This window comes from Alphaproteobacteria bacterium, assembly GCA_030680745.1.
Lineage (GTDB): Bacteria > Pseudomonadota > Alphaproteobacteria > JAUXUR01 > JAUXUR01 > JAUXUR01.
Genome location: JAUXUR010000041.1, coordinates 1 through 52587 on the forward strand (window position 1 = coordinate 1; position 52587 = coordinate 52587).

A 52587-nucleotide genomic window follows, 5' to 3' on the forward strand; every position below is an offset into this window, starting at 1 on the left:
CTTTTGAATTCTTTGGTTTTATCATCTATATTGGACTCCACTTAATATCAAGTGCGTCCTACAGAAAGCTAATATAGCGCATTCTTCTAATCGGGGTAGCTTGCTCCACCATTGATAAGTTCGCTACTTTCTGCGGACCAGGGTTCTTCAAACACCAATGCTTCGACGGCCTCCAGGTCGCACAACCTTTTTATACACACGTTTGCGAATTTGGTCATTCCTTTGAAGTCCGACCCTTTTAGGTGGTGGGAAACTCGCAATGACAAAATTTTATATATTTTTTAGTATGTTGTATAAATTTTTATAAAATGTCAGCAGCGCCCAGTCTAGTTATCTTCTTTTTTTAAGATCGTATTTGCCTATTAATTGCGCTTTACCCACGATATTGTTTTTAATCATATTTAAAAGTGCGTCTTTTTTTAAGTCCTTTTTATTTTCTAAAATAATATCTAATGCATAAAGTTTAAAAAAATAACGATGTTCTTTATCGGGTGGGCATGGACCACCATAACCTGTTTTGCCCCAAGAATTGATGCCTTCGATGGTCCCAATTGGCAGTTTTTCAATATTTTTTTCAAGTAAAAAACAATTTTTTGGAAGATTATAAAGAATCCAATGATCCCATGTGCCCATAGGGGCATCTGGATCATCAACGATAAGAACGAATGATTGCGAATTTAAAGGTGGGTTTTCCCAAAATAAAGAAGGGGATATATTTTTATCATCACATGTAAAAATATCTGGGATCATAGATCCTTCAGTGAAATCGTGACTTTTAAGCTGAAAATGCATTTTTTTTCCTTTTTATTAATTTAATATTTATTCTTTTTTTCGCATGCGTCAAGAAATTCTGTTGATCAATAATAAAAAAAAATTGAAACTGGTATTAGAGCATAACATTTATAAACCGGATATTGTGAATGAATTGGCAAAAAGCTGCGTATCAGACAAATGAAAAAACATTAATGGATCTTTTTGATAACAAAATGTCGGCGATCATTTTAGAAAATTTTATCAATAATGAAGATTGCCAAAAAATTCAGGAGGGTCTTCAGCAAATTGGCCTAAAACACTATAATTATCAATATAATATCGATGTGCCAGAGGCAAAACATATATTTGATACGCATTATTTATATGAGCACAAAAAACCAGAAGAGTATTTTCCAAAAGCAAAAGAAACGAATCTTCTTTATCGTGCATTTTGCGATACTATAAAATTTGATCCTTTTCTTAAAGTTCAAAAACATTTGTCAAATAATTGGATAAAATCTGTTCAAATTGCAAAGCAAAACAATAATGATTATACACATGTCATTGCACGAGAACTTCAAAGTTCAGCGCTTCTTCACGCAGATTTTGCACAATTTATACCAAAACATTGGTCAATTTCTGAAATAATAGCGCAATATGCATGGAATATTTATTTAACTGATCCTGGTATTGGCGGTGAATGTGTTGTTTATAATAAATTATGGGCAAAAGAAGACGATCAATATATTTACAAGCAAACCTACGGTTATGATGAAAAAGTTGTTGAGGGAAAAGAATCGACTCAAATTGCGATTAAACCTGGTTCTTTGGTGTTTTTTAATTCTCGCAATTTTCATAAAGTAAATAAAAGTCAAAAAATGCGCCTTTCGATCGGCGGACATGTAGGATTGACGTCAGCGGGCAACCTACTTATGTGGGTTTAACGTATAGTCATTTAACTTCATGCGGGTGCTTTATTCCCTATAGGTTTGCCAAAAATAATTTTTCAACGTAATCTTTTGAGGGTGAGTCTTAGCGGAGATAAAAATGAGCGACAATCAAAATTTCAGAACTGAAACCGATTCAATGGGTAACATTCAAGTAAGTGCGGATGCTTATTGGGGAGCACAAACACAACGTTCCTTTGAAAATTTTAAAATTGGCACAGAAAAAATGCCTTTGTCTTTAATTCATGCTTTTGGATTGCAAAAACAAGCAAGTGCACGCGCAAATGCCTCTTTAGGTCAATTGGATACACGCATTGCCGATGCTATTCAAAAAGCAGCCATTGAAGTAAGTACAGGAAAACTAGATGCTCATTTTCCATTGGTTGTTTGGCAAACAGGGTCAGGCACTCAAACGAATATGAATGCCAATGAAGTCATTGCTAACCGTGCTAATGAATTATTAGGCGGCAAAAAAGGGGATAAAACACCCGTACATCCCAATGATCATGTCAATATGGGACAATCATCAAATGATACATTTCCGACTATTATGCATATCGCAGCGTCTTTGGCGATTCAGCATCATCTGACGCCAGCTTTACTTACGCTCAAAGAAGCTCTATCCAAAAAAGCCCTCGAATTTAAATCTATTATTAAAATTGGACGAACGCATCTACAAGATGCAACCCCTATTACTTTAGGTCAAGAATTTGGCGCTTATGCTTTTCAAATAGAGCAAGGCATTAATCGTATCGGGTCAAGTCTGCCGCGTTTATATTTGCTTGCACAAGGTGGCACGGCGGTTGGTACGGGCATTAATTCAAGTATTGGTTTTGCCGAAAAATTTATTGAAGAAATTCAAAAACTAACAAATTTACCCTTTCAAACATCACCGAATAAATTTGAGGCGTTAGCAAGCCACGATGCTATTGTTGAAATTTCAGGACAATTAAACGTTATCGCTTGTTCGCTCATGAAAATTGCTAATGATATTCGCCTATTAGGATCAGGTCCTAGATGTGGTTTTGGTGAAATTCATCTCCCTGAAAATGAACCAGGCTCATCCATCATGCCTGGAAAGGTCAATCCAACGCAATCAGAAGCCCTTACGATGGTTGCAGCACAAATTATGGGCAATCATGTGACAATATCGATTGCAGGCTCTAATGGGCATTTTGAGCTCAACGTTTTTAAACCGGTCATCATTTTTAATCTGTTGCAATCTATCCAATTGATGAGCGACGCCTGTAATAGTTTCGCCCATAATTGTGTGATAGGGATTGAAGCTAATCATGCGCAAATTAGAACGCATTTAAATCAGTCATTAATGCTTGTTACGGCTTTAAATCCTCATATTGGGTATGATAAAGCTGCACAAGTTGCAAAAAAAGCGCACAAAGAAGATCTGACGTTGAAAGAAGCGGCAATTTCATTGGGTTTTTTAACGTCAGAAGAGTTCGATCAATGGATACGCCCTGAAAATATGTTGGGGCCATCAGAAAAGAGTGAAAAGCGTAAAACAGCTTAGTTTGCTTGGATTTTAAATGAAAGTACTTTAAAAAATGACATAAATACTTATCTATAATAATTAAAGAGGCCCTTGTAATAGGGTCCTCTTTTTCCGTATAATCAAAAAATAACTAAAAAAGTTGAAAAAAAACTATAAAAAGGGAGGTTTAAAATGTCCAAGGCATTATCACCAGATTATCGTCCCACACGGGCTGAACCCTTTATGAATGCACAAATGCTTGAATATTTTAAGCAAAAACTATTGGCTTGGCGGGAAGAGCTTATTCTTGAATCTGAGGAAACACTCCATCACTTACAAGAAGAAAACTTGCATCAACCGGATATAACCGATCGCGCGACGCTAGAAACAGATAATTCACTTGAATTAAGACGTCGTGACCGTCAACGTAAATTAATTTCAAAAATTGATTCTGCATTAAGACGCATTCAAGATGGAAGTTATGGTTATTGTGAAGAATCGGGCGAACCTATTGGGATTGAAAGACTTGAAGCACGACCAATAGCAACTTTGTCGATTGAAGCGCAAGAGCGTCACGAACGTTATGAAAGAACACATAACGACGATTTGTAAAGTCTTTTGACATATGTGTATGTGTAATGATGTTTTTACAGATAAACCATTTTCTTGAGTTTGGCACATTCACATAGATGTGCCTTTTATACTGAAATGACTTCAAATTTATTTGATTTGATAGTCCGATAAGTGGTTTAAAAACCTCGCCTTCAGGCGAGAAAGACTTAAGTCTTAAATAATTCAATTTGATCTTAAGCCTTCTATACCTGATTCGTTAAATCTTTTCATCTATGCTCGAAATATATTAATTGTTAAACATACCATTTTCATATTTAACTGCTAACACTATAAATTATTTAGTTTTTTCTGAAAATGGCATAATTTAGCAAAAGTGTAGAATGTTTGTTAAACGACGTAAATTGCTTAACAAACACTCTAATCTATATTTTCATTTAAGATTCATCATCTGAATCTGAGGCAACTATAATTCTTGGCTTTCTTTTAGATTCACTGGGTACCGCTTTTACACAAAATTCAGAAACACTTTGTTGTGTTGATTCTTTTTGATCTTTTGCTTGATCTAGAGATTTGGACAAAAGATCAGATCTTTCTATACTTACAACACGTTTTTTTGGATGAGGAGACTCTAAATCTTCCATTTTTCTTTTGCGTGTAGACTTATCGCTTTGATGTTCTGGCTCGGGTGGTTTAAATCCTATTGATTTTCTATAATTATTTATAGCTTTCTTGATATGATGATGTGTCAAAACAATACCTTGCGACTCTAAACGTTCTTGGGTTGCTGATAAACAACGAAGCTTCTTATCAGTATCAGAAAGTTCTGTGTAGCATTTAATGATTTCGTTTTGATACGTATATTTTTTTTGTTTAGTGACCTTTTCTTTAGTAAAAGTTCTTTTTGCTATAACATTAAGAATTACAAACATACCAATATCATCCTCCATTGTTGATCTAATTTTTTTAGCTAATTTTCGATCGCTACAACCTGGGGATTTTGCTCTTAATTTATACGCAATTTTACGAATTTCTTCAGCGCGATTAGGCGATATATGCTTTGCTTGTTTATCTCTAATTGTTAGTCCATTTTTTTTGAGTGCTTCATAAATTATTGAATAAGAACAATTATTGAATTCACTCTTATGGCTATTTGTAAAATCAACAATTGTTAATTGTTGATTATCTTTAATCCATTTTGTGTAGGCCTCAAAAATTTGTTTATCACGTTCACTTGTGCTTAAAATTTTTAAATATTCAGGACATTTCGGTAATTGATCCTCTTTTAAAGTATCATTCAATATATTATAAGCCGCTTTCATAGTGACATTTAATTTTTCCAAATCATCGGCTAAATTATCAAAACTATTTTTAGTTAAACAATCACAATATAATTGAACTAGTTGTTTTTTTATTTCTTCAGAAACACCATTTCGTAACTTGTTATTTTTAAAGCCTGAAACATAATGCAATGAATTTCCTTCGCACAATCCAGAAGGTATATGGTTTGCGATCATAGAAATATGCCCTTTTATAAATTTTCCTCTTAATGATAACAATGGAATAAGAACATATTCTACTATATTTTTATTATTTATAGTAAATATTTTTTTTGTTTGTATGTTTAATTTACGCATAACAGCACCTATAGATTCTCTATCCATATCTAAGGAGTCTCCATAGGCTTCAAATATAGCTCTATGGCCTGTTAAATTAGAAGCATCCCCCAAGCCATATTGACAAAAATAATTAATCATTCTTACCTTATAATTTTGAACAATTTTATTGTAAGTATACTCTTTTTGATTTTTTACATTTTTTATTTCAACATTCAATGAATTTAAATTTTCATATTTTTGCTCAAGAATTTTTGTAATTTTGTCACTAAATCCAATTTTTTTAAAATAATCCAAATCAATTCTTGAATCTTCAGGATTATCTGCGAATACGCTATGATCCTCGTCTGAGTCACTCCATGCCGCAGCAATGCGATCACCATCTGAACCATCATCACTATCTTCATCGTCGCTCACATATTTATCGCGTCTATCATGATCTTCATCACTATCCCACGTACCGCCTTCGTCATCACCACCATGATCTTCATCCATTTCTGGCGCTTGATCTGCTTGGACTGGCTGTTGTTGAGCTCTGATATCTCTCAAACAATTTTCAACAAGTCCTATTGTTTCGAGAATCTCTGCCTGTCCAGCATGTGTATTGCACATAGCTGTTATCGTACCCATTGTTTTGAAATTATCTTCTAACTGGGGCTGTTGTCCCGCAATATCTTCTCCTTCAAGAAGCACTTCTTCTTGTTCTTGCTGTCCATTTACAATAGGGATAGCTTGTAATTGACGTGGCTGTGTAAGCTCTTGTCTAACGCCTTCAATAACCTGAATTAGAGGGCGCCCAATTTCACCAATTTCACGTAGCTTTTCAAGTAGATTTTCTAAAATTTCAATCTTAGAATTATTACGTGCATCAATGTCATCACCCCTAATAGGATCTATATGCGCTCCATATTCATTTGGAAGTGCCGAAAAGTTGCTTGATAAAATAATATTGGCTTTAACAAGCAAACTTTTCTTTGTATAACGTTCTTCAGCAATTCTATCTAAGAAATTTAATGCATTTTGATACAATTCATTACGATTCGTGCCTTCATCATCTATTATCCCTATAAAACGATAACAATACCAGCCGTATAAAATTGCAGCATGTGCTTTAAGACGGTTTATTTCATTGTTCTGATTTTCATCTCGATATTCAATAATAGCTATTAATTGGGGCAAAATTTCTTGAACAATATTTCTTTTTTGACCAATATCTGTTATTACATCTGCATGATTTAAAAATAAATTCGCCATACCAATTTTAAGTTGATGTTGTTTAACCAAAGGCAAATCTTGATGATTTGTCGTTAAAAAAACATAACAATGATTGAAATTTTCTAATCGTTGGCCTACAGGAAAAGGTTCAAGTGACGTATTATAAAACTCACGTCCCAAACGAAAAGGTATTTTATTGTGAATAAAGTGAGTATATTTATTTACAACAGCTGTCGAAAAACGCTTAAGATTTTCACGAACGCTTTGATAATTTCGAATTAAGCGCGTATTATCTTCGGTATTTTCCATTTGTTCAAAATTAAATTCAAGCGCCAAAATTCTTTTTACAAATGTATACCAACTTAAGTTTTGCGCAGGATTATAAAGATATTTTGCACACAATCTAGCTATTTCATAACGTGCAATATTCCTATTTTTTGACGTCTCATTAGGATCACTCACTATCTCCATAAGCTGATGAAGCAAATTACGAAAAACTACATCAGAATGCCGAAGTTCAAATCCACCGGGGTGCGTACCATAATCAATAAAAGCATCATAATTTTCAAATGTAATAGCATTTACATGACTTAAAGTGACGCCAAAACACAAAAAAGAAAAAAATGTAATTTTTACAACAAGATTACCAAAACATTTCATTTTATTACTCCTAAATTTAAATTAATTCTAAATATAGTACTAAAAAATAAAAAATACTACAATAAAAATTTTAATTATTTAAACTAAATTTCATGAATATAGTCATTTCAAAGAATAACCTAATGTAAAAACAAAGGGTTTTTTAGTGCAGCGAACGTTTTTTTAATAGGTTCTCTGTTGAAATAGCTACATATTGTTTATGACTAATGTTTTTTAAAAATGGTATAATCAATGCATTGGGATGAGTTTATATTGATTTGGAGATACTTCATATAATTCAAAAGATTGATCGCCTTTTTTAAAGGTTAGTGTTTTTTTATCTTTAGGTAGATATCCATCAAATTCATCATACTCAATTGGCACAATGATTTTTCCTGTTTTATCAATTGCACCCCATTTGCCGCCTTTCATTTCTGAGTACTCACTGTTAGGTACTCGAACTGATACGCATCCTATTGAAACAACGGTAATGGGCGATGATAAATTAAAAATACCAATCCAATCAAACTGTGGTGGAATGATGATTTTACCTGTATTATCGATGTATCCTACTTTGTTATTTTTAACAATACGTGACATATTATCAACTTCATAATCAGGGCCGTTGTTGATTTCAAATGATTTTGCAATATTTTTACCAGAAGTATTAATTTTATAACAATTTCTTGTTCTTTCATAACAAACATTCGCAATGCCATATTTATTAAAATGACATGCTTGGTGAAATTGTGCAGGAATAATGATTTTATCTGATTTATCCTTATATCCTTTTAAGCTTGTTTTACGATCTTTAAAAATTAAATAATTTTTATTTATATTTTTTTCATCAACTTTATCGTTCATGCCAGAAAGATAATATATTGGTTTTAAATTATTTTGATGACTTGTAGCTTGATTGCTTGTAAACAGTATTGCCAAAGACAAAACAATAGTTCTAAACATAATAACCTCTTTATATTTTAAGTATAATAACAATAACTTTTAAAATTATTTTTTCTTAATCGCCAAAACTTGTGCTGAAGGCGTTTTGTTCTGTAATAATGATAAAATTTTAATCATCATGGGGCGTAATTCACGACGTGTGACGACCATATCAATCATGCCGTGGTCTAGTAAATATTCAGCTTTTTGGAAATCATTGGGTAATTTTTCACGAATTGTTTCTTGGATAACACGACGCCCTGCAAAACCAATCATTGCACCTGGTTCTGAAATTGCTATATCACCTAACATTGCAAAACTAGCACTGACGCCACCATAAGTTGGATCAGCGAGTAAAACGATATAAGGAAGACCTGCCTCTTTTACTTCTTGAACAGCTGCCACTGTTCTTGCCATTTGCATAAGGGACAAGATGCCTTCTTGCATACGCGCACCACCAGAAGCTGGAATAACAATTAAAGGGGCTTGTTGCAATATCGCAAGACGCGATGCTGATAAAAGTGCCTCTCCCGTTGCAATGCTCATGGATCCACCCATGAAATCAAAATCGAAGGCTGCAATAACAACACCTACGCCACCCATTTTACCGTGAGCCGCAATAATCGCATCTTGATTATTGGTTTTGGCGCGATTTTCTTTAAGACGGTCTGTGTATTTTTTTGTATCTTTAAATTTTAAGGGGTCACTTAAACCTGTTGGAAATTCAATAATGCGATATTCGGCATTATCAAAAAGCATTTGAAGACGCGATGTCGCATTCATGCGCATATGGTAGGAACAATGCGGACAGACCTGTAAATTTGAAGCAAGCTCCCGATGGAAAATCATTTGCTCGCAACTTGAACATTTTGTCCATAAATCGTCTGGAACATTCTTTTTGCTTACAAGTGCCCTGATTTTAGGCTTTACAAAATCTCTTAACCAATTCACGCAACTAGATCCTTATAATACTTTTTGAACTATACGCAATTTAATCTTTTTTGACAATTCTTCCTTTTTTAACAGGATTTTTTTTGGAACTTTCTTTTTTGGGTAAAACTTTTTTAGCCACTTCTTTTTTAAGCGGTGTTTTTTTATGAGAATGTTTAGCATTTTTAGCGGATGTTGCTTTATCGCGTGCTTTAATGATTTTTGCGCGATCAAGCCAATCAATATCGTTTAAACCTAGATGACGATCAAACAAATATGATCTTATAATGACGCCTAAAGGTGTTGCAGCATTAGCAAGGACTGCGATGCCTATTTTATGTTCTGGTAAAAATGAAACCATCGCGACTTGGCCATTGACAAAACCACCATGACCAATTGCTTTATGCCCATTCCAATCATAAATGCGCCAGCCTAATCCATAGCCTGTATTCTTAACACGATCTTTAGGATAAAAATTCTTTGTATAACGATAAGGCTCGCTCCCGGTTGTATCAATTTGAACTTTATGCAATTCATCTATTATAGTTTCAGGGATATAGGTTTGGCCATTAATTTTGCCTTTATTCATATGAAGCTGGGCATATTTGGCAAGATCTTCGATCGACATATTAATGCCACCGGCATAGGGGATGCGATATCCAAATTCTGAATAAGGTAAAACGCGTGTGAATGTTGTGCCAACTTTATGTGATAAGGCTTTGTTGTTGCTTGCATTAAGCGCATTAATGCCTAAAGATGCATTTTTGAATCCTATAAGATCAAAAAATTTCTCTTGAAAAAGACTATTCATATCTTTTTTGAGTATTTTTTCAGCGACTTGTCCTGGCACACAATATAAAACATTTTGATAGGAGAACTTTTCTTTGAGTGGTGCGATAGGCGTTAAATTTTGAAGTGTTGGTAATACATCTTGAAAATGTTTACCTGCTTGGATATCAACGTCGCCTGCATAAGCTGGTAATCCGCTACGCTGGCTTAATACGTCTTTAATGGTTAAATTTTGTGTATGTTCTTCATCGCAATATTTAAAATCAGGAAAATGTTTAATAATTTTATCATCATAATTGAGCACACCTTCTGATATTAAGCGCGCCATTAAAGTAGCCGACATACCTTTTGTTACAGAACCAATTTGAAAAAGTGTTTCTGTAGTGATTGGTTCTTCTTGTCCATGCACACGAACACCAAATCCCTTCATATATTGAATTTGATCGCCTTCAATAAAAGCGATTGCAAATCCAGGCACCTTAAATTGTTCGTGGCCTTCTTTTATTTTTTCTTCTAAAAATGGAAGCATATCGGTTAATTTTGAGTTTGCAGCCGTAATAATGTTCATTATTAAAACACCAATTAATAAGCAGAGATTTTTTTTCATGTATCATCCAAAATACTAGTAAATAAACTTAAAAATAAATGTCTAGATTATGAGTCAAAGTCTAGAAAGGGCGAGAACTGGAACGCAGTGTACTTCTTCGTACATGAGTACCAATTGCTGCGACCTGACGACGAATTTGGCCATAATCTAGACATTTATTTTTAAGTAAGTTTTTTTTGAATTCTAGCATTAAAAGGCGTACAATATCCACAATATTAGTAATGAGTATAAAATGAACCCCATTAAAATAGCCCCTTCTTTGTTATCTGCTGATTTTGCAGCTTTAGGGAAAGAAGTTACATTAATCACAGAAGCTAAAGCTGATTGGATTCATTTTGATGTGATGGATGGTGCTTTTGTACCTAATCTTACGATGGGTCCCCAAATTGTAAAAGCATTGCGCCCTTATTCGACTCTTCCTTTTGATGTTCATCTAATGATTTATAGACCAGAGCAATTTATTGAGCCCTTTATTGAAGCGGGTGCAAATATTGTAACGATTCATCAAGAGGCGACGTCCCATTTACATAGACATTTAACACAAATTCGTAAAATGGGCGCTAAAGCAGGTGTTTCCTTGAATCCAGGTACTTGTCATACAAGTATTTTACCTATTTTAGAGGCGATTGATTTAATATTGATTATGAGCGTGAACCCAGGTTTTGGCGGGCAACATTTTATAGAAAGCCAATTAAAAAAAATTGAGGCGCTTTCATCTATTATTCGACGTGAAAATTTAAATATTGAACTTCAAGTGGACGGCGGTATCAATATGAAAACGGCAGGTATGGCTATTAAAGCTGGTGCTACATGTCTTGTTGCGGGGACTTCTGTCTTTGAAAAAGGACCGTCACAATATGCTGCTTGTATTCAAGATCTAAAAAATTCTATACTATAACTAAACAATTTTAATTTGGCACGTTGTCATTCGTCGTTCATGTAGGAAGAGACTACACTTCGCGCCTCATTCCTAGTGACAAAATAAAATTGTTTAGCTATAAGATAGACCTTATGTGAGATAAATGCATATTCCTGACATTATCAGCAGATATGACCAATGGCGCACACAATACCCTTATGCTGCTCAAAATATAGTTGATAATTATACAAAAGCAGCTGTTCTTGTACCGCTTGTTCCTCACCCACATGGCATTCATGTTTTGTTGAATCGTCGTGCTGAACATTTACGTGATCATCCTGGGCAAATTTGTTTTCCGGGTGGACGGTTTGATCCAAAAGATAACTCGCCTGAAGATACAGCTTTAAGGGAGGCACAGGAAGAAATTGCATTGCCACCTGAAAAAGTAACGATTATTGGTAGGCTAAACCAATGTCGTACAATTACAGGCTTTGAAATTACACCTATTTTAGCACATGTTGAACCTCCTTTTTCTTTAACATTGGATCCTATTGAAGTTATTGAATCTTTTGAAATACCCCTTTCTTTTATTCTGAACAAACAACATGTTCAGCAGCAAATTATTACATGGCATGGTCAAACGCATTCATATTATGTTATTGAGTTTGCACAATATAAAATTTGGGGCGCAACAGCGTCAATCCTTGTTAATTTGGCGGAAGCCATTTCTAAAGATGCTTAACACAAGCATTCTTGATCCAAAACCCTCATGGCTTTTAGAGCCCGAATTTCAGCAAATTCTTGTGACATTGAATGGTCGACTTGTCGGTGGATCGGTTCGTGAAACATTATTGGGTCATAAGCCTAATGATTTTGATATTGCAACGCCTTTTAAACCTGAAGAAGTTACTGATTTGCTTCAAGAAAAAGGCTTTAGGATCATCCCAACAGGCATGAAACATGGCACGATTACAGCCATTGGAAAAAAATATCATTATGAAGTAACAACACTTAGACAAGATATTGAAACTTTTGGGCGTCATGCAATTGTAAATTATACAGATTCTTGGGAAGAAGATGCTTTAAGGCGTGATTTTACTTATAATGCTTTATATTGTGATCATCAGGGTATTATCTATGATTATACAGATGGTCTTAAAGATCTTGAGACAAAATTTTTACGTTTTATTGGAGATCCTAAAAAGCGTATTCAAGAAGATTATTTACGTATTTTGCGTTATTTTCGCTTTTTAAGCCAATATGATGGGTTACTTCATGAACCTTCATATGATGCGGCTTGTTATTTTGCAAATCATCTTAAAGAATTATCGGGTGAACGATTATCAACTGAAATTTTTAAGCTTCTTAATAATCCATATGCATTGAAATCCTTACAATTAATGGAAAAAGGGAATGTTTTTAAAAATTTAATGCCATACGATATTAATTTAAAGCTTGTGACGAAATTATATAATTCAGATTTTAAATTACCTTCTGTCGATATTAAATTTTTTCTACTGACTTTTCCACAAAATAATAACGAGATTAAACTTCTTAAAAAAACATTTAGATTATCGAATAAAACAGAACATTATTTAAAATGTCTCATTAAAAAAATAGGCAAAACACCTATGAGCGCCGCGCATTCATTTTATCATTTTTTATATGTTCATGATAAAGCCATAACGCGCGATTGGTTAATGCTTCAATTATTATTGGAGTTGATTGATGTTGAAACATACCAACAATTTTTAACTTTTTGTAATCATTGGGTTAAGCAAATAATGCCTATTAAAGCAAGTGATCTTAAAGATATGGGTTTTAAAGATGGGCCTTTTTTAGGCATAGCGCTTCAAAAAATCTTAAATGCTTGGATTGAAAGTGGCTTTACGCTTACAAAAGAAGAATGTTTAAAAAAAATTGTTTAATTTTCCTATGCTTCTGACCCAATTCACATTAAAATCGTAGCTATAGTCAATAGACATTGCGAGGATACATCGTCACGCCTCGCTCATGTATATAAGGATACACTTCGTTTGTTGTTCCTTGTCTACTCATCAAGTCTATTAACTATATAGTAAAAAATTAGTTCAAAGGGAGACAATTCGTGGCCAAAATTAAAGTTTTAAATCCAATCGTTGACATTGATGGCGACGAGATGACGCGGATCATCTGGGCGATGATCAAAGACAAATTTATTTATCCATATTTAAATATTGATTTAAAATATTATGACCTTGGTATTGAAAGTCGTGATAAAACCGATGATCAAATTACAATTGATGCAGCAAAAGCCATTCAACAATATGGAATTGGTGTTAAATGCGCAACAATCACCCCCGATGAAGCACGCGTTAAAGAATTTAATCTTAAAAAAATGTGGAAATCGCCGAATGGAACGATTCGTAACATTCTAAATGGTACCGTTTTCCGTGCCCCTATCATCATTAAAAATGTGCCACGTCTTGTACCCAATTGGACAAAACCGATTATTATCGGTCGTCATGCTTATGGCGATCAATATCGTGCGACAGACATTAAGATCCCAGGTCCTGGTAAAGTCACAATGACTTATACACCTGCAAATGGTGGTAAACCGCAAGAGCATCTAATCCATGAATTCACCAACACTGGTGGCGTTGCGATGGGTATGTTTAATGAAGATGAATCCATTCGTGGTTTTGCACGTTCATGTTTGAATTATGGTCTTGATATTGGATTCGATGTGTTTTTATCAACAAAAAACACAATTCTAAAAGCGTATGATGGTCGTTTTAAAGATCTTTTTCAAGAAATCTACGAAAAAGAATTTGAAGCTAAATTCAAAGCTAAAAAGATTGTTTATGAACATCGTTTGATTGACGATATGGTCGCAACGGCTATGCGTACAGATGGTAATTTCCTTTGGGCTTGTAAGAATTATGATGGCGATGTCCAATCAGATGCAATCGCACAAGGTTTTGGTTCTTTAGGCCTCATGACGTCCATCCTTTTGTCACCCGATGGTAAAACTATTGAAACAGAAGCGGCACATGGTACCGTGACCCGTCATTACAGAGAACACCAAAAGGGCAACAAAACCTCCACTAATCCAATAGCATCCATTTTTGCGTGGACTCAAGCATTGTCTTATCGTGCAAAGTTTGATAACACACCAGAGCTTGGGCTTTTTGCACAAACTTTAGAACAATCTTGTATTGAAACAGTTGAAAATGGTCATATGACTAAAGATCTGTCTTTGCTCAGAGGCCCTAATGAGCCTTATCTGAATACAGAAGAATTTTTAGATCAAATTGTTTTACAATTGAATAAAAACCTAGAACAAAAGCAACGTGTTGCTATTTAAGGCATCAAAAGAAGAGTCCTTTTGGGCTCTTCTTTGATTAGACTTCTTTCGAAACTCTACTACTGCGGTCGATTGATGCGTCGCTTCGGTACTCAGATCCTCATGTATGAAGAATACACTGCGGTCTTCCGTGCCGAATCTTCTATCACTCGCATCACATTAGCGAGTTTCGAAAGAAGTCTATCATAAATCAATTAATCTGCGAAAAGTCCAATTGCGAACCAGTGACAACCTGAATAACCAGGAATTTTATCTGTTCTAACAACAGCATAAGCATAATATTTATGAAATGGCATCATATGTGCTTTATGACCGGGGCTTTTGAGCCATTGTCTTGCAAGTTGTCGTGCTGCTTGTTTTCCATCACGTGCCGTGCAAAATGCAAGAATTTCAGCTTTTGCGCGACCTGGAAAAAATCGTGCACGTTCCTTAAAGCCAACATGAGAAATCATATTTTTACCAAGTCGTTTTGAACTTGATTGGCCATAGATTTTATTACAATAAAAGTTAGTTGCACATTCTTGAGCAAAATCAATGGCGATGGACAGCATTGTTGCGTTTGGTATACCGTTTGCGCTTTTGCCACCTATATTTTTAATTTCTTGTATTAAAAGAGCAGTGTTTTGTTTTTCCTCAAATGTTGGTTGCACAGCTTCTACTGTAAATAAAGTGAGGGATAGATATAGTGAGAGTAGAATTTTCTTTAGCATTTTAAGTTCCTTAGAATTAAACAAAAATAATACGTGATATTACATTAATTTTAATTTTTTTTAAATAAAAATTTGTTTTTATATATGCTGTCCAAATTTATATCATTTATAGAGATGTGTTTATGGTTACTGTTTGTTTTTGATGTATTTTTTCAATTGGGAGTATTAATCAATTTTCAAGAATTAAGTTCTTAATTTTTTCAGCTATACATTCATATTTTTGTGTGAAAGAAAAAGTCACAATGCGTTCATCTGGATTTTCAGTGAAACTAAAATCAAGGCATATATATTCTTTTGGCGTGTATGATCCCAATCGTTCTGGCCACTCAATAAGGCTTATGGCACGTGCGAAGGCTTCATCAATGCCAAGTTCAAAAACTTCCTCTTCATTTTTAAGACGGTATAAATCAAAATGCCAAACAGGCCCTAAAGATGTTTCATATTCCTGTACAAGGGTGAAAGTGGGGCTTGGGACTTCTGTTTCTTCACCTAATAAGGATTGAATAAAAGCGCGCGCAAAATAACTTTTGCCAGCACCCAAATCCCCTTTTAGCAAAACAATATCCTTAGGCTTCAAAAAAAAACGCATTTTTTGTGCTAATTTTTTTGTTTCAAAACAATTTGTTAATAAAAACTTAATCATTTGTGTTTTATAATTTCTTTTTATTTGGTATTATATAAGTGTAACCACTTTTCCAACTTCGTTCTCTTGTACGATGTAAGTGCGTTGTACAAGAGACGTATTTTTGGGAAGTGCTTACCTTTAGCAAGACTTTACACGGAATTAAATTTTTTACAAGTTTGTCATTTTTCATCTTGCCTCCTTATCTGACCCCGCGCATTTTATGTTGTGGGGTTTTTTCTTACAACCACCCATCATGGGTAAATTCGTCGTTAAGTTGGCGCTTCCTGTGCTCATGAGCTCCTTCAGCTAGGACATCAAAATCCACCGGATCTTAATTGTCAAGCTTCTGGATCACTCATTTTCTAGACTTTTCCACATAATCTGGGTAGTTTAGTTTCAAGTATGTTGGAATATTACTTTCTATTTAGGTGTTATATGTCTTTTTTTGAAACGGATGTTGTTATTATTGGTGCGGGTCCTGTGGGGCTTTTTGCTATTTTTGAATGCGGTATGCTTGGACTTCGCTGTCACGTTGTTGATGCGCTTGAATCTGTTGGTGGTCAATGTAGTGCGCTTTATCCTGAAAAACCAATTTATGATATTCCCGGCTTTCCAAAAGTTTCGGGTGCCGATTTGATTCATCAATTGGAAATACAAGCATCTCCTTTCCATCCAAACTATCATTTTGATCAGGAAGTAAGTTCTTTTGAGCGAAAAGAAGGTTTCTTTCATGTTCAAACATCAAAGAATATAACGATAAAAGCGAGATCCATTATTATTGCAGCGGGTGGCGGTGCTTTTGGACCAAATCGTCCACCGCTTGATCATTTGTCTGAATTTGAGGGTAAATCTGTTTTTTATCTTGTGAAATCACGCGAAAATTTCCGCAATAAGAAAATTACGATTGCAGGTGGTGGTGATTCAGCGCTTGATTGGGCGCTTTCTCTCTCGGAAATTGCTGAACACGTTAATTTAATTCATCGGCGTGATAAATTCAGAGCCTCGCCCGAATCCTTGAATCAATTACAACAAAAAGTAGAGCAAGGATTAATTTCACTTGTCGTGCCCTATCAATTGAAAGCATTGCATGGCAAGGAAGGTATGCTAGATTTTGTTGAAGTTGCAACCTTAGATGGTGATTCAAAAATGCTTCCAACTGATATTTTGCTCCCTTTTTTTGGGCTTGCCATGCATTTAGGGCCTTTAGCACATTGGGGATTGGATCTTGAGAATAATCATTTAAAAATAAATCCCGTAACAATGAACACGAATGTTGAAGGCGTTTATGCTATTGGTGATATAGCAACTTATCCAGGTAAGTTGAAATTAATATTAACAGGATTTGCAGAAGCAGCATCGGCAGCACATGCAATTCATCATTGGCTTAATCCTGATAAAATAATGCATTTTGAATATTCAACAACCAAGGGTATTCATGAATTGTAAAGACGTTAGGTTTTAGGTTCAGATGTTTAAACTTGGAGATCACGTGAAATCGTCATATCATTAATAACACGAACTCGATAATACTTTATATTAGGAAACTTAAAGTTTCCGTCGTTGCGATGAGCCCCAATTAAATGGGGCGAAGAAGTAATCCAGAAAAAGCGTTTAAAAAGTTTTAAATGTTGATTTTAGGACTGGATTGCCACGTGGCTCTTTTTAAATTTGGGCCACTCGCAACGACGAATCTATTGATTTTCAATAATGCTAATGTCGAATTCGCGTTAATATACGTATCATAAGATTTTGATAAGGCTGCGTCCGTGCTGAGATTAACAATTTATGTTTAGTCCTGTTTTTTATATTATAGGCCATTTGCTCGTTATTTTAGGTGTAACGATGCTTGGACCTGCTTTATTAGATCATCTCCAACATCAAGCTGAGGGTGTTATTTTTTTGACATCGTCTTCTATTACAATTTTCACAGGTTTTTCTCTTATTTTTGCTTTTAAAACAAATATTAAAGAAATTAGTGTAAGGCAGGCTTTTTTATTGACCTTTCTAACGTGGACTGTTTTATCAGGGTTTGCGGCCATTCCTTTTATGTTGACGTCATTAAAGCTGACTTTTACCGAAGCCTATTTTGAAACAATGTCAGGGCTTACTACAACGGGGTCAACGATTTTCAAAAACCTTGATCATTTATCCCAAGGATTGCATTTGTGGCGTGCATTTTTATCAGGTTTGGGTGGCATCGGCATTATCGTTTTGGCCATTGCCATTTTACCTTTGTTAAAAATTGGAGGAATGCAGCTTTTCCAAATGGAAAGTTCTGACAAATTTGATAAATTTTTGCCACGTTCGACACAAATAGCAGCTAATATCGTGTTGATTTATTTAGGATTAATACTTATTTGTTTTTTTGCCTATTGGCTTTTTGGCATGAGCTTTTTTGATGCTATTTTTCATAGTATCACGACCCTTGCAACTTCAGGCACGTCAACGCATGATCAATCTTTTGGGTATTTTAACAATGCACGGATTGAGTGGGTTGGTATTATTTTTATGTTATTGGGGGCCATGCCTTTTGTGTTATATGCAAAATTTTTAATGGGTAATCGACGTGCATTGCTAAAAGATGGAGAAGTTCAACTTTTTATAGGTTTCATTGCAATTGCAGCAATTTTAATCTTTGTGCATTTGTTTCAGAAATATGGTGGCTTTCAAGCAAAAATTGATTTTTTTGTACTTATACGTAAATCTATTTTTCATGCCGTTTCCTACATGACAACAACTGGCATTGCGACGGAAAATATTTTAAAATGGGGAAGTTTTCCGCTTCTTATTTTATTGTTTTTAGGCCTTATTGGGGGATGTCGTGGATCAACGTCAGGCGGGTTAAAAGTTTTTCGTTTCCGGGTGTTATTGGCCCAAACATCAACACAAATTGCGCAATTAATTCACCCTAGAGGTATTTTTATTCCGTATTTTAACAATAAAGCGATTTCACCAAATATTTTAACATCTGTTAGTACTTTTATTTTTGTGTATGTGCTTATCATTTTTATTTTTGCAATTGCTTATGCGTGTGTAGGTGTTGATTTTTCATCCAGTTTAAGCATTTCAATTTCAACACTTAGCAATACAGGCCAGGGATTGACTGAAATATACGGACCATTTTCAAGTTTTGCTGATCTGCCAATTGTCGCTAAATGGATCATGATTTTGGGGATGCTTTTAGGGAGACTCGAAATATTTTCGGTACTTGTTGTCTTTTTGCCATTTTTCTGGCGTAACTGATGTATAGTGAAATGGTTTGTACACCCTTTTGTTTTCCTGAACGCGTTGAAGCGAAGCTTCGAACGCAGATTCAGGATCCAAATTAAAGAACATGCTCGAAGAGCATGGCTTAATTATAAGAAAAAATAACATGAAATCGTATTGGATTTATATTGTTGCTTCTGAAACAAATGGAACTATCTATATAGGTATGACTAATAATTTAATAAGGCGCATTTATGAACATAAAAATAATTTAATTAAAGGCTTCACCTGTAAATATAATGTACATAAACTAGTATACACAGAACAATTTGAACGTCCTGAAGAGGCACTTTACCGTGAGGCTCAGCTTAAGGCTTGGCGAAGAATATGGAAGTTAGAATTAATAAATAAAGCTAATCCAGTGTGGAAAGATCTTTATTTTGATTATTGTAAATAAAGCCATGCTCTTACGAGCATGTATTATAGTTGGGATCCTGAATCTGCCTTTGAAGCTTCGCTTCAAGGCGTTCAGGAAAACAGACTGGAATGTGGGTAATTTTTAAAATAAAGTTAAAAATTTTCACTAAATTTGGATTGTTATATTTTGGAGATAAAAATGACCCTTCTGCCCGTTAGTCTAGACGATAAATATGTTGTAAACAAAGGCAGAATTTATATCTCAGCCATTCAAGCGCTTGTTAAACTTCCTTTTTTACAGCATCAGCTTGATGTTAAAAATGGACTAAAGACAGCAGGTTTTATTTCAGGATATAGGGGCTCACCTTTAGGTGGATATGATAAAGCATTATGGGCTGCCCAAAAATATTTAGATGAGCATCATATTAAATTTGTACCAGGCATTAACGAAGATTTAGGGGCGACAGCCGTTTGGGGGTCGCAACAGGCGAATTTATATCCAGGTGCGTTATATGATGGTGTGTTTGGGATTTGGTATGGCAAAGGCCCTGGTGTTGACAGATCTGGTGACGTGTTTAAGCATGGAAATGCAGCGGGTACGTCTAAACATGGTGGTGTGCTTGTTATAATGGGGGATGATCATGCTTGTAGATCATCAACCTTACCCCATCAAAGTGATTACGCTATGATGGATGCGATGATTCCTGTGTTGAATCCATCGAGTATGAAAGAGCTTTTTGATTTTGGCATTTTTGGGTGGGCTTTATCGCGTTATTCAGGATGTTGGGTTGCCCTTAAAACAATTGAAGAAACAGCAGATAGTGCAGGCTCATTGTGGGTGGATATTGATAAATATTCATTTGTGACGCCGCAAGATTTTATAGTACCGCAAGATGGCTTAAATATTCGTATTCCTGACACGCCATTAGCACAAGAAGCACGTCTTCACAATTATAAAATGGCGGCCGTTAAAGCCTTTGCGCGTGCTAATAATATTGATAAAATAACGATAAAACCGGAAGTGCCGCGTTTTGGAATCATAACAACGGGTAAATCTTATGCTGATTTACATGATGCCCTTGATAATTTAGGTATCACAGAAGAAATTGCGCATAAAATTGGTTTATCCATTTATAAAATTGGTCTTGTTTGGCCGTTAGAACCTGAACAATTAAAAGCTTTCATGTTAGGGCTTGAAGAAGTTTTAATTATTGAAGAAAAAAGACCCCTTGTTGAAGACCAAGTTAAATCAATTCTCTATAATCTTCAGCACATTGCACGGCCGTTGATTACAGGTAAATTAGATGAACATGATCAGGTTCAATTTCCAACCACAACCGAATTGACGCCAACGCAAATCGCACATGTTTTAGTGAAGCGCCTTAAAAAATATTATACACACGGTGTCATGGATGATTATATCAATTTGTTGAATGAGAAAGCCGGCCATCAACGCCCACTTGCCATGCAACGTATTCCTTATTATTGTTCGGGTTGCCCGCATAATACCTCCACTAAAGTCCCAGATGGAAGCCGCGCACTCGCTGGCATTGGTTGCCATTATATGGTGACGTGGATGAATCGGAATACTTCCACTTTCACGCAAATGGGTGGGGAAGGCGTGCCATGGATAGGACAGGCGCCATTCACAGAAACGGAACATGTTTTTGCTAATTTAGGTGATGGTACTTATTACCATTCGGGTATTTTAGCGATTCGTCAGGCAGTCGCCTCTAAAGTAAATATTACTTTTAAGCTTTTGTATAATGATGCTGTGGCCATGACCGGTGGGCAGCCCCTAGACGGTCCTTTAAGCTTGCCACAATTGACGCAACAATTGCGTGCTGAAGGCGTTGTTTCTATTGCGTTGGTATCGGATGATATTGAAAAATATAAATCAATGACAGGTTTTGCGCCAAACATTGAGATAGAGCATCGCGATGAATTTGAATCGATGCAACAAAAATATAGAACGCTTAAAGGCACATCTGTCCTTATTTATGATCAAACCTGTGCTGCAGAAAAAAGACGCAGGCGTAAACGTAAATTAATGGAAGATCCACCTGTTCGTGTGTTCATTAACGATAATGTGTGCGAAGGCTGTGGGGATTGCGGCAAAAAATCAAATTGTGTTTCAATCTTGCCGCTTGAAACAGAATTAGGGCGTAAACGTGAAATTGATCAATCATCCTGTAACAAAGATTATTCATGTGTGAAGGGTTTTTGCCCCAGTTTTGTAACGGTTCTTGGCGGACAATTACGCAAAAAATCATCTTTGTTAAAAGACGATTTTAAACCAAATCTTATTGATATACCCGACCCCCAGATTCCAAAACTTGATCGTGTTTATGATGTTTTGATGACGGGTGTTGGCGGTACAGGGATTGTCACCATCGGTGCTCTTTTAGGGATGGCCGCCCATTTAGAAGGTAAAGGTTGTACGATTCTGGATATTACAGGTCTTGCCCAAAAAGGTGGACAGGTGACTTGTCATTTAAAATTGGCGCCTAAAACTGAAGATATTCATGCATCACGCATTACCACAGGTAATGCTGATTTGGTGATTGGTGGGGATTATGTGGTGACCGCTAATCCAGAAATGCTGGATAAAATGCGTATGGGTAAAACAAAAATCATTTTTGATCCACGCAAAGCGATGTCAGGTGATTTTACGCAAAACCCAGATGCCTATTTTCCAGAAAAATTACTCCATGAAAATTTGGCTGTAACGGTTGGAGAGGATAATTTATTCCCCATTCATGCCCATGATTTAGCAAGCTCTATTTTGGGTGACGCTATTTACAGTAATGCATTTTTATTAGGCTACGCTTATCAAAAAGGATTTTTGCCTTTAAGCGGTGAGGCAATTGAAAAAGCAATCGAACTTAATGGAGTAAGCATTACCAATAATAAATTAGCTTTTTTATGGGGTAGACGTGCAGCCCATGATTTAAAAACTTTACATGCCCTTATTGGTCGCGATGAAAAGGGAGAGGAAAAGAAAAAATTCGCAAGCACTGCAAAAGATATTATTAAAGTGCGTATGGCGTTTCTTACAGAATATCAAAATAAGAAATATGCCCAAAAATATGAAGATGTTGTAAAAAAGATTGTTGATATAGATGCTCGTTTTCAAAAAGAAGATCAGATCTTATCGACAATTGTTGCCAAAAATTATGCAAAATTATTGGCCTATAAAGATGAATATGAAGTTGCCCGTCTTTATACAAAAGGTGATTTCATAAAAAAAATTGAAGATCATTTTGAAGGCGATTATAAACTTCAATTCCATCTAGCACCGCCTTTGATTGCAAAAAAAGATAAAATAACAGGGCATCTGAAGAAAAAAGCATATGGGGCTTGGATGATGCGTGCATTTAAGATATTAGCAGGCTTTAAGTTTTTACGCGGTGGTATGCTCGATCCTTTTTCTTACACACAAGAGCGTAAAATGGAACGCGGCTTGATCAGTGAATATGAAGCGACAATCGATCATGTGTTGAAAAATTTAAATCATGACAATTATACAATTGCGTGTGATATTGCGAATATTCCTGAGGAAATCCGCGGCTTTGGTCATGTGAAAGAAGAGCATCTTCAAAAAGCGCGTTTGAAGCAACAAAAACTACTAGACCTGTTTAGAAACTCTACTACTGTGGTCGATTGATGCGTCGTTTTGGTGCTCAGATCCTCATGTATATAAGGATACACTCCGGTCTTCCGTGCCAAATCTCCTATCACTTGCCACACATTAGCGAGTTTCGAAAGAGGTCTATAGATCAATTTAATGCGGCATCAAAACAAGATTCTATCTTGATGACGGAATAATGATGTACCAATATGAGATTATGCCATTGTATACCCAAACAATTTCAAAATGTGGGTAGGAAGATGAGTGGGGAGCAAACGGAGCGTATTCTTCATACGAGAGTATTGCGAAACCCGAAATCTGACGCCCTCCACAGTTTGAAAGAGAAAGGGTATACATGAAACGCTTAATTTTGATGCGCCACGGTGATGCACCCAATGTGAAAGAAGGTGATCGTTTTCGGCTTTTATCTGAAAAGGGAATGAAGCAATCACGTGAAGCTGGCGATTATTTAGTGCGCGCTCATATTATCCCTGATTTAATTTATGTATCGCCTGTCGAACGTACAATGAAAACACTTGAATGCTTGGCGGCGGCTTTTAAAAAAACGCCTTTGACAGAAATTCAGATAGGTCTATATGCTGCCCCTAAAGAGCGTATTTTAAGTATTATTGAAAAATGTCCTGCAGATATTAATACATTGTTAGTTATAGGTCATAATCCTGGCATAAGCGAATTGTTGCGTTTTTTGCCTATTGCGAAAGACGAACATTATAAACAAGTAAAGCAATATGTTTTTCCTGAAGGGGGATTGGTTTCGCTTGTTTATGAAATAGATAATTGGGGATTGGTGTCTGTCACTGATGGTTTATTTGAGCATCAGTTTGTTTCTTCTTAATTTTATTTATAATGTGTCCAGAGTCGGATAATTTTAACGCCTTTTAATTCAATATCTACCTGATAGATAAGACGATGTTGAATATTGATACGTCTTGAATAGGCTCCTGTTAAATCACCAACCAGCTTTTCGTAAGGAGGAGAATTTTGAAACGGATTATGCCTGATAATATCCAATAAAAGTTCAGCTTTATTTTTAAGGCCTGCTTCTTTTATTTTTTGTGCATCTTTCTGTGATTGTTTTGTAAAATAGAGTTCATACACATTCTTACCAATCTAGTTTTTTGGACGTTTCATTAAAAGGCGTTGCAAGTCCTTCTTGGATAGATTCTCTCATCTGGGGGATTGAAAGAAGGAATAAAGTTTCTTGTATGGCGCGCCAATCATCTTCGGCAAGAAGAACTGCATTATTTCTTTTACCTTTTATTAAGGTTGGTTCGTGCGTTAAATTTGTTTCGTCAATGAGTTTATATAAATTAGCGCGGGCTTCACTGGCTGTTAAAATGCTCATAATTTATCTCCTATATAAAGAGTGTGTAGTTTATTATAACGTACGTTTTTACGTACGTAAAGTTTTAAATAAAAAGTGTTTTTGCTGGAATATTTATTTCTTTTTTAAATTTAACTATTTGAGTCTTAACGTAGTTTATTTAATGTAAAGTTTTCATATTTACTACAATTAATATTAACTATTATTTAATTTGCAATCTGTATAATTAAATAATAAAACAATTTTGGAGGATAAAATGAAGAAAATACTTATCTTGTGTTCTATGTTTTTTGCAACGTCATTTCTTTATGCTGATGATGATAACAAAAAAGATGAACTTATTACTAAAATTTTAAAACCTGATGATTCTCAAAAAATGACTTCTTTTGATATCTTTGGACCAGTAGCTCTTCAGCTCAAGCAACTCACTGAAAAATTTGGACAGAACCAGGAAAAATTTAAAATTATCTTACTCGATAATCTTAATGAAGAAGCTTTAAAATTCAGTGGAACTGATTCTCCAGAAGTAATAGGTGCGTATAAGAATTATTTTACTGAAGAAGAACTTCAATTTATCTTCAATTTAAGAAAAAACGCAATATGGTTAAAAGTAAATAATGCTCAATATCAAACTTATTTAATGAATAGGGCTATGAAAAGAATGATGGGTTCTGCCATGCCAAATTTTATGGTTAATTTCATTAAACAAATTGTAGCAAAAGCCATAGAGGGTGGATTAGATAAAAATGTAAGTGATAAATTGCTGAGCCTTTCGCAAAAGGAAGTTGATACGACAGATAGTTCAGAAATGTTAAAAAAGATGCGGGATCAATATGATGAACAAATTAAACAAAGCACTCTTCCAAAAGCATCTGATGGTGTAACGCCTGAAAAAATAGAATTGGCTGGTGAGTACACGTCGCATATTTATAACCCTGATCAAATGGTGGAATCTGTCATGATGATGGTTAAAATGGTTTTAAAAAAAGTTGAAGATCAGGCAAATACTGAAAAAGAAAAATTTTCTAGTATAATAAATGCATTTTTTGACCATGAGGGGAAACAACTGATTAACCAATTCTATATAGACACTTTTGTGAAAGCCAGTGAAAAAGCGATGGCTGAAATTTTCACGCTTCAAGAACTTAAAGAGATGGTTGCGCTGCAAAATCAACCCATTGTTCAAAAGCTCAATACTTTTAGTCGAGAGGTGTTACACAAAATAACGACAAAAATACTGATGCAAAAAACAATGGAAGGTATTAAAAATAATGAATCTTTTATCCGTATCGCTGTCAATAAAGCTCTTGAAAAAGCAAAGGAAATGAATCTGATTTCTGGAGAAGCTTTAAGCAATATTCAGAAAGAGGTTTTAGCCATGAAAATGTAGAGAAGCGATGAATTTTTCTTGAAAATAAAGAAAACCAGTAAAACGGAACTGTGTTATTTTTATAAACACAGTTCAGTAAACTTTCTTTTTTATTTAGATATTTTTATTCTTCTTCGTCTTTTGTTTCAATATCGCGTTTAACGCGTGGTTGATTTAAAAGACGCGATATTTTTTCAGCTTGATCAAAGGTTGTGTCAATTTTGAAATACAAATTCGGTATATATTTCGTCTTTAATTGTTTGGCAATGACAGAGCGATAATAATGAATTTGTTTTGTTAAATCTTCAATCAATTCATCACTATTGACACCACCTAGGGGCATGACAAAAGCTGTTGCATTTTTAAGATCGGGGCTCACTTGGACTTCTGTAATTGTCACAGATTGTTGAAAATTGGCTTCATCTAAGAAGCCTTCTCTGATGACAATTTCAGCAAGAATGCGTCGGATTTCTTGACCGACGCGTAATTGACGTTGTGAACGCTCTTTAGGACGAGGCATTGTTGATTACTCCTAAAGTGTACGTGCGATTTCTTCGACTTCGAAACATTCAATAATATCTTTTTCTTGGATATCATTATAGTTTTCAAAAGCCATACCACATTCAAATCCTTCACGGACCTCTTTAACTTCGTCTTTGAAACGTTTAAGCGTTTTAAGTGCACCTTCATGGATCACAACGTTATCACGTAACAGACGTACTTTACCGCCACGTTTCATAATACCATCGGTTATATAACAACCAGCGATTTTACCCACTTTAGTGATGTTAAAGACTTGACGAATTTCAGCATTCCCTAAGAATTTTTCTTTGAGCGTTGGTGCTAAAAGTCCGCTAAGAATTGACTTCATATCATCTATCAAATTGTAAATGATCGAATAATAACGAATTTCGATATTATCGCGGGCAGCTGATTCACGGGCTTGAGGATTCGCACGAACGTTAAAACCAATAACAATGGCATTTGAAGCACGCGCAAGCGCTACGTCAGATTCATTGATACTGCCAACAGCCGCATGAAGGATGCGCGCCTTAACTTCGTCAGTTGATACTTTATCAAGGCTGGTCATGATCGCTTCAAGTGATCCATGAACGTCAGATTTAATAATAAGGGGTAGATCTTTACGTTCACCCGCTGCGATTTGAGAGAACATTTGCTCTAAGCTGCCACGTGCACTTGCTGCAATTTCTTTTTCACGACGACGATGTTTACGGAATTCAGCAACTTCGCGGGCGCGCACTTCAGTTTCAACAACCATGAAATCGTCACCCGCAACTGGTGTTGCATCAAGTCCTAAAACTTCAACAGGTTTTGATGGTCCTGCTTTTTCAATTTTACGTCCCTTATCGTCAAGAAGAGCACGAACACGACCCCATTCACAACCTGCGATGAAAGGATCACCAACACGTAAGGTTCCTTTTTGAATAAGAACGGTTGCAACAGACCCACGGCCTTTTTCTTGTTTGGCTTCAATAACGGCACCATAAGCAAGACGGTTTGGATTTGCTTTCAAATCAAGCATTTCGGCTTGAAGTAAAATGGTTTCTTCAAGGACATCAAGGTTCAGACGTTTTTTAGCGGAAACTTCAACACTTAGAATTTCACCGCCCATGCTTTCAAGGTAAATACCATGTTGCAATAATTCAGATCCAACACGCGTTGGATCAGCGCCAGGAACGTCAATTTTATTTATGGCAACAATAATAGGCACATTAGCCGCTTGTGCGTGATGTATCGCTTCAATTGTTTGCTGTTTCACGCCATCATCGGCTGCTACAACAAGTACAACAATATCAGTTACGTTCGCTCCACGTGCACGCATTTCAGAAAATGCTGCGTGACCAGGTGTATCAATAAAGGTAATTTTTTTTGTCGAAGGCAATGTAACGGAATAGGCACCAATATGTTGAGTGATACCACCAGCTTCGCCTGCTGCAACGTCTGTTGAACGCAATGCATCAAGAAGGGATGTTTTACCGTGATCAACGTGACCCATGATGGTGACAACAGGGGCGCGTGAAAGAAGAATATCGTCTGGCATTTCTTCAAATTCTAATCCAATTTCAATATCAGATTCGCTTACACGTTTTGTTTTGTGGCCTAATTCAGTAACAATAAGTTCGGCTGTATCAGCATCAATGGCTTGATTAATCGTTGCCATAATGCCCATTTTCATCAATTCACGAATAACTGCTGTACTTCTTTCAGCCATACGATTCGCTAATTCTTGAACTGTGATCACTTCAGGAATGATAACTTCACGTACAATCTTTACTTGTTCTTGCGCTTTACCATGAAGTTTTTTGCGTTCCTTTTCACGTGAGCGTCTAATGGCCGCCATACTACGTGAGCGTGCTGCATTTTCTTCTTCTTCACTGCGAGGGCCTGTAAAGGTACGTGCTAAATTGCGTTTTGCGCCGGGGTCATAGCGTTCTTTTACTTCAACTTTTTCAGCAACTTTTTTGACACGACCACGTGCTGCATTTTCATCTTCATCAAAATCACGTGTTTTTACTGTTTTGCCCGTTTTTTCACGGTCATCTTTAGAGTCAGTTTTTTTTGCGTCAGCATCAGCAGATGGTGTAGTTGGAGTTTGTTGGCCTGAAGCTTTTTTCTCAGGCGCTTTTGCTTGTTTTGCTTTTTCTGCTTCTTGCGCTTCTTTTAAGGCTTGTTCTTCAGCAGCCTTACGTTCTTCAGCAATTTTTTTCAATTGTTCATCATGCAAACGACGTTTTTTTTCTTCAGATGCGCGTGCTTCATCATCGGTACGTCGCTCATTTTCAAGATCATATTGCATTTGACGCTCTTCAGCGCGAATGGATTCTTGAAGAAGGCGCAAACGATGCGCACGTTCATCATCACTAAGGCCGCGTAAAGATGCTGCACTTAATTTTTTTTGCTCATGCAAAGGTTTTCTTTGTTGTAATGGTCTATCTGTCCGCGTTTCATATCGCGGTGCTTCAGTTTTGCCTTCAGTTTTAGGAGGCTCAGTTCTGGGCGGCGCCATTCTTGGAGGTGCTGCTTTTGGTGCGTCAACTTTAGCTGGTTCACTTTTTGGAACTTCAACTTGTGTAATTTCAACCTTAGGTGCTTCTACTTGAACAGGTTGGGGTTCTTGAATAACAGGCTGTTCTTCTTTATGAGGTGTAAAACGTTTCCGCTTTACCTCAACAGTCACAGCATTACGGCCTTTGGTCCCTCTCGTTTGAGATGTAAGATCAACAGATTTTTTAAGGCCAAGTTGCCCTTTACCTGAAAGACTTAAAACTGATTTTTTTTCATTTTGATTTTCTGTCATAAGTTATTAACTTTCTATACATTAACTAAATTCGCAGGATTTAGCGCCCATCCTATGGGCAAATTCGTTGTCAAACCTGTGCTTCCGGTACTCATGTACTTAAGTACACTCCGTGCCGGTTCTCGGCTTTTTCTAGACTTTGCCACATAAAATGCGCGCTTAGTCTTGGGGAACCGAAAGGTCTTCAATTTTTTGAAGATCATTTAAAAAAAGTGGTAATAAACCACATTGTTGCACCCCACAATAAACATAATCAGTTCCTCCAAAGATGCGATTAAGCTTCTCTCTGGTAAAAAATGAAACAATTCTTAAAGTTGGATTCATTCTGACGAGCTTGCCTAAATCACTCGCTATTGAATCTTTTGCTTTTAGCATTACAGCAACTTGTCCTTTTTTGATCCGGCTCCCTAATTTTTCGAAGCCTGCAACAATCTTGCTTTGCTTCCGCATGAGACATAAAAGATTCAAAAGGCGCTCTTCCAAAAGATGAATGACCTTGTCCAAAAGATTTGGTTCTATCTTTATAATGCCTTCAAAAAAACGATTAAATAATTTCTTTTGAATTGCTCGGGTGACATTTTGTCGATGTGCTGTTACCCAAATTCCACGCCCAGGTAACGCAATGTTAATATCTGGGGTAAGCTCACCATCAGGTGAGACCACAAACCTAAGGAGCTTTTCCTTTGGTAAAACCTCACCTGTATCAATACAGCGTCTTAAAGGTGTTTTTTCTAGATCGGTATTTTTCAAAAATGGCCTCTAAGACTATACTAAATACTAAGTTAAACTTATTTTATAATTACCCAAATTATGAGTCAAAATCTAGAAAGATCGAGACCCGGAACGGAATGTACTTCTTTGTACATGAGTACCGGAAGAGTAGATCTGACGACGAGTTTGACCATAAAGTGGGTAATTAACTTGTTTCGTCTTGGAACCAATGCGCTCTAGCCTGCATAATAAGCTCTTCAGCTTTTTGATGGCTAAGCGTTTTAGAAGGCAGCAATTCCAATAATTCGTCTGTTGCAAGATCGCCTAAATCATCAAGGGTTTTGATGCCTTTGTTCGAAAGAAGATCAAGCACTTTTAGGCTAAGGCCTTCAAGGTTTATAAGGCGTTCATCAATACCTTTTTCTTTAAGGATATTGTGCAATTCTTCTTTTCTTTTATCTAAAAAGACGTGCGCTCTATTTTGCAATTCAGCAGCGACATCTTCATCAAAACCTTCAATGGTGGTGAGTTCAGATTGATCAACTTCTAAAATTTCTTCAACAGAGGTAAAACCTTCTGTGACGAGCAAATGCGCAATAACATCATCCACATCGAGTGCTTCGATAAATAGATGTGAACGTGTTTTAAAGTCTTCTGTACGTCGTTGTGATTCATCAGATTCTGTTACGATATCAATATGCCAGCCTGTAAGGGCAGACGCTAATCGAACATTTTGTCCACGACGGCCAATTGCCAAACTTAATTGTTCATCAGGGACAACAACTTCAATACGATTAACATCCTCGTCTAACACAACTTTAATAGGATCAGACGGTGCCAATGCATTAATAACAAAGGTTGCTGTATCTTGCGACCAAGGCACGATATCAACTTTTTCACCTTGTAACTCAGCAACGATTGCTTGAACGCGTGATCCACGCATCCCAACGCAAGCGCCAACAGGATCAAGTGAAGAATCTTTGGAATAAACAGCAATCTTAGCGCGACTTCCAGGATCACGTGCAACAGCCTTGACTTCGATCACACCATCGTAAATTTCAGGCACTTCTTGCGTGAATAATTTGGACATGAATTCAGGACGTGTACGAGACAATAAAATTTGAAGACCACGATGATCGATACGTACATCATAAATATAAACACGGACGCGATCGCCTTGGCGATATGTTTCTCGTGGGATCATTTCGTCACGACGCAAAATAGCTTCAGCACGCCCTAAATCAAGAATAAGATTCCCAAAATCGATACGTTTAACGGTACCGCTGATGATTTCACCAATACGATCTTTAAATTCTTCATATTGACGGTGACGTTCAGCATCTCGCACTTTTTGAACAATAACTTGTTTTGCCGTTTGTGCAGCAATACGACCGAATTCTATTGGTGGCAAAGATTCAATGATGAAAGCGCCAATTTCAGTATTAGGATCTTTTTTACGTGCATCTTTTAAAGAAATTTGTGTTTGAGACTCATCAACTTCTTCAACAACTTCCTCATAAAGAGCAAGCGAGATGTTGCCACTTTCGCGATCAATCGTCGCACGTATATCGCGTTCGTGACCGTATTTAGCACGGGCCGCTTTTTGGACAGCCATTTCCATAGCTGCAATAACTTCTTCGCGATCAATGTTTTTTTCACGCGCGACTGTGTCTGCAACCTGCAATAATTCTAAATTTATACGAGCTGTTGTCATTGTCTTAACTATTTTCTTGTTTATGTTTTGCCAAACTATGTGCAATTAACTCATCTGTTAGCAGAAGTTTTGCTCTTCTTACAAGCGAAAAAGGAAGTTCTTGCAAAACACCTTCTACCAAAATCTGAATGATATCTTCTTTCACGCCAACAAGATTACCCTGGAAACGTTTGCGACCATTAACGGTTTCAGACATCTCGACCTTAGCTTCAAAACCTTTGAAACGATCAAAATCTTTGAGTCTAATAAGAGGGCGATCAATACCTGGAGAACTTACTTCTAGAATGTAAGCACTTTCGATCGGATCTTCAACCTCTAAAAGAGCAGAAATCGATCTGGACACGCGTGTACAATCTTCAACAGTGATGGTTTCGCCATCAAGGCGATCAATCAATATCTGAAGCGTTGGTCGTTTTAACTCTTTTATATAAGTAAGACGAACAATTTCGTAACCTAAAGGCGTAATGCTAGGTTCCAGCAAATTAATAAGCTTACGTGTTACTGCGTCAAATTCCACGATCATTCCTATGGTGAATAATTAAATTTTTCTATATTCTAAAGAATTTCTCAAAAAATACAAGTTTTCTTTGATGATTCTGAGAATTTTATTGCTTTTGTAAAGCGCTTTAATAATTTGTGTGATTTAATGAACTTTAATCTAAAAGCTCATGGGCTTGATTTTTATCATCTTCAATCATTCTTAAGCCCTCTTCCTGTGTTTCAAAATTTATAAATTCTCTAATAAAGTGAGAAAGTCGGATTGTAATGGATTGTCCATAGATATTTTGGTCAAACTCTAAAATATGGGCTTCAATAAGATTTGAAGGGCGTTGTTCAAAGAAACATAATGCTTTTTTATTCATCATATTAAGATCTGGTAAATCAACGTAGCAAGCATAAATTCCAGATTGTTCTCTTCTATTGCGAACATATAGGTTAGCTGTTTTCAAATTGATAAGTTCACCCAATTGTTCGCCACGTTCAACAATACCATTATATTGGTTGAACGATGCTTTGATATTGGTCGTAAACATCAAAAAAATAAAAAAGCTTAAAAAGATACGCATTTTTTCCTTGTGCATAAACTTAAATCCGTATATTAATGTAAGCTGCTTTTAAAATGCATTCAAGGGTGTTATACTTCTTGTATAATGCCATAGTTTTCTGTTAAGATGTGCGACGCTTAAAAAATTCTCTGCACATAAGGGTGATTTTATGAATTTACTACAACAACTTGAAAAAGAACAAATCGAACGTCATATTGCTACACGGCCTATCCCTGTATTTCGCCCTGGGGACACATTAAAGGTGAGTCTCAAAATTATTGAAGGCACGCGTGAACGTGTTCAAAATTTTGAAGGTGTATGCATTGCGCGTAAAAATGGCGCTATGAATTCAAGCTTTACTGTCCGTAAAATGTCGCATGGTGAAGGTGTTGAGCGCGTATTTCCGCTCCATTCTCCGTTGATTGAAGCGATTGAAGTTTTACGTCGTGGCGATGTACGTCGTGCGAAACTTTATTACTTACGTGGTCGTACTGGTAAAAGTGCACGTATTCCTGAAAAAGTTACACAAAGACCTCCAAAGGGTTCTGCAATTATTGCTAAAGCAACGCCTGCCGCGGCACCTGCAGAAGCTTAGTAGTTTATTACTATTGACTTAGAATTAAACACCCTTCATGTTTTAGGATATGAGGGGTGTTTGCATATTATAGTTTTCTAATGCAAATTTGATAGTTTGCATTAAGAAAATAAGATCAACAATGTCTAGGAGTCAAATATGAGTTACAATATTGCAATCGTAGGCGCCACTGGTAATGTTGGTCGCGAAATTCTTGCAACACTTGCTGAACGTGATTTTCCTGTTAAAGAAATTCATGCGCTCGCATCTGACCGAACCTCTGGCACTCAAGTTTCTTTCGGCGATGACAAAATTCTTAAGGTTCAAAATCTTAAAGAATTTGATTTTAAAGGCATTGATATCGTTCTTTCTTCCCCAGGTAGTAAGGTTTCAGCTGAATTTGCACCTATTGCAGCACGCGCTGGCGCTGTTGTTATTGATAATACATCTGAATTTAGAATGAATCCTGATGTGCCTCTTATCGTCCCAGAAGTCAATCCTGAAGCAATGATTGATTATCCGAAACTCAATATCATAGCAAACCCGAATTGTACCACTATTCATCGTGTCGTAGCACTTAAGCCTTTACATGATTTTGCTAAAATTAAACGTATAATTGTATCGACTTACCAATCTGTTTCAGGGGCGGGTAAAGATGCTATGGATGAGCTTTTTAACCAAACAAAAGCTATCTATACAAATGCCCAGCTTTACAAAGAATCATTTAAAAAACAAATCGCTTTTAATGTTATTCCTCAAATAGATAGTTTTATGCAAGATGGTCACACTAAAGAAGAATGGAAGCAAGTTGTTGAAACCCAAAAGATTTTAGATCCATCAATAAAAGTTATATCCACCTGTGTGCGTGTGCCTGTTTTTATTGGCCATGCAGAAGCCATCACGATTGAATTTGAAAACCCAATAAGTGTGAACAAAGCTAAATCGCTGCTGAAAAATGCACCTGGCATTCAAATGATCGATGAAACAAGTGAAGAAGAATTTATAACGCCTATTGAAACGGCTGGTGAAGATTTTGTTTTTGTTAGCCGTATTCGTCAAGATCCGACAGTGCCACATGGTCTTGTTTTATGGATCGTTGCAGATAATTTACGCAAAGGTGCCGCTTTGAATACTGTTCAAATTGCTGAAATGTTAATTAAAAAATACTTAAAATAGAAAATTCTATTTAAGCTATATAATATTTTATCGGATAACAATGTTTTTTTAATTGATTTATACTTAATAATGAAGTAAATTTTATAAAATTAATTTATTATTGGATTTATTATGATAAAAAAAATATTGCTTTTAAAGCTTATGGCTTTATGCTTCACATCTTCATTATTTTGCGATTTGCGCGAAATTGGTTATCTCAAAAATATACATAATTTGCCTTCTATAATGGAAGAAAAAGGATTTTTACCATCCGAAACGGCAATTATTTTTGATATTGATGGGACACTTGTTGTTGAAAATGAGCCACTTTTCAATCAAGAATTGTGTAGGGAACAATCAGATCATTTGCAGGAACTTGCTGATGTTTTATGCAAGGATAAAAAAGATGTTTGGGAAGATATTTCATATTTTAGAGAAAAGGAAGAAGATTGTATTCGTTTTGTTGAAGATACGATTTCAGAAACAATTCAATCGTTGCAAACGCAAAATACAACAATTTTTACTTGTACAAGATCCGTTTTTTGTTATCCTCATGATCTTCGTATCAATTTTATGAAAAAAAATAATGTTGATTTTTCGAAACCTTACATAGGGGAACATTTTGATTCAATACCTTTTTTCAATCCACAAACTTTTGGTATAAAATGTCATGATTTTGAAAAAATTAAATTTCGTGGTCATTCTTCAGCCTATGAAACAAAAAAATCAGTAATTATTGATGAGATTGTTAATACGTTAAAAAATACTAAACAAATTAAAAATATTATTTTTATTGATAATTTTATAGATGAAGTAGAAGATGTTTGTGATAATTGTAAAAGTGTTGATAATATTATTTCACTTTATTACATACGTGTGCGTGAAGATACAAAAATAGATGAGTTAGTGGCATCCTATAGAATATTTGAGCAAAAATATCTTAATTCTCCCTACGATTTTGACGATTGTAAGCAAAAACCAGCTTTTACTGAAGTAAATCATTTAAACAAAGAATATTCATTATCCTTTATTTCTTTTGGTTCTAAAGATCCTATTGTTTTTGATCCCAATTCCTTAACAAAAAAACCTTCTGATATTCCTAGGTTTATTGATTTTGGCGCTTCTTCAAGTAGCTCCGAAGATAAGTCAGTTTTATGGTCCCCCAAAGCAATAAATCCTGCAGTAATGAAAAATCCTTTTTCTTTTATGTCACATGATTTTGGGTGGAACGTAAATCCAGAAGAAGTCCCTGCTCGACCATCTTCAAATCCACTTTTGGATTTAGCTGAAAATTATTTATATGACAGTGAAGATGATTTTATCTCTGAAGAAGATAGTGAAGAAGGCGTGACAGATACAGAGGATAGCGAATCAGAGAAATCTGAATAGTTCTTTAATCTCTTGGCTCTATATGTTTGTAGTAGCTTGTCTTTCCTACATATCGTGAACAGGTCGCGATATGTAGGAGGCAATTTTTAATGTGCTTTATGTTTCAAAAATAGTTTTTTATCTCGTTTTAATGCACCTATTTTGATAAGTATTCTTACAACGCCTTCTTCAGTGATAAAGGGTGTATCATGCTCGTCTAATATCCATGTTGTCCCATTGTTATTACCTGATAATAAAACAGCTAATTGATTATAAATAATAGAGCGAGGATTTTGTTTTAAAAATTCATTTATCTTGATTTGAATATATGAAATAAGGTTTGGCAAACCTACATTTGCATGGCGGTAAAATGTATCAAGAGCATCCTGCAGGCTTAAGGCAAGTAGGTTCTCGTAATAAAGTTGTGCGCTGACATCAAAAGCAACATCATGTCGTGAGCCAACTAAATCGCCAATTAAATTCCTAAGATAAAGACCTTGATGAACGCCTTGATCAACTTGATTGGCAGGGACACCACAAATTTCTGCCATTAAATCATTTGTGCCAGAAAATAAGGTTTCAACAAGATCTTGAATTGCGTCATATAAAAAGTTAGAGGCTTCATAGGTATCGGCGCCTGATCGTTGTATAATGGCTGCATTTAAAATTTCGCCTTTTTTTGTTTTAAGTTTTGTGTGATAGGGTAATTCAGCATAAATTTCAACGATAGCACCTGCTTTTCCATAACGACAATGGATAATGGAGCAGAGTATTTTTAAAAAAGATTCTTCTTGTGTGGATAATTTGTTGTTTGTTCCATCTGTTGAATCCAAAGATAAAATATGCTGCATAATGCATTTAAATTGTGCTGCAATTTTATGATGACGGGGTGCGTTTAATAAAGATGAAAGATAATTATCGCTATCATTTAATGTTCCTTTATTAATTCCTTCAAATGATGATCCTGTCAAATTGAGTATAATATTTGTAGTGTCAGGATTGTTAGAGATTCGATTTTTTATTCTTTGCATTAATATATGCAATATGTTTTGATCTATTATAGGGGTTGTGTCAAAGTCGATTTCAATGTTTGATAAATCTTTAAAAAATTCTGGATTTAAGCTAATTCTATAATCCAAATTTTGACCTTTAAAATAATGCCATTCTATAAATGTAGAAAAATCAACTTGTTCTTCTCGTTTTTTTAATAGATTGCCATGTATGACGTAGGGACTTTTGGGATCATCTGAATCATCTAACAATATTTGTGTTCGAATGGTTAATTGTATGAATTCATCATTTTCCACAAAACCTAATTGATCGTAATGTCTTTCAATAAAATCAGCGAGCATAGAAGATAAATATTGATCGTCGGATTGCAATATATTTTTCCAATATTCCAATATATCGTTTTTTGCTTTTTCATTATTTTTGATAGATGTCCAATAATCTAACAATAAGTCAGGCAAGATATCATTCTTATCAAAATTTAAAACATATGTATCATAATTTTTACATTTTATGGCTTGTTCACGAATATTTTCAGGGAGATAACTAAAATACATCATTAATGAATAAATATTTTTTAAACAAATTTTGTTTTTTAAAAAATGTTTTATATGAAATTCTTTATTTTTTTTAAGATATTTATTTATGTGATTTAATATTTTTAATAAGCATAAATTGTAATCGGCTATATCATAAATTTCTTTAATCGCGTCAGTTTGTGTTATAAAACTTTGAAATTCTTCAATCAAAGGAAGGCGGTCTTTTTTTTCTACTATTGTAAGAAGGGAAATGATTTCAGCATAATAGGTATAATTCCATTCTTTATTTTCACCTATTCTTTTTGCTAATTCGTTTATTGGTTTTATGTCGTCTTTCGCTGCTCTAGAAAATGCTAAAAAAATCTCCCCATAATCTTTATGATCACATTTGTTTGTATAAAATTCGGCAGCAGATTCAATAACAGCATCACGATTATCTTCTTGTATTTGCGAAAGTCCAAGGGCAACGCCAGTACAAGCATCTGATGAACTAATAATTTTTTTTGCCATTTTTATAAAATATGAAACCTGATCGATTTGTTTAAACATATCTATATCTATAATAATGTGCGCTAGTTCGGTGCCAGAATAAGTATGACAATCTGGGAAATTTTCTTTTATTAGATCAATAATAATAGAATGTTTTTCTTTTTTTATAGTTTTTAATGCTTTTATTATAAATGAATAATTGTATAATTTTTTTTGATTTTTTCTGTAAAGATTTTTAGCTATTTCATATATTGATTCATAATCTTCTTTTTCTATTTTTTCAAAAGCAAAAATAAAATCTGTATATTCAAATTCATTGTCCTCAAAAGTGTAAGTTTTTTTTGCCATTTCAATTAACAATGCTCTATTATCTTTTGTTATTCTTGAAAGAGCTAAAGCAATGATAGAGTACATATCGTTTTCTCTTTTTTTATGAGGATCTAAAATAGTTCTTGTTAAATCAATAAGGGAATCAATATCTTCTTCTATTTTTTTAATATTTTTTATCATGTATGAATAATATTGAGCGCTCCAAAAGTTATCTTGATCCCAAGATTTAATTTTTATGATACATTTGATAATATTAATTCGTTTATTTTTGTTGATTGGTTTCAACAGATCAATAATTAATAGGTAATTATCTTCTGTCCATTGTTTATGAATATCGATTTGTTGTATGAAGTCCCTTATTGTATTAATCTCATCTGCGTCCATTCCAGTAAGATGTTCGATAAAAACTGCTAAATTTTTTGGCGCAAAGACATTTAATAATTCTTTAGTTGCATTCTCACGATTTTCTTTGTTTTTTGTAAATTCTTTAAAAATAGCAGAAAAATTTTCGTTGTTATTAAGATGTTCATAATTTTCAGTCAAATATTCTAACGTATTGCAATAATCTTTTAATGTCCAATGCTTTTCTTGAAGAGTTTTAAGCATATGTGCGATAGGAATACGTTTTTTTTGCTCTATTTTGTTGAATATATTAAGCATTGATTCATATTCATATGCATCAAATTTTTTTTGAGTATGCACAAGATTGACTATTTCACAAAGATGAATTATTTCATTTTTATTAAATTTTTTAAGCACCTCGATAATAGCACAAAATTCATTCATTCCGTCTGGGGATTGTATTAGATTTAAAAGATCATTTTGTAACATTTTTGCAGCCTTTATAACAATAAGGCGTCCGTTTTGTTTGACGTTTTCTAGTGTGCTAATAAAATTTCTATAATTTTCTATAATAAACAAATTGTTATTATTAAACGTTTTGATTACAATACGGCGTAACGCTAAAAATTTTTCGTGATCATAGGGTTCATTCAATAAAGAATTAAATATTTTTTCTGCATCTTTTATTAAATTTTCTTCATTTTCGATGGGCGATATTTCACCAATATAGGTGTTCATTCTATTTTGAATATTTAAATTTATTTCGGTTTGGTCAGTACTTTCTATATCCATTAATGAATTAAGATAATTATTGCCATAATCAAAGGTAAAATCCATAAAATCATTTGGTTCATCATCACTTTCACCTGCAAACAAATTTGATGAAAGAAGAATAGAAGATAGAAAAAGTCCAATTGTAAATTTTTTATGCATCATAATACCCTGAAAATATAGTGGCTTAATTGTTTATAGTCGACAGACATTGGAAGGATACTTCGTCACGCCTCATTCATGTATATAAGGATATATTTCGCTCGTTGTTCCTTGTCTGCTTCTCAATTCTATCGACTATATAGCATAAAACACTATATTAGTCAATAAAGCTGACATTTATTTAAATGACATAGAAATAACGCCTTACATATAAACAAGTGTTTCTGTTTCAATAATGAGTAATGATTTAATAATTTTATGCTTTGGATACATATCCTTGAGCCATGTGGCATAGCGTTCTAATTGGTCTTGGTAATTTTCTAATTCATGATGGTACGTTTTAAAATCAATGATCGTAATTTTGTCATCTTGAATCACAAGGCGATCAATACGTCCTTCAACAAATTGACCTTTCCAATGACCCATTAAGGGAATTTCACCATAAGAATGATTCCCAAAAAAATCTGTATATATTGGATTTTCTAAAATATTTTTAACTTTGGGTAAAAATTCTAATAAAATGGGGCGTAAATCAGCATCTTGATGCTCTATCCAATTATGCGCAAAATCGTCTTGCTCAGTTTTCTGGATTTTGGGTAATAGATGTAATAATTGATGTAATTTTGTACCAATATGCTGTGATTTTTGCGCGTTTAAAGGTGATGTACCAGCATTTTTCTTTATTGTTTCTACACGTACAGATGGAATGAAATCAGCCCAATCAGGTAATATTATTTCCTTTTGAGGTACTAATTTTGGCTTAACGAAAGATAATACATTGTTTTGTTGTGTTGTTACAAAAGGATCATTTTTAAAGCTATAAAGCCCACCAAGATAATTATACGTGTCCGACAATGATTTAATATTTTCAGGTTCGACGAATGTTTCAATGCCGCGTTGGACTAATTTATACCAGGATAAATCATTTATTTTATCAGTGTTGGATGATCCCATAATGTAAAGCTGATCTTGGGCGCGAGTTAAGGCGACATATAAAAGACGTGCATGTTCATCTTCGACTTTGCTTAAATGTTTTGCTTTAAGGTCTGACAGATAATTGCTTTTTGCCTCAGCTTTTAAAAGTAAGGGGGCGCCTTCGTCAGTCGTAATATAATCGGGTTGACGTGCCATGGGCGGCGACACAGTGTCAGGTAAAAAAACAATAGGGGCTTGAAGACCTTTGGCGCCATGAACGGTCATGATGCGTATTTGATTTTGATTTGGATCGTCTAATTCTCGCTTAAGTTCAATCGATGTTTTTTTGATCCAATCAATAAAGCCTTGCAACCCACTTAAATGCGTTTTTTCATAATTTTGTAAGATGGTGATAAAAGCATCAATCGATTCCTTGGATTCATGCCCTAAACGCGCCAATAATTTTTGTAGTCCTTTTTGTGAATATAAAATATGGGTATAAAATTCGAATGGACTTAAACGAATGGCATCCTGGATATAGGTGCTTAAAAATGCATATAAATCAGTATGTTGAATGGATATTGCATCCCAAAGATTTGATTCTCTACTTGCAAAATTTAATAATTGATCATCATCCCAATTGAAGAAGGGCGATTTAAGTAAGCTCGCTAAAAGTAAATCATCGTAAGGATGAAGGCAAAATTCGCCAAGACAGAGCAGGTCTTGAATCGCAAGTTCTTCCAATAAAATCAGACGGTCACAACCAGCAATAGGGATGTCATGTGTTTTTAATGATTTGACGATCTCATTCATCAATCCGCCGCGTTTGCGCACCAGAATAAGAATATCTTTGGGCTGAATGGGTAATCCTGTCGAAGCCAATATTGTTTGGTTGTCTAACCAGTTTTTTATTTGGGTTGTTAATTGATCTACAAGAATGGAACGTGGGGATTGTGTAAGGATTGCATCATGTTGTGGTATTGGCCAAGCATCGATTTCTTTTTTGGTAATTGGTGTGATGATGGGGAAAAGCGTGATTTGGCCCAATGCTTCTTTACGCGCGGGTTTATGGAGAATGCTCATTTCACCAAGACTATCGGGTAAAGTGCTTTGGTTAAACACGGCATCGACCAGTTTTAAGATCGATGGTGCTGATCTATAACATGTATCTAATTTAATATTAGCGATATGTTTCGCGTTTAATGCCGCTTTTTGTTTTAAATGCTGTTCGGTTGCGTGGAATAATTTAGGGTCAACACCTTGAAAACTATAGATTGATTGTTTAGGGTCGCCAACCACGAATAAGGAACAAGGTCGCGTTTTTTGACTATCAAAAAATTCATCTGTTAACGCGTTTAAAATGCTCCATTGGAGATGATTGGTATCTTGCGCCTCATCGACTAATATATGGTCGATTTGGTGATCTAGTTTATAAAGAATCCAAGGGGCGATCGTAGGTTTTTGAAGCAATTCAGTTGTTTTAAGAATCAAATCCTGGTAATCGAGCACTGCTTTTTGTTCTTTTTCCTGCGCATAATTTTTATATATTTCAAGTGCTATGGATAAAAAAGACTTACAGATGTTTAAAAATATAAGATTATTTTTTTGTTGCAGGTAATCTTTAACCCGTTTTGCTTCTTCCTCAAGCAATCTGGTGCCCTCTGGCCATAAAGATACTAATTTTTGGGTTAAGAATTTTTTGCGGATTTCACCTTCTTTGGTAAGAAAAAGGGTGGCTAAAAGAGATGAATCCTGGATATCATTTTGCAGCAAAAATTGTTCTAAAGGGGCGATTGTTGATTGTTCTTTGGCAGTTCCTTGAGAAGCAATAAGGATCCATTGTCTGTACAACAATTCTTTGTTTTTAAATATGGACCAAAATTGATCATCAATTGAAATATCTGTTTGATCAGGATCTAAATTAAAATTCTGAAATAAGTGTGTTTCAAAAGCTGATTTTTCGCGGTTATCCATCATTTTTTGTAAAAATTGAGGCGATGTATGAATCAGCGAAGTTATCTTTTCTTGAAAACTTTGTGCATTAAAATGTAACGCAATTTGGGGATCATAATTTTTTGTACTGTAACAATGTGCTAATTGCTTTTTAATAGCATTTTGAATGAGTTCTTGCGCATTTTGTTCGTCAATAATTTGAAAATTAGGGGCAATCCCTGCTTCAAACGGAAATTGTTGCAACAAAGATTGCGCAAAAGAATGGATCGTTTGAATTTTAAGGCTATGAATTTTTTCAATTAAAACAGAAAAAAGTTGTTTAGCGTGATTCAGGATTTCAGTGTCAGGTGTAAACCCAAAAAGATTTGTTAGTTCATCTTGTAATTGATCGAGGCTTAATGTTTGCCAAGTGGATGCTTTGCTTAAAATACGTTGCCGCATTTCGTTCGCTGCAGCTTTAGTAAAAGTTAAGCATAAAATACGTTCGGGTTCTATGTGGTGTAATAAAAGTGATAGAACCCGATCGGTCAGGATTTTTGTTTTACCAGAACCTGCAGAGGCTGATACCCAGCAGGATTGATAAGGGTCTAAGCTTATGGGTAGGTTATCAATCGAAAAGGGCAGCTGCTTTAAAAGGGATTGATTCATGCTTAATTTGCCAAAAACTTTTTCATTCTGGTTTATAGCATGCTTTTAGTAAAAATTTTATATTTTTCTAAAGGGCATCAACCAGAAAGTGGAAGATCCACATGTTCTGTCTCGCTTGCAAAAACAAGCTATTATGAATATTAGACTTCTTTCGAAACGTAGGAAGTTGTCGTATTTTTGCGTTCTTTCGCTATATAACTTAATTTAGAAATTGAAAATATTAAGAAGCTGTAGGTATTATCATTATCTTCCTGAATCGGTCAGAACCCATTGGGTTCAAGCCAGATCCAGGAAAAAAAGTGTAAAAATCTAATCGAGGATAGTATTATTCACAATCGGATGATTATTTTCATCAATCGCGTTTAAAATACCCAATTTAGTTAACAACAAGGCCATACAAAAATTACTGCTTGTTTCAACTTGTTCATCCAATAAAAGCATATCTAAATCAATAACTGATGTATCAATGCCCATACCCTTTAATTGATCTGCAGCCGCAATACCTAACAAATGATTTATAATATTTTTACCAGTATTAGGGTCAATAATGCTTAATTTATCCTCATCAATCATCTTGTTAAAGTGGTTAATGAGTTTGGTTGCAGTAAAATCTTCATGGAAAAGATCTAAAACATCTTGCAAGGATTTTGACGTTATAGTTGATTGATTCATATAAAGATCAAAATTTGGTGTTTTATGCGCATTACACAATCCAATTGCATTCCCTAAAAGACCTTCAATATATCCAATTTGGTGTGGTAAAAAGTTATAAGCTTGCCTTGTTAATTTTTCAGCAATTAAATTGATGCTTTGACGTTTAATATCGATTAATTCTCGTATCATAACAGTTTTAAGACTATCCCATGTTAAAGACATATCTTTATCAATTTTGGTATATTCATACGTTACGTCAACAGCTTTATTAAGTGTATCCGCACGTGCTAATGTCATCAAATTTAGAAGTCCAACAGACCAGCCATTGATAACATAACCACGGACTAATTCACGTAATTTATTCCCTTGTTCGCTGTCAAAATTTTGTAATAAATCGAAGAAATCTTGCCTTTCAACAAATTGACGCATGTCGTCTTGGATCTCAGTAAGTACTCCACGTCCTTGAATATCAGTGACTTTAAGTTTTTGAATGAGGCCTTCAATAGCAATAGACGATAATTGATCACCAAATTTATTGGCAGGTAGATAGATCTCATGAATATCACATAATTTATTGAGATTGTTGTAAAATTCTTCAACATTTGATAATTGTACTAAAATGTTAAGTGCGGATTTTAAGCTTTCTCCTAACGCGTTTTTATTATGTAAGTCGATAGACTTTTCAAGATCAACAATTGATCCCAATAACGCTTTCAAACGAAGTGCATCCTCTGTTTTCAGATCCGTTAAATGTCTACGGAATATATGATTCGCGTTCAACATCGTTGAAATGAGTGTGATCATTTCTTTTCTTGAGAGTTCAAAGGATGATAAATCAGTATTAAACATATGACCAGATACCAATAAATGTGGCACAAGGCTTGACATTTGATTTCTAGATATTTTAAAAGAGGATAAATCTGCATCAGATATGTAAGGATTATTTGTTTCTTGAAGACGTATCAACCAATCAGTTACATTTTTGAGTTCAGCCAAACAAAGCGGTTTAGACTCAATCGAATAATGATCCCAAATCGCCTGGTTTTTACCTTGTTTACATTGGCGCATATCCGTTATTAAATAAGCGAGTTTCTTTTGACCTTTTCCACCTTCCGTTGTTTTAAATTTTTCAGGCTCCATGTTTTTAAATTTTTTAACCATTGCTTGAAGCATCATTGATTCTTCTGAAAAAGGGGCTACAAAATAACTTCTAAAAATCGCATCGTAATTTTCAAGATCAGAATTATCTGATACACCTTTTGTTATATCATCCATAGCATCACCGAGAATTAATTTCACATCTTCAAGTGTCGCTAAAGGTTCTTGACTTATGGGTAGATACTTAAATATTTCTGGATTAATAGCAAAACGAAACGTTTGGTTGTTTTCTTCGAATGTTAATGCTGTAGCAGATGGATTATGCACATAAGGATCTTTAAGCTTTAAAAGCAAATCTGCATAGACTTTTATTGCACCGCCACTCGGACTACCATCACGTGCGTATAAAAGAATCAATTCTTGGACACGAGGATTTTCATCACCAAAATGATCGATTATGTTTTCGCAAAGTTGTTGTTTTTGATTGTTTGTTATTACTCTCCAATGTTCACTTATAAAGTGATTGAATTCTTCTTGGAAAGGCGTACCAAATGCTATATAAGCTCTTAATTTAAGATCCATATTGCTAGGTTCTTCAGAAATGCGTCTTTGAAATGCAACAATCAATATTGATTCATACTCCATTCTAAAATGTGCATTCCTCATTATTAGATCCGTTGCTTCATCACGAATTTCTTTTTCTGATGCATTTTGAGTAAAATCTAAAAGAAGAAGAAATAATTTGTCACGCTGTTCCATTGTAATATTTTGATTCTTCAAAATAAACTTTATCACTAAATGTTTTTCTAATGAATTTTCTTCATTTCGAATAAGATCTAATATTGAATTTATTAATGTATTTAGGTCCTTTTTATCGATTTTAAATCGAAGCCAAATATCATTGCTATTACTTACATCTAATAACAATTTAATCAATGTACTACAATGATTATTTCGATTTTCTACATCATTCAATAAAATAATAAGTGCGGATAATTTAAAATATTCATTTTTCGTATTTATAGCAAAATTTAAAATCTCACTTTTCACGATATTCAATTTATTTTCTTTAATTTCTTGATTTTTAAACAACGTTTCAAGAACTTTAAATTGATTTAATTCATGATTTGACCAACGATCAAGTTCAGATTGAACAAATATATTAAAATATTTATCTTGAGCTACAGATGCTCCCCAAAGTATTTCAGCAGAATAATATTTTATTATTTTATCATTTGTTGTATGAAATATCTTTGAAAGAAAATCTTTGAGATCTTTATCATAATTATTTGTTTCTCTAGCAAATTTCTTTATTACATTAATTTCTTCTATTTTATTATATTTATCATTTTCAGATTCAATGTAATTAAAAATTTTACTAATTAATTCATTAAATTTTTTATTTTTATATTCAGTATTTTTTAATCTATTTAAATACTTATTAAGAATTTTAATTTTATTATTTTTATTATTTACACATTGATCGAATTCGTATTGAAAAAAAATATCAAAAGTTTCAAAATTTTCTTCTATTGTCGTATCTTTTTTTATAAATTCGAAATATTTTGATTTAATTTCTTCATCTTTTGTATTTTTAAATAGGTTAAGAAGAATTGATTCTAATGTTTTACGATGCATAAATTTTACAGAATCGTTAGAAAAAATTCGCTTAAATTCTATATATTTTTGATGTTCATCAAGTTCATTTTTAATATAATCTAACTTAATATTAACCAATTCATCTAAATTTAAAAAATTTGCTCTTCTGTCATTCCATAGAATTTCAAAAGCATTAAATTTTATTTTCTTATTGTTTGCATTCTTGGCAATGTTTAAAAATAAAGGAACTAAATCAGATTGATTAAAATGCTTTTTCATAAAATTTTGATCAGAAACAAGTTCAGAAAAAAGATTATCATCTTGAGATTGTTGAAAAATATTTAAAAGAATGGAAATAACTTCTTTGTTCAGAAATGTTGAAGTTGAAAGGGTTAAAAGATTTTTACAAGCATCAATCCGTTTATGCTCAGATGCTGAAATATTTTGTGCGATAGCTGTAAGTTCCTTAACAGATAAAGAGGTAATTTCAATTGTATTGTCGACACCACCAGCAAATACAACAAAAGCAGGGGATGATATAAGAATTGAAAGTGTTAATATCGTTTTTTTCATTTTTAGATAATCCTTTGTTTTTTAATCAGATTTGTTTTTATTTAAAATGCGCACATTGAAAGCATAAAAAAATTCTTAATTATAGTGTCATATTTAATAAAAATTTTGCATACAGGTTAAATATTTAAAATAGGTTAGTATGAATGACTTATTCTGTCAAGTTTTCATTAACGCTAACTAAAAATAGATTAAAGCCTTCTTATAAAAGATTCAAATAATTTTTATAAAAATCAAAATAAAAATTGATTTTTCTTTTTAATCTTCACTTTTGCTTAATTTTTTATATTGTATATTAATTATCAAAAGCAATAGAATTTTAAAAAAACTATTGTCGATCACCCCATTCATCAATACGCGAAAGATGTCGATAAGGATCATAGATGGGTGCTTTTTCAGGGATCGGATGCACAAGATAAGGCGTTTCAGGATTATCGTAGTAATTTAGAAGTGTTATTAAATTGTCTGCAATATCAGGTAATAAAACATCCAAATCTTCTTTGAAATGCCTAATTTCAGCTTTATCTTCTTTGGCTTTTAGACGCCATAAAGAAAGATTTAATTGATCGGGATTTATGCTCAATCCAAAACCATTTTTAACAGCAATCAAGGCTTCGATTAATAATTGTCCTGAAAAACCCAGAAGCATATCTTTTTGAAGCGGCAATTGACCTGTTTTGTAATCAATAATTTCAAATTGACCATTATGAAAAAGATCAATCCGATCAGCAATCGCTTTAAGGGTAAAATCGCTTTTGGATAAAGATAATTTTATAAGGCCTTTATGCTCAAGTAACGAGGATTTTACAAAAACACGCCGTTTTATTTCTTCTTCAAAAAACCATTTTAGAATTGATGTAATTGAAGGCTCCCAAAAAAACAAAAGATCTGGCGATAGTTTAAGTGTGTTTATTTTTTGCGTGCCCAGTAACAATAACTTACCGATATCAGCATTGCCCAAAAGACCTATATGATTTTTTTGGAAATCTTCCAATATATTATGCACTAAATTCCCAAAATGCGCAGGCGATGGCTCTTGTTGAATCGGATCCAATTGTTTTAATTTCAGAATATGGCGTGCAAAAATAGCATAAGGGTTGCGTAATAATGTTTCGATTTGGGTGGCGGATAAAGTCCGTGGTCGAAGCGCAAATGAAGGTTTAGGCGCTGGGGGTTTAATATTTATAGATACCGATGGTTGATCTAACAAGCCTGCCCATTCTTTCCAAGACGTTTTGGTCTGAAGCTTATGTTTTAACCCCAAGGTTTCAAGATAATTTTCAAGCTTTAAAAGCCAGCGCGAAGGGAATTGCGGTGATCCATGAATACGCTCTGAACGGGTTAAATAAATTTCTTGTGTGCCAAAAGCTTGGCAGAAATCATGTGCTGATAGTCCTATGCGTCGTTCAATCGGTGGTAATCCAAGGTCGGCACGCATTGCTTTGTTAAGCCATGGATCGCCTTTAATTTCAGGTGGCCAAGATCCTTCATTAAGGCCTGCCAAAATAACCAAGTCGACATTTTGAAGACGTGCTTCAATGGTGCCCCAAATGGCAATTTTAGAATCAAATTGTTTTGGACGATACACTTCTTTGTCAAAAAATTGACGAAGTAAACTTGCATAGGATTGTGGGTCAAAAGCTGGCAAATCACGCGCATCATTTAAGAAGTTTTTAAAGAATTGACTTAAAGACGCTCCTGCGTCACCTTCCCACAAAAGATCGTCTGCAAAATGAATGGCCGTGTTTAAATGTATTTCAATAAGATTTTTTAAATCGGTTGATTCTTTGAATAAAAGCGCATGTAATTCTTTGGTTGTTTTTTGTAGTTTTTCTAAAAAAAGTACAGCTTCAGGATAATCTGGCTGCATTTTTAAGATTAAATCGGATAATGTTAATTTATATTTCCCACGTAAAGCTGTTTGTTCTAAATCCTCTAAAAACAAAGACGTTTCCGGATAAATAAAAGGATGCTTTAAAAAATTCAGCAATAATATGGGTTCAAAATTGCCTTGAATTAAATCGAGTAAAATAAGTAAAAATTGTCCTGCTTGGCTTTGAATTAAAGGCGTTCCATGGGAATCGTCAACTTCTATTTGCCATCTTGCAAGACTTGCTTTGACGCGTCTGACAAGATCACGATCTCCAGTCACAAGCACTGATTTTTTTTGGGCGTCCATGCTTGCTTGTTTAAGGATTAATGCAATGACATTGGCTTCTTCTGTATGATCTTGACAATTCAGATACGTCAAATTGTCCAGAAATCCTAAATTTTCAGGTGGTAATAAGGCGTATTTACCCTTTGGATTAAAAAGAGAAGATAAAAAAGCTGATTGAAATGTTGATTTTTCGGTATTATGCCAAATTTTGATATCGTCTCTATGCCATTGATTTTGATGGCATAATTTACTCAATTGGTGTTGAGGGTGGGTTGGGTGATGTTTAACATGCTGCCAATCGTCTTCCTCCATATCCAAATCGAGGCCTGGCAAAATGACATGACCTTGAGGCAATGCTAGAATTTGCTTCATTAAATGCGCTGTCATTGGAAAAGTGCCCGTCGATCCAGCAATCAGTACAGGATATGCGGGTGGTGAGGAAGCATAAAGATCAATAAGGGCTGAAAACAAATGATTGCGTCGCGCAATAGGATCAAGTTTTTGATTTTCTTCAAGAATATTTGGCCAATGATTGGATATAATCATTAAAAAATCAAGCGTTACTTGCCAATGATTGGCATAGAGCGACGGCACGAGTGTTTGAAGTTTTGAAAGCGGAATATTTTCTGATTGTAATTGATCTAAAAAATTAGAAAGACTTTGGGCGAGTGTAAACGCCTGATCAAAACGATGTAGGCCAATATCTTGTTGTTTACTCCACGCAAAAATAAGATGCGCTAAAATAAATTGTCGTTTAAGGGACGAAATCGACGGTTTAACATTAAAATCATCAAGAAATTCGAGGTCACTTATTTCGATTTGATCGAGTGCAATTTCGCCTAAAGGGATAAGACGCGGTAAAAATAGTGTTTTTTTGTTAAATTTTTCAGCATATTTTTGATAAAACAAAGGCGTAAATTGATGACAAGCTCGTTTACTCGGTAAAAAAATATGAATTTGGCTTAAAATAAGGGGTTCGGCACCATAATTTTCTAAAATGCCGTCAACGAAATAATCTAAAAAAGAAACGCCCGTGGGTATCGTGTATAAGTTCATGTTAAGACTTATAGCATTTTGGATTAGATCTGATAAGAGGCAATATATAAGGATGAATTGCCAAAATTATTCATGCGTAGGCCCTACCAAATCTTTCCATCTTTCTATAAGTCTTAGCTGGAATTGCCGTTCACTATTCTCTTCTGAACTATTATCTGATTCATCATTAAAATGATCAGTTGAACTATCTTCATTTTCAAGAGATAATTTTTCGCTTGCTAAAAGCATTCCAAAAATAGAACTTGCTTGACTAAGCAATACATCAATATTTTCTAATTCTTCTAAAAATTGATTAAAAGTAATTTTTGTACTTTTTGCATTTTCTAATTTTAAGATAATTCTATCAAGATGCTCATTGGTTAAAGTTGAAAATTTCATTAAAACAAATTGTGTTTTTTTTGGCAAATTGACAATGTTAAGCGTTTCTTTTATAACATTTAATTCATGTTGAATGTTATAAGGAAACACGTCAACAGTACTTAAAAAATTATAAAAGTTGTTTTCTTCATTTAAGCAATTGATAAATCGTGTATAAATTATTTTATGATTTTTATCATTAGATTCTTTATGAAGTTTTTTTATTTTATTTTGGATATAATTTTTAAAAAAAGCATTATATATATTCTCTCTTAATATACTTATATTATCTAAAAGATTTGTAATTGTTCTAACATTTGAAAAAAAATAAGATTCTGTATGTTTAGATGGTAACGCGCTTTTATCAGCTAATTCTAAAACAGCGAAATCATTTTCTAAAAATTCAAGTTGTGCATTCATTTCTTTGGGATCATCAGCAAATGCTTCATCACTAGAAAATTCAGAAGAGGTTTCATCATCTGAAGAATCGTTTGCATATAATACAAATGGCGTGTGAAGAATAATACTGAAGGATAATATATAAAAAAATTGACGCATTTTTTGACCTTTTTGTATCTATCTATATTAACTTTAACGTATTGTGATTCTTACACGTCAGATTACGTTGATCAAGTTTCATTATAGAAGATTGTATATTGAAATCACCTAAAAATTCGTGGTCTTTATTTATATTTGATCGAGTGTTATTTTTCTCAAAAGGATAAGGCGCGGTAAAAAAAGCGTTTTCTTGCCAAATTTTTCAACATATTTTCATAAAACAAAGCCGTAAATAAGAAACAATAGATCATAAGTTTGGACTATTAATTTATAAATACTCATGATAAAATGACCCTATTATAAAAAAATTTACCAATTGCCTATTGTTTATAAAGCGAATTTAAAAAAGGATATCAAATGAAGAAAGCAATATTAACTATTTTTTTTACATTTTTTATTTTTTTTAATAATACTATATCTTACGCATCTTTCAAAAACTATGTTTTAAATTTTAAAGATGTTGATGCTAATATTTTAAATGCTAAAGAATTAAACATTATTTTTTTCCATATAGTTGATAATGTTTCTATAGAAAAATCTTCTGAAAAATTTATTTTAAAGTTTCAAATTGATTCTAAAGACGTACAATCAAATATTCAAATTTTACTCAATGATGAATATTTTATCGAAATGGCGCTTACTGATATTGAAAAAAAACCAATTTTGGATTTTATAGATAGAAGCACAAATGATAAAGAAACAATATCATGCTTTAAAGAAATAATAGAAGATGACGAAATACCATTAACAAAAATAACCTTATCTTTTTTATAATAATTTACTATCTATATGAATTAAATGTATTTTTTAGTTTTAATTTTTGGCTATATTTTTTTTTAGAAGCGTATTAGACTTAATAAAGCGTTAAGCTCATAGTGTAGTTTTCAAAGGGATAAGAATATGAAAAAACCAATTTTTTTATTATTTCTTCTTCTTCTTACATCACCTGTTATGGCATCAGGGAGTAACTTTTATTACAAATTAGCATGCTCTATCATGAGGAATTATGTTAAACCTTATGGTGCAAATATTCCTTTTGATTATTTTTTAAACCTTCATCATGCTTCGCAAGGCGGGCATAAAAAAGCGAGAGATAAATTAAAAGACTCTGCACAACATTATCGTAAATATCCTAATTTATTTTTAGGCTACCCAAAGAAAGAGCGTATCGGTATTATACATATTCTTTTTAAATATTTACCTAAAGAATAATAATACCGCAAGTCTGGAATTAGAATTATTAAAAATCAATGGGTTCGTCATTGCGAGTTTCCCACCACCTAAAAGGGTCGGACTTAAAAGGAATGACCAAATTCGCAAACATGTGTATAAAAAGCTTGTGCGACCGGTTCTGTCGCATCTGTGTGAGTTAAGTAAAATTAGATAAACAATCCACCTCTTTTTGATACACTACGCCATTAGAGTGCAAAAATTCTGAAAAGCTGATAACGAAGAATCATGTCCTATGACCTGACCTTTTTGAATCA

The 52587-nt window shown here is 34.2% G+C and carries 38 protein-coding genes; 18 read left to right on the forward strand and 20 right to left on the reverse strand.

The window, feature by feature from the left end:
- Positions 1-330 precede the first annotated feature (330 nt).
- Complete coding sequence (locus Q8L85_03705) at positions 331-792, reverse strand: YbhB/YbcL family Raf kinase inhibitor-like protein (GenBank protein MDP1723785.1); 462 nt, start codon at positions 790-792, stop codon at positions 331-333.
- Positions 793-920: 128 nt separating this feature from the next.
- Here Q8L85_03705 and Q8L85_03710 point away from each other — a divergent pair, with 128 nt between their 5' ends.
- The 3 genes from Q8L85_03710 to dksA all read left to right on the forward strand — a co-directional run bounded on the left by Q8L85_03710 (position 921) and on the right by dksA (position 3801).
- A complete protein-coding gene (locus Q8L85_03710) occupies positions 921-1697 on the forward strand; it encodes a hypothetical protein (protein MDP1723786.1) in 777 nt (258 codons plus the stop codon).
- Between the two features lie 103 nt (positions 1698-1800).
- Positions 1801-3228, forward strand: a complete 1428-nt coding sequence (gene fumC, locus Q8L85_03715; GenBank protein ID MDP1723787.1) for a class II fumarate hydratase — start codon at positions 1801-1803, stop codon at positions 3226-3228.
- Between the two features lie 153 nt (positions 3229-3381).
- A complete protein-coding gene (dksA, locus tag Q8L85_03720; protein ID MDP1723788.1) occupies positions 3382-3801 on the forward strand; it encodes an RNA polymerase-binding protein DksA in 420 nt (139 codons plus the stop codon).
- A gap of 395 nt (positions 3802-4196) precedes the next feature.
- Here dksA and Q8L85_03725 read toward each other — a convergent pair whose 3' ends face one another.
- The 4 genes from Q8L85_03725 to Q8L85_03740 form a co-directional block, all read right to left on the reverse strand.
- Positions 4197-7250, reverse strand: a complete 3054-nt coding sequence (locus Q8L85_03725) for a hypothetical protein (protein MDP1723789.1) — start codon at positions 7248-7250, stop codon at positions 4197-4199.
- A gap of 228 nt (positions 7251-7478) precedes the next feature.
- Positions 7479-8192, reverse strand: coding sequence for a WG repeat-containing protein (locus Q8L85_03730; protein ID MDP1723790.1), 714 nt, complete (start codon positions 8190-8192; stop codon positions 7479-7481).
- Between the two features lie 45 nt (positions 8193-8237).
- Positions 8238-9122, reverse strand: a complete 885-nt coding sequence (accD, locus tag Q8L85_03735; protein MDP1723791.1) for an acetyl-CoA carboxylase, carboxyltransferase subunit beta — start codon at positions 9120-9122, stop codon at positions 8238-8240.
- Between the two features lie 40 nt (positions 9123-9162).
- Entirely contained in the window at positions 9163-10497 is a 1335-nt protein-coding gene (locus tag Q8L85_03740; protein MDP1723792.1) for a serine hydrolase domain-containing protein, read from the reverse strand.
- Positions 10498-10729: 232 nt separating this feature from the next.
- On the opposite strand from Q8L85_03740, the gene rpe reads away from it, so the two are divergent.
- From rpe to Q8L85_03760, 4 genes are all read left to right on the forward strand, one after another.
- The gene (gene rpe, locus Q8L85_03745; protein ID MDP1723793.1) at positions 10730-11395 is read left to right on the forward strand and encodes a ribulose-phosphate 3-epimerase; all 666 of its coding nucleotides are present in this window, start codon (positions 10730-10732) and stop codon (positions 11393-11395) included.
- A gap of 124 nt (positions 11396-11519) precedes the next feature.
- Positions 11520-12098 (forward strand): CoA pyrophosphatase, encoded by a 579-nt coding sequence (locus Q8L85_03750; protein MDP1723794.1) that lies wholly within the window; start codon positions 11520-11522, stop codon positions 12096-12098.
- Positions 12091-13284 carry a CCA tRNA nucleotidyltransferase gene (locus Q8L85_03755; protein MDP1723795.1) on the forward strand — a complete coding sequence of 398 codons (1194 nt, stop codon included), beginning with the start codon at positions 12091-12093 and terminating at the stop codon, positions 13282-13284. Before Q8L85_03750 ends, Q8L85_03755 begins: the two co-directional genes overlap by 8 nt.
- Before the next feature lie 179 nt (positions 13285-13463).
- Positions 13464-14702, forward strand: a complete 1239-nt coding sequence (locus Q8L85_03760) for an NADP-dependent isocitrate dehydrogenase (GenBank protein ID MDP1723796.1) — start codon at positions 13464-13466, stop codon at positions 14700-14702.
- 194 nt (positions 14703-14896) lie between these two features.
- Here the strand turns inward: Q8L85_03760 and Q8L85_03765 are convergent, their stop codons facing one another.
- Both Q8L85_03765 and tsaE read right to left on the reverse strand, forming a co-directional pair.
- Entirely contained in the window at positions 14897-15412 is a 516-nt protein-coding gene (locus tag Q8L85_03765; protein ID MDP1723797.1) for a hypothetical protein, read from the reverse strand.
- A gap of 169 nt (positions 15413-15581) precedes the next feature.
- On the reverse strand, positions 15582-16055 hold the full coding sequence (gene tsaE, locus Q8L85_03770; protein ID MDP1723798.1) for a tRNA (adenosine(37)-N6)-threonylcarbamoyltransferase complex ATPase subunit type 1 TsaE: 474 nt from the start codon (positions 16053-16055) through the stop codon (positions 15582-15584).
- 417 nt (positions 16056-16472) lie between these two features.
- On the opposite strand from tsaE, the gene Q8L85_03775 reads away from it, so the two are divergent.
- The 5 genes from Q8L85_03775 (at position 16473) to Q8L85_03795 (ending at position 24148) form a co-directional block, all read left to right on the forward strand.
- Entirely contained in the window at positions 16473-17483 is a 1011-nt protein-coding gene (locus Q8L85_03775) for an NAD(P)/FAD-dependent oxidoreductase (GenBank protein ID MDP1723799.1), read from the forward strand.
- Between the two features lie 339 nt (positions 17484-17822).
- Complete coding sequence (locus Q8L85_03780) at positions 17823-19280, forward strand: TrkH family potassium uptake protein (protein MDP1723800.1); 1458 nt, start codon at positions 17823-17825, stop codon at positions 19278-19280.
- Between the two features lie 91 nt (positions 19281-19371).
- On the forward strand, positions 19372-19701 hold the full coding sequence (locus tag Q8L85_03785; GenBank protein ID MDP1723801.1) for a GIY-YIG nuclease family protein: 330 nt from the start codon (positions 19372-19374) through the stop codon (positions 19699-19701).
- A gap of 159 nt (positions 19702-19860) precedes the next feature.
- On the forward strand, positions 19861-23328 hold the full coding sequence (locus Q8L85_03790) for an indolepyruvate ferredoxin oxidoreductase family protein (protein MDP1723802.1): 3468 nt from the start codon (positions 19861-19863) through the stop codon (positions 23326-23328).
- Positions 23329-23647: 319 nt separating this feature from the next.
- A complete protein-coding gene (locus tag Q8L85_03795; protein MDP1723803.1) occupies positions 23648-24148 on the forward strand; it encodes a histidine phosphatase family protein in 501 nt (166 codons plus the stop codon).
- Positions 24149-24150: 2 nt separating this feature from the next.
- On the opposite strand, the gene Q8L85_03800 is transcribed toward Q8L85_03795, so the two are convergent.
- Together Q8L85_03800 and Q8L85_03805 are read right to left on the reverse strand one after the other, a co-directional pair.
- Entirely contained in the window at positions 24151-24411 is a 261-nt protein-coding gene (locus Q8L85_03800; protein MDP1723804.1) for a Txe/YoeB family addiction module toxin, read from the reverse strand.
- Positions 24412-24415: 4 nt separating this feature from the next.
- Positions 24416-24658, reverse strand: a complete 243-nt coding sequence (locus Q8L85_03805) for a type II toxin-antitoxin system Phd/YefM family antitoxin (protein MDP1723805.1) — start codon at positions 24656-24658, stop codon at positions 24416-24418.
- A 235-nt stretch (positions 24659-24893) separates the two neighbouring features.
- Between Q8L85_03805 and Q8L85_03810 the strand changes: the two genes are divergently transcribed.
- Positions 24894-26027 (forward strand): hypothetical protein, encoded by a 1134-nt coding sequence (locus tag Q8L85_03810; protein MDP1723806.1) that lies wholly within the window; start codon positions 24894-24896, stop codon positions 26025-26027.
- A gap of 103 nt (positions 26028-26130) precedes the next feature.
- Here the strand turns inward: Q8L85_03810 and rbfA are convergent, their stop codons facing one another.
- From rbfA to Q8L85_03840, 6 genes are all read right to left on the reverse strand, one after another.
- Positions 26131-26526, reverse strand: a complete 396-nt coding sequence (rbfA, locus tag Q8L85_03815; GenBank protein ID MDP1723807.1) for a 30S ribosome-binding factor RbfA — start codon at positions 26524-26526, stop codon at positions 26131-26133.
- A gap of 12 nt (positions 26527-26538) precedes the next feature.
- Positions 26539-29325: a translation initiation factor IF-2 gene (gene infB / locus Q8L85_03820; protein ID MDP1723808.1), complete on the reverse strand. Its 2787-nt coding sequence runs from the start codon at positions 29323-29325 to the stop codon at positions 26539-26541.
- A 159-nt stretch (positions 29326-29484) separates the two neighbouring features.
- Positions 29485-30075 carry a DUF448 domain-containing protein gene (locus Q8L85_03825; protein ID MDP1723809.1) on the reverse strand — a complete coding sequence of 197 codons (591 nt, stop codon included), beginning with the start codon at positions 30073-30075 and terminating at the stop codon, positions 29485-29487.
- Between the two features lie 166 nt (positions 30076-30241).
- Positions 30242-31750, reverse strand: a complete 1509-nt coding sequence (gene nusA, locus Q8L85_03830) for a transcription termination factor NusA (GenBank protein ID MDP1723810.1) — start codon at positions 31748-31750, stop codon at positions 30242-30244.
- Between the two features lie 4 nt (positions 31751-31754).
- The gene (gene rimP, locus Q8L85_03835) at positions 31755-32267 is read right to left on the reverse strand and encodes a ribosome maturation factor RimP (protein MDP1723811.1); all 513 of its coding nucleotides are present in this window, start codon (positions 32265-32267) and stop codon (positions 31755-31757) included.
- A 136-nt stretch (positions 32268-32403) separates the two neighbouring features.
- Positions 32404-32832, reverse strand: a complete 429-nt coding sequence (locus Q8L85_03840) for a riboflavin kinase (GenBank protein MDP1723812.1) — start codon at positions 32830-32832, stop codon at positions 32404-32406.
- A gap of 133 nt (positions 32833-32965) precedes the next feature.
- On the opposite strand from Q8L85_03840, the gene rplS reads away from it, so the two are divergent.
- From rplS to Q8L85_03855, 3 genes are all read left to right on the forward strand, one after another.
- Positions 32966-33391, forward strand: coding sequence for a 50S ribosomal protein L19 (rplS, locus tag Q8L85_03845; GenBank protein ID MDP1723813.1), 426 nt, complete (start codon positions 32966-32968; stop codon positions 33389-33391).
- A gap of 138 nt (positions 33392-33529) precedes the next feature.
- Entirely contained in the window at positions 33530-34546 is a 1017-nt protein-coding gene (locus Q8L85_03850) for an aspartate-semialdehyde dehydrogenase (GenBank protein MDP1723814.1), read from the forward strand.
- A gap of 111 nt (positions 34547-34657) precedes the next feature.
- Positions 34658-35914: a DUF2608 domain-containing protein gene (locus tag Q8L85_03855; protein ID MDP1723815.1), complete on the forward strand. Its 1257-nt coding sequence runs from the start codon at positions 34658-34660 to the stop codon at positions 35912-35914.
- A gap of 86 nt (positions 35915-36000) precedes the next feature.
- Here Q8L85_03855 and Q8L85_03860 read toward each other — a convergent pair whose 3' ends face one another.
- From Q8L85_03860 to Q8L85_03880, 5 genes are all read right to left on the reverse strand, one after another.
- On the reverse strand, positions 36001-39534 hold the full coding sequence (locus Q8L85_03860; GenBank protein ID MDP1723816.1) for a hypothetical protein: 3534 nt from the start codon (positions 39532-39534) through the stop codon (positions 36001-36003).
- Positions 39535-39738: 204 nt separating this feature from the next.
- The gene (gene addA, locus Q8L85_03865; GenBank protein MDP1723817.1) at positions 39739-43050 is read right to left on the reverse strand and encodes a double-strand break repair helicase AddA; all 3312 of its coding nucleotides are present in this window, start codon (positions 43048-43050) and stop codon (positions 39739-39741) included.
- A 309-nt stretch (positions 43051-43359) separates the two neighbouring features.
- Complete coding sequence (locus Q8L85_03870; GenBank protein ID MDP1723818.1) at positions 43360-46974, reverse strand: hypothetical protein; 3615 nt, start codon at positions 46972-46974, stop codon at positions 43360-43362.
- A 325-nt stretch (positions 46975-47299) separates the two neighbouring features.
- Positions 47300-50185, reverse strand: a complete 2886-nt coding sequence (locus Q8L85_03875; protein ID MDP1723819.1) for a PD-(D/E)XK nuclease family protein — start codon at positions 50183-50185, stop codon at positions 47300-47302.
- A 66-nt stretch (positions 50186-50251) separates the two neighbouring features.
- Entirely contained in the window at positions 50252-51100 is an 849-nt protein-coding gene (locus Q8L85_03880; GenBank protein ID MDP1723820.1) for a hypothetical protein, read from the reverse strand.
- A gap of 357 nt (positions 51101-51457) precedes the next feature.
- Here Q8L85_03880 and Q8L85_03885 point away from each other — a divergent pair, with 357 nt between their 5' ends.
- Together Q8L85_03885 and Q8L85_03890 are read left to right on the forward strand one after the other, a co-directional pair.
- Positions 51458-51874 carry a hypothetical protein gene (locus Q8L85_03885; protein MDP1723821.1) on the forward strand — a complete coding sequence of 139 codons (417 nt, stop codon included), beginning with the start codon at positions 51458-51460 and terminating at the stop codon, positions 51872-51874.
- Positions 51875-52000: 126 nt separating this feature from the next.
- Positions 52001-52312, forward strand: a complete 312-nt coding sequence (locus Q8L85_03890) for a hypothetical protein (protein MDP1723822.1) — start codon at positions 52001-52003, stop codon at positions 52310-52312.
- The last annotated feature ends 275 nt before the right edge of the window (positions 52313-52587 follow it).

What these genes read in the sequence shown, in the direction of transcription:
- Q8L85_03750 (MDP1723794.1), top strand. Translation starts at nt 11,520, where the DNA reads ATGCATATTCCTGACATTATCAGCAGATATGACCAATGGCGCACACAA.
- Q8L85_03710 (MDP1723786.1), top strand. Translation starts at nt 921, where the DNA reads ATGAATTGGCAAAAAGCTGCGTATCAGACAAATGAAAAAACATTAATG.
- Q8L85_03870 (MDP1723818.1), bottom strand. Translation starts at nt 46,974, where the DNA reads ATGAAAAAAACGATATTAACACTTTCAATTCTTATATCATCCCCTGCT.
- Q8L85_03765 (MDP1723797.1), bottom strand. Translation starts at nt 15,412, where the DNA reads ATGCTAAAGAAAATTCTACTCTCACTATATCTATCCCTCACTTTATTT.
- Q8L85_03875 (MDP1723819.1), bottom strand. Translation starts at nt 50,185, where the DNA reads ATGAACTTATACACGATACCCACGGGCGTTTCTTTTTTAGATTATTTC.
- fumC (MDP1723787.1), top strand. Translation starts at nt 1,801, where the DNA reads ATGAGCGACAATCAAAATTTCAGAACTGAAACCGATTCAATGGGTAAC.
- Q8L85_03730 (MDP1723790.1), bottom strand. Translation starts at nt 8,192, where the DNA reads ATGTTTAGAACTATTGTTTTGTCTTTGGCAATACTGTTTACAAGCAAT.
- dksA (MDP1723788.1), top strand. Translation starts at nt 3,382, where the DNA reads ATGTCCAAGGCATTATCACCAGATTATCGTCCCACACGGGCTGAACCC.
- rbfA (MDP1723807.1), bottom strand. Translation starts at nt 26,526, where the DNA reads ATGCCTCGTCCTAAAGAGCGTTCACAACGTCAATTACGCGTCGGTCAA.
- Q8L85_03860 (MDP1723816.1), bottom strand. Translation starts at nt 39,534, where the DNA reads ATGCATAAAAAATTTACAATTGGACTTTTTCTATCTTCTATTCTTCTT.
- Q8L85_03795 (MDP1723803.1), top strand. Translation starts at nt 23,648, where the DNA reads ATGAAACGCTTAATTTTGATGCGCCACGGTGATGCACCCAATGTGAAA.
- Q8L85_03850 (MDP1723814.1), top strand. Translation starts at nt 33,530, where the DNA reads ATGAGTTACAATATTGCAATCGTAGGCGCCACTGGTAATGTTGGTCGC.
- rpe (MDP1723793.1), top strand. Translation starts at nt 10,730, where the DNA reads ATGAACCCCATTAAAATAGCCCCTTCTTTGTTATCTGCTGATTTTGCA.
- Q8L85_03755 (MDP1723795.1), top strand. Translation starts at nt 12,091, where the DNA reads ATGCTTAACACAAGCATTCTTGATCCAAAACCCTCATGGCTTTTAGAG.
- infB (MDP1723808.1), bottom strand. Translation starts at nt 29,325, where the DNA reads ATGACAGAAAATCAAAATGAAAAAAAATCAGTTTTAAGTCTTTCAGGT.
- Q8L85_03775 (MDP1723799.1), top strand. Translation starts at nt 16,473, where the DNA reads ATGTCTTTTTTTGAAACGGATGTTGTTATTATTGGTGCGGGTCCTGTG.
- Q8L85_03785 (MDP1723801.1), top strand. Translation starts at nt 19,372, where the DNA reads ATGCTCGAAGAGCATGGCTTAATTATAAGAAAAAATAACATGAAATCG.
- Q8L85_03790 (MDP1723802.1), top strand. Translation starts at nt 19,861, where the DNA reads ATGACCCTTCTGCCCGTTAGTCTAGACGATAAATATGTTGTAAACAAA.
- Q8L85_03780 (MDP1723800.1), top strand. Translation starts at nt 17,823, where the DNA reads ATGTTTAGTCCTGTTTTTTATATTATAGGCCATTTGCTCGTTATTTTA.
- Q8L85_03855 (MDP1723815.1), top strand. Translation starts at nt 34,658, where the DNA reads ATGATAAAAAAAATATTGCTTTTAAAGCTTATGGCTTTATGCTTCACA.
- Q8L85_03840 (MDP1723812.1), bottom strand. Translation starts at nt 32,832, where the DNA reads ATGCACAAGGAAAAAATGCGTATCTTTTTAAGCTTTTTTATTTTTTTG.
- Q8L85_03890 (MDP1723822.1), top strand. Translation starts at nt 52,001, where the DNA reads ATGAAAAAACCAATTTTTTTATTATTTCTTCTTCTTCTTACATCACCT.
- Q8L85_03740 (MDP1723792.1), bottom strand. Translation starts at nt 10,497, where the DNA reads ATGAAAAAAAATCTCTGCTTATTAATTGGTGTTTTAATAATGAACATT.
- Q8L85_03880 (MDP1723820.1), bottom strand. Translation starts at nt 51,100, where the DNA reads ATGCGTCAATTTTTTTATATATTATCCTTCAGTATTATTCTTCACACG.
- Q8L85_03885 (MDP1723821.1), top strand. Translation starts at nt 51,458, where the DNA reads ATGAAGAAAGCAATATTAACTATTTTTTTTACATTTTTTATTTTTTTT.
- Q8L85_03810 (MDP1723806.1), top strand. Translation starts at nt 24,894, where the DNA reads ATGAAGAAAATACTTATCTTGTGTTCTATGTTTTTTGCAACGTCATTT.
- Q8L85_03805 (MDP1723805.1), bottom strand. Translation starts at nt 24,658, where the DNA reads ATGAGCATTTTAACAGCCAGTGAAGCCCGCGCTAATTTATATAAACTC.
- tsaE (MDP1723798.1), bottom strand. Translation starts at nt 16,055, where the DNA reads ATGATTAAGTTTTTATTAACAAATTGTTTTGAAACAAAAAAATTAGCA.
- Q8L85_03705 (MDP1723785.1), bottom strand. Translation starts at nt 792, where the DNA reads ATGCATTTTCAGCTTAAAAGTCACGATTTCACTGAAGGATCTATGATC.
- nusA (MDP1723810.1), bottom strand. Translation starts at nt 31,750, where the DNA reads ATGACAACAGCTCGTATAAATTTAGAATTATTGCAGGTTGCAGACACA.
- rplS (MDP1723813.1), top strand. Translation starts at nt 32,966, where the DNA reads ATGAATTTACTACAACAACTTGAAAAAGAACAAATCGAACGTCATATT.
- Q8L85_03725 (MDP1723789.1), bottom strand. Translation starts at nt 7,250, where the DNA reads ATGAAATGTTTTGGTAATCTTGTTGTAAAAATTACATTTTTTTCTTTT.
- addA (MDP1723817.1), bottom strand. Translation starts at nt 43,050, where the DNA reads ATGAATCAATCCCTTTTAAAGCAGCTGCCCTTTTCGATTGATAACCTA.